Here is a 57671-nt window from a genome sequence, read left to right as displayed (position 1 = left end):
AGTTGCATTTATTAGTTTCTTTGTCTTCGGATTATTATGTAGTTGTATTACTAGTGTTACTCAGCATTTACCTGGATATGGTCAATCATTGGGCTATAGTGCTGCATTAGGAGCAATGCTTTTGTCATCGGGAATGGTAGGAAATATTATTTCCAAATTGATTATTGGAGTTTTAAGTGATCATTTAGGGGCAATTAAAGCAACTGTTACAATGATCATAGCTAATACTGTAGGAATTATTTTATTAATGTGGGGTTCAACAGCGTGGCTATTAATTATTGGAGCATTTTTGTTTGGTTCATGTTATTCAATTGGAGCAGTGGCATTGCCTTTATTAACCAAATACTTCTTTGGAATAGATAATTATGCAAGAGTTTTCCCAAAGATTTCTTTTGCTTCTAATTTAGGAGCAGCAATTTCTTTATCTATGGTAGGGTATATATATGATTTCTTTGGCTCTTATTTATATGCATTTATCATTGCTCTAGCAATGATTGCAGTTTGTGTAATTACTTTAACATTAACTGCCAAAACAAAAGAATAGAGGAGGAAAGATTATGAATAAGAAAGCAGAACAGTTATTTAGTGATTTAAATGATGGAAAGGATTTTTTAGTAAAGGATCCAGAACTTCGGGAAATTATGATTAATTATCTTTATGGGGATGTCTATCACCATGGTAACCTTGATTTTAAATTAAGAGAGCTTATTTTAATTGTCGTTAATACTACCAATCATACTTTAAAGGCTTTAAAGGAACATGTGACAAGTGGCTTGAGTGTCGGAGTAACACCTGTAGAAATTAAAGAAGCAGTATATCAATGCACTCCCTATATAGGATTAGGCAAAGTAGAAGAAGCATTAGAAATAGTTAATCTTGTTTTTGAAGAGAAAAATATTAGTTTACCACTATTACCACAAGCAACGGTACAAGGTGATAATAGATTTGAAAAGGGATTTGCAGTTCAAAGTGCTGCATTTGGACAAGAGCATATTCAAGCAGGTCACGACCATGCTCCAAAGGAATTAAAGCACATTCAAAATTATTTATCTGAATACTGTTTTGGAGATTTTTATACAAGAAATGGTTTGGATTTACCAACAAGAGAATTGATTACAATGGTGATGTTAGCTACTTTAGGAGGTTGTGAGAATCAATTGCGAGCTCATGTTGGGGCAAATCTAACAGTTGGAAATAATCGTGATACTTTAATTGAAACAATCACTCAATGTCAACCGTATATAGGATTTCCAAGAACATTAAATGCAATTGCAATTATTAATGAAATAACTAAGAAATAAAAATGGAGGAATGTAAAATGAATCGTGAAGAAAGTTTAGGACCATCTGCAGTATTTGAATTAGGAGAACCTAATGATGCGTATGCAAAATATTTTATTGGTCAAAGTTATTTGAAACATCTAACAACAGAAGGAGTTGGTGTTGTCAATGTCACATTTGAACCCGGTTGTCGTAATAATTGGCATATTCATCATAAAGGTGGTCAAATCTTAATCGTTACTGGTGGAAAAGGTTATTATCAAGAGTGGGGAAAACCAGTACAATGTTTAAAACCAGGTGATATTGTAAATATTCCACCTGAGATAAAACATTGGCATGGAGCAGTAAAGGATAGCTGGTTTAGTCATTTAGCTGTTGAAGTGCCGGCTAAGGATGCTTCTAATGAGTGGTGTGAACCAGTTACAGATGAAGAATATGAAAAATTATAAAAGGAGATAAGACAATGGAATATGTAAAATTAGGAAATACAGGTTTAGAAGTATCTAAAATATGTTTAGGTTGTATGAGTTTCGGGGATCCTCAACGTTGGATCCATAGTTGGGTACTGAATGAAACTGATTCTCGTAAGATTATAAAAAAAGCATTAGATTTAGGAATCAATTTTTTTGATACTGCTAATGTTTATGGATTAGGGGCCAGTGAAGAAATTTTAGGACGAGCGCTTCAGGAGTATGCTAAACGGGAAGAAATTGTAATCGCTACAAAAGTAAGCGGTCAAATGCATGAAGGACCAAATGGGAAAGGATTATCGCGAAAAGCAATTTTGCATGAAGTTGAACAATGTTTAAAAAGATTGGGAACCGATTATATTGATTTACTTTATATTCATCGCTGGGATTATAATACTCCAATTGAAGAAACGATGTGTGCTCTAAATGATTTGGTTAGAGCAGGAAAGGTTCATTATTTAGGTGCTTCATCGATGTATGCCTGGCAATTTCAAAAAGCACAGTATCTTGCAGAAAAAAATGGATGGACTAAATTTTCTGTAATGCAGGGTCATTATAATTTATTATATCGTGAAGAAGAGCGAGAAATGATTCCTTTATGCAAAGATATGAAAGTAGCTTTGGTGCCTTATAGTCCACTAGCGGCAGGACGATTAACTCGTGATTGGAATTCAGATTCAAAAAGAGCTCAAGAAGATTTGGTTGCAAAACGAAAATATGATAGTACTGTAGATACAGATCGAAAAATTGTTGAAAGAGTTGCTGAAATTGCAGATAAATATCAAGTCACTAAATCTCAAGTTGCTGTTGCATGGTTATGGGCTAAAGGCGTGACTGCACCAATTGTAGGGATTACAAAAGAAAAATATTTAGACGATTTTGCGGGTGCTTTAACAGTTAAACTAACACAAGAAGATATAGAATATTTAGAAGAATGCTATCAGCCTCATGTAATTATGGGACATAATTAGAAAGGATGAAAAAATGGTGAAAAAATTATATTTAATGCGTCATGGACAAACACTATTTAATCTTCAAAATAAAATTCAAGGCTGGTGTGATTCGCCATTAACAGAGTTGGGGCAGTATCAAGCTAAAGTAGCCGGACAATATTTTAAAGATCATCAAATTACTTTTGATCATGCCTATTGTTCTACTAGTGAGAGATGTAGTGATACCTTAGAATTAGTTACAGATATGCCGTATACGCGTTTAAAAGGGTTAAAAGAAAATTTTTATGGTCAATTAGAAGGTGAGAGTGAAAGGTTAAATTGTCACTTGACACCAAAGGATTGCGAAACTTTCTATTTACAATATGGTGGAGAGTCTTCAAATACAGTTAGAGATCGAATGATGCAGACATTGACAAATATTATGGAACGAGATGATCATTTTAATGTTTTAGCTGTTAGCCATAGTGGAGCTTGCTTTAACTTTTTAAGAGCAATTCAAGATCCAACTGAAGAATTAAATAAAGGGTTTGGAAATTGCTGTATTTTTGTTTATCAATTTAATGATGGAGTATTTAAGTTGGAAGAAGTAATTAGACACAAATATAATTAAAAATATCCACTTCATTATGAAGTGGATATTTTTTCATTTGCACAGCAAGTAGGTTAACTGTCATTCCTGTATTGCTAACCAACAATATTTTCATCTTAAGTATCTTTATTAATGATAGATAAAACGTTGGGATATTTATTGCAAGTATGCTCACTGTTTAGAATGGAAATTATGTTAGTAATAAATTTATTTTTAAGTTGGCTTTACAGCGATTGATAAGTGGTAATAAAAGAATCAAATCATCTTTGTTATTAATATTTTTATTTAGAGTGTTAATATCAACAGATTCTATTTTTAGTTTTCCTTGATTTAAATCAAGGAATTTTTGTATGTTGTAAGCAAAAAAGAAGAAGTAAATCCCTAGCTGCAATAAATTAAAACTTTTTTCAAGTATTATCAATACATCTAAAATCTTTCATTGTTTTCATAATATTCATTTGGAAATTTATCTTTTGCCCACTGATACATAACCAAATAGTTTACTTGTTTTAAAAAGTTATTCATATTATCTCACTCCTTTATCTATCATTGTGCTTATTATACAAAAAATGGGAACAGATTATAGACTCTTTAAACATTATGGAATATTTTTGCAGCTTTTTGATTAAAGTAGTTAGAAGAATAGAAAAAAATTTTTCAAAATTTGGTATAGTAACAAAAAAGATAGGATAACTGTTATAATTTAGTCATTAATAGAAGGGAGCTTGAAAATGTTTTGTGATTATCATGTACATACAGAGTATAGCGATGATTCTTGCTATCTAATGGAGGATGTTATTAGGGATGCGATCGTTTTAGGTATTAAAGAAATATGTTTTACAGATCATGTTGATTATGGAATCAAATTAGATTGGGATGATCCAAATTTAATAATTAAAGAGAATGAAAAGACTATTGCCAATGTCAATTATCCACAGTATTTTCAAAAAATTGATTCTTTAACAGAGAAATATTGTAACCAAATTACGATAAAAAAAGGAATGGAATTTGGAATACAAATGCATACTATTGATAAATTTCAAAAACTTTTTAATAAATATTCATTTGATTTTATTATTCTTTCAATTCATCAAGTTGAAAATAAAGAGTTTTGGACTAATGATTTTCAAGCTGGACTAAGTGAGGCTGAATATTATCAAAGATACTACCAAGAAATGTATGATGTTGTAAGAAACTATCATGATTACAGTGTTTTGGGACATATGGATTTAATTAAACGTTATGATGATAAAGATGGTTATGATGCCTTCAATGAACACAAGGAGATAATCACTAGGATACTTAAATATATTATTGAAGATGGAAAGGGAATTGAATTAAATACATCTTCAGTTAGATATGGTCTTGATGATTTAATGCCATCACGTGATATTTTTCAGCTATATTACGATCTTGGGGGAAGAATTATTACAATAGGTAGTGATAGTCACGAAAAAGTTCATCTAGGTGCTCATATTGAAACGATGAAAAAGGATTTAAAAAAGATTGGCTTTAAAGAATTTTGTACTTTTAAACAAATGAAACCAATTTTTCATAAATTGTAGAAAATGGATTTTTAATAGTCCATTTTTATATTAATTTTATTTTAAAATAATGGTGATAATCTAAATAATTTAAGCTATAGAAAGAAATAAAGATGGGTTACCGCATATAAAATAAAAGTTTTAGAGAGATTTTTAGTTATTGATGAAATTAACTAATGCTCAAAGAGAAAATCTCCAAATTAGCAGTTTATATTGGAAGAAGTTTAATTATGCTTTGAAAGCTGCTCTGTTACCATGATCTGATAATTGGATAAAATACTTGTTCACTTTACTAGGTATCTTTTTTATTAGCTATAACTAATTATATATAATATAATGAAATAAAGGGTGATAATTATGAGCTATTTATTTGATAGTTATGCAAAGATATATGATCATTTTATGCGCTTGTTTCATTTAGATGATACAAGTGTTATTGAACACAAATTATCGAAGGGGCAATATCATATTTTGGATGTTGGCGGAGGAAGTGGAACACTAGCCGCTGATTTACAAGCTGCTGGTCATCAAGTCACAATTGTGGATTCTAGTTTATCAATGCTTAAAGAAGCTAAAAAGAAAAACACTAATGTAAAATTAATTCATGCATCGATACAAAAAGGTCTTCCAATAAATAAAGTCGATGTTATCATTTGTCGAGATTGTTTACATCATTTAATGAATCAAGAAAAATGTCTTAAATTGATGCTAAATTATCTAAATAATAACGGTTTTATTTTGATTCATGATTTTAATCAAAGAGCATTTAGAATAAAATTACTTTTTCTTTTTGAACGTTGTTGTTTTGAAAAAATAAAACCAGTCAAACCTGAACAGTTGGTTGATTTTTCGCTTCAAAATAAGCTGGATATAGTATTTCTACATCAAGGAAAGTGGGACTATATATGCATGTTAAAAAAAGAAAAATAATTAGTTTATTCCATTTAGGAATAAAGGTAGGATATTTATTTATAACAAGAAAAATTGTGACTAGAAGTGATATTGGCAATTCTTATGATCTGGTTAGTAAAACTTATCAGCAAGAATATTTAAAAATAATGCATACATATAATGATATTCTTTTAAATCATCTAATCAAACATATTTCTAAAGGCCGTATTCTAGACTTGGCTGGAGGAACTGGTTATAATTCAAATTTTATCCAAGAATATAATGATTATTCAATTGATCTTGTGGATATTTCAAAGCAAATGTTAAAACAATGTCAGAATTCAAGCATTAATAAAGTGTGTAAAGGAATGCTTGAATTTTTAACGGTACAAGAAAGTTGTTGCTATGATGCAATCGTATGTACTTGGGCATTGATGTACGAACAACCACAAAAAGTATTAAATCAATGTCAGCGGTTATTAAAAAATGGGGGATATTTGTATATCTTAGTAAATGATCAGCAAACATTGCCACAAATTCGAAAAATTTATCCAAAATTATTAATTGAATATGTAGGCTCAATTAATAAATTAATGTTTGATTTACCAATGCCAAACAATGCGCAGCAATTGGAACGTTGGGCTAAAAAAGCAGGATTAAAGAATTGTCGAGTAACTTCAAAAAAACAAGAATTTTATTTCACAGATTGGAATCGGGCCGCAAAATTTGTTACCTCAACAGGTGCTTTGGCTGGTTATGATGCAATGTTGGATTTGAAAAATGAAAAAATTTTTAATACTCTTGTTGAGCAGCTGCAGAAGTTTTTTACTAAACCATGCATTACTCATCATTTCGTGATGGGAATATTTAAGAAGGGGTGACCTGAGTGAACAAACGGATGATTATTAAAATGTGTATCAATCCCCACATTATTAAAACATTTTTAAATTTGCATTGCCAATTTCGCAAGCATGAAGATTATAAGGTTAGAAATATGGTAAAATGTGGATTAAATATAATTATAAATGATCATTTAGTCCGGCATGATGGTTATTATTTAGTGAATTCATTTATTCCACCGATTAATACTGAAGCTTTTAGGACAGTAGTTAAGATGGTTCCTGGTAAAGGAAAAAATTTTTTTGTTAATCACACTGAAGGGATTCGGCTGGCTCCGATTTCTACATATATTGCTGTTACAGATAAATGTATGTACCATTGCTGGCATTGCAGTGCATCTAAGTTTATGAAAGATGCCACATCAAATAGTCAATTTTCGACTTTAGAATTAAAAAAAATCATTGCCCAATTACAAAGATTAGGTGTAGCAATTATTGGTTTTACAGGTGGTGAACCTTTATTGCGTGAAGATTTAGAGGAGCTTATTGCAAGTATTGATGAACGTAGTGTTAGTTATATTTTTACAACCGGATATAAATTAACTTATCAACGTGCTCTGGCTTTAAAAGAAGCGGGGTTATTTGGTATTGCAATAAGTCTCGATTCTTTAGATGCCCAAAGACATAATGGAATGCGCCATAATGATCATGCTTACGATTATGCTGTTGAAGCTATTAAAAATGCTAAAAAGGCAGGGCTTTATACAATGAGTCAAACGGTATGTACACGAGAATTACTGATTAATGGAGGAATTTTAAAGCTGGCACTGTATTTAAAAAAATTAGAAATAGATGAAATGCGAATCATGGAGCCCTTACCTTGTGGTGCTTTAAAAAACAAATTGGAAGAAGTTCTAACTGATAACGAAAAAAAACAATTAAAGCAATTGCATATTACATTAAATAGAGATTCTCGATATCCTAAAGCCAGTGTCTTTCCATATTTTGAAAGTGCAGAACAATTTGGCTGTGGAGCTGGAGTACAGCATTCATATATTGATGGACATGGTAATTTTGGTCCCTGTGACTTTATTGAGCCGACATTTGGAAATGTGTTGAATGAAAATATTCAATATATTTGGGTAAAAATGTCAAAAGCAATAAATGGCCCGCATTGTCAATGTATTGCTAAAAATTGTGATATTTGTAAACAATTACCTCGATTTTATAAACTAATGCGAGGTTATAAAAAATGAGAAAGCAAGTGACTTATTTAGGAAATATTCTTTGCTATGAAATTGAAAATTTAAATAAACCAGTCTGTATTTGTTTTCATGGAATGAATATGACTAGAGAAATGTATAAAACAGATCAACTGCAACATTTATTAAAAAATTATTCTTTGGTTTTAGTTGATTTATGCGGATATGGGGATTCTTCGATAGAAACAAAGAATTTTAATATGGTAGTATTTAATCAGCTGGTATTAAAATTAGTGAAGTGCGAAAATATCAAATCTTGTACTATTGTTGGATATTGTTTAGGGGGTGTATTTGCACTTGATTTTGCGATTCGTAATCCATATTTTATTGAGCGTTTAATTTTGATAGAAACAATGATTTATTTACCGAAATGGTTATGGTTGACACTGTTGCCAGGATACTGCAGCGGCTATCGAATATTTCAAAAGCAGATTAAGTTATTTAAAATATTAGAATGTTGTACGAAATTCAAAAACATTAGTTCATCAGAACGAATAAGAATATCGTCAAGGGAATGGAATCGTACTGTTAATTCATTTTATTTAAAGCTTATGAATGAGTATGAAAAACAAAATCATATTAAGCGATGTCAACAAATCAACTGCCCGGTTAATATAATTTATAGTCAAGCCAGTTTTAAAAATATTCGAAAAACTGCGCAAATCTTATCACAGTTTTCATTTGTAGAACTCCATTTGTGTCAAGGCAGAGGTCATTTTTTGTTTCTTGATGAGACTATGAATAGAATAGTGATATAAAGGCTGGAAGGGAAGAAATAATGCAGAAGAAAACAATTATTATGGGAATAGTCATATGTCTATTAGGGATTGGTTATTTTTTATTAAATAAGCCTTGATTATCTGATGAAGATGGAGAATTATTTAATTATCTACTTAATGGTTATAATCCTGATTTGTCAATCACAGAAATTATAGTTCAAGAGAGGGAAGAAAGATTATTTAATCTCTTTACATTAATTGACGAAAAATCTAATTATGGTGAACGGTTTAATGATTGTACTCTGGTAGAGCAAAATTTTTGGTTTCTCTATAATTTTCATATGGAAGTTGAATGTGGGGGGAGTTGAGCAGTTTATTTCAAATTATTATCATCATTCTGATTTTACGCTTGAAGCTTTTAGAGATTTGGAACTAACGATAAGTAAAGATTATTTACAAGCTGCAATTAATATCTACCCAAATAAACGAATCGAGATGTACTCAAATCAAGAAATCAGTAATCAATTAGATCAAATTGATGAACAGTATTATGCTGATCATGAAATAGAATATTTTGATTTTATTGATAAATACACAGAAGGAAATATTGTAAAGATGGATGAAATCATGTTTAAAATTGGAGCGTTTTCTAAATTAACATAGGCTACTGTTAGAATGTTAAGATATTATGATGAAATGGGACTTTTAAAACTGGCTGCAGTTGATTAAACAACTGGATATCGCGCCATGTATTCAAGTGAACAAATTCTTCGCTTAAATAAAATTATATATTTGTAAGGTAGTGGATTTAATTAACAGAGATAGCACTTGTTTTAAATAACCAAGGAAATCAGTTTATTATTGAATAACTGGAGCAAAAATATATTGGAGGAACAAGTAAAATTAAAAAATCGAATTAGCAAAAAAAGAATTATTAGGTAATAAAAATGGGATGAATTATAATGTTCTAATAAAATAAACTCCAAGTTATTTTGTACTTTCATTAAGAAAAATAATTTCTGATTATTATGCTGAAAGTAAGTTGTAGGAAGAATTATTAAACTTTACTGCTGAGCATAGAAGAGATGTTTCAGCAAATATTTTTCAATTTATTATGATGAAGATTACCGTGAATATGATGTTGATGTAGAATTGTGAGTATCAATTAGAAAAGCTGTCACTATCGAGAAGCTTTTTAAATTTCGATACACCTCAGCTGTTGAAATAATGGCTTGTATGATGATATATGGAGATTTTTCTAATATTGCTGATACTTATTTATCATTAGTAAATTGGTTACAAAAAATGCTCAGTATAAGATTTCAAGATCCAATTGCTTTAAGTGTTGTAGAAGTCATCGTAATCGATTATCAAACAGAGATAGTTAGTATCCCTTATATTGATATCAATCCATATACACCAAATCTTGAAGAATCGGCTTATTTTGCATGGGCGGATGAATTTGATTTTTAATCATTTTCAAAATAAGAAATGGTAGCAAGTTTGTAAATAAACTTGCTACCATTTTTGTTATTTATGAACCGTGACCACACTAGTTTTTGAAAGATAATCATGCAACATACGATGATTAGAATTAAGGAGGCTCATAAACATTGAAATAAACGATACTATTCCTAAAATTGATAATGCAAATGAAGCTATTGATGCTTCAAAGATAATGTTTATCAGTTCCCAAAAATAGATTGAGCAGCTATAAAATGTACCTTCAATTAAAATTAATCCAACTCCATTTCTAATTAATAAAGTTTTTAAATCAATATTAATTTCATTATTCTTAACAATTTTTAAACCAAAGATTTTTTTACCAATTGTTTGACCATTATATTTGTAAGGAAAATAAACTAAATATAGTAAAGAGAGCAGTAAGCCTATTAAAAATGCACTAATTGCGGGAATTAGAGGAAGATTGACAATTGAACTAGTAAAATTCTTTTGATGATAGATAATGCTATAAATCAAGTTTATAGGTAAAATTGTCATGACACTGATGATATACCAGTCAATAAAATATGCAATTAGTCGTTTAACAAATGGTGCTTGGTGATTATGTACTGATGAATGGTTAAATATTCTTTTCATGATTGACGCTCCTTAAGAATCTTCTTATAATTTTAGTATAGACAATTCTTTTAAAATATCCTTACAGAAAATTACTCTAAGCTTGGCGAAAAGACTGCAAGGACAAATAATTATTAATAGAGTATATTTATTATGGATAAGGAGAGATTATGATGCTAAATGAACGACAGAAACAAATATTTTTATGCTTAGATGAGAATAAAAATAGTTTTATTAAAGGGATTGAATTAGCTAATAAAGTAAATTGTAGTTTGAAAACATTACAAAATACAGTAAAAGAGATGAAAATAATTTTAGAAAAATATCAACTAGAAATTATTTCAATGACAAGCAAAGGATATAATCTGATTATCCATGATCAACAAGAATATAATGATTTTAAACAGTTATTATTAGAAAGTGATGATAAAAAAGATTTTAATAATCAGGGTTATCGAATTACATATATTTTAAGTACATTATTATCTGATAATCATTTTGTTAAAGCGGATGATTTGGCTAGTCAAATGTATGTTTCACGATCCAGTGTTTCAAGTGATTTAAAGATAGTCAAGAGAGTTCTCGAAAAATATCAATTAAAAATAGAACATAAGCCTAATTATGGCATGATTGTTGTTGGCTTAGAGAAGGATAAAAGAGATTGTATTATTAAAGAGCAATTAGAATTGCAATTAGGACATTCAACAATTAAAAAGGAATGGCTAGCTACTATAAGTGATATAGTTGTTGATAGTCTGATGAAAGCAAAATATCGGATTAGCGATGTGGTCTTACAAAACTTGGTTTTACACATATGTGTTTCAATTCAACGAATGCAGCATGGAATATACATTGATAATCCACAAATGGCAAGGCAATATGGGCATGAGCATGTAATTGCCAAAAAAATTTTGGATGAATTAGCTTCAATATATCATTTTATTGTTACTGAAAATGAAATATCTTTTTTAGCAATTCATCTACTTGGAAAGCGTAGTTATGAAGAAAATGATTTAATCAGCAAAGAAATCGATTATTTTGTTAATGGCATGTTGGAGGAAATTAAGATTAAAACTGATATTGATTTTTATGGTGATGTTGAATTGAAGATTTCATTGGCTTTACATCTGGTGCCCTTATTAGTTCGGCTAGAAAGCCAAATGCAATTACAAAATACAATGATTCAAGATATTCAGGCGAATTATCCTTTAGCGTATGATGTGGCAGTTATTGCGGCATCGTATATCAGTGAACAAAAACATTATCAACTAAGCAGTGATGAGGTAGGTTATTTAGCAGTGCATTTTTCTTTATCGCTTTCAAAAAAAGAAAATAAAATTAATCCTAAAAAAGTCTTAATAATTTGTAATGCTCGTAGAGGCGATTATTTAATGATTCAACATACTTTTTTAAAAGAGTTTAATGAAATGATCAGTGATTTAGAGATTATCAATGCGTTAGAGATACCACAATATAATTTAGATGATTATGACTGTATTTTTGCAACATTTTTGAATCATCCACTGATTCCTAAACGAGCTTTAAGAATAAATTTTTTTATTGATCAAAAAGATATTCAAAGAATAAAAAATTCTTTACAAGGTCAAAGTGAAGCAGGTGAATTATTAAAGTATTTTAAAGAGGAGTATTTTATGGGCATGATTGATGCCAAAAATCAAAAAGAAGTTATTCAATTGATGTGTGAAGTTGCAAATAAATATAATGAGTTTGAAGAAGACTTGTTTCAATCATGTATTCGTCGCGAGGAATTAGGCAGTACGGCATATGGACAGCTGATTGCTTTACCGCATCCTGATCATTTGATTTCTCAAAAAACGATTGTTATTACCGCTATTTTAGATAAACCGATTGTATGGTCGAAGCAAAAGGCACAATTGATTTTTTTGATTTGTGTTGAAAAAGGAAATCAAAAAGATTTAAGAGTATTATTTGAGTGTATTTCAAAATTTATGATGGATCAGCAAAGTGTTCAAGATGTTATTTGTAGAGGTGATTATCAAACTTTTACAAAGAATTTAGGAAAACTGATTGGATAAGGGGGAGAGAAAAGATGAATGAAACAAGTTTTGAATTAATTTTACATTCTGGAAATTCTAAATCATCTTCGATGGAAGCAATTGAATATGCTCGTCAGGGGGATATTCAAGAAGCAGATTTTAAAATGAACGAGGCTCAAGAAGAGTTATTATTAGCGCATAAAATTCAATCAAAATTGTTAGCTAAAAGTGCAAAAGTAGATCATTTTAATCCAAATATGCTTTTAGTTCATGCTCAAGATCATCTTTGTGGGGCACAAACACAATTAGAAATGGCAAAAGAAATTATTAGTCTTTATGAGCAAGTTCAAGAAATAAAAACATATTTAGGTATAGAAAATTTTCAAAAACAAAAAAATATGCGAGTATTGCTTGTATGCGGACAGGGGATGTCAACAAGTTTGTTAGTACAAACAATGTATTTATATGCTGATGAAGGGGATTATATTGAATCATCATCATTTGAAGAACTAGTAGGTGTGATAGGTGATTATGATGTTGTTTTGGTGAGTCCACAGATCCGTTATCGAATGCCTGTAATTGAACGAATGATGACGCTGCGTACACAAATAGTAGGACTAATCGATATGAAAGCATATGGGAAGTTGGATGGCCAAAAAATTTATAATCAAGCAAAAGAATTATTTATGAAAATCAAGCATTAGAGCCAGAGTTTGCATAGAATTGCTCTAAGTATAGCGAAATTATGTGTAAGGTAACTTTCATTTATAAATAATATAATGTAATTGTAAAGAAAGGGAGGAAACTATTATGGATAGATTTACACAAATGTTAGAGAAAACTCTAATGCCAATTGCTGAGAAGGTTGAACAAAACCGTTATTTAAGTGCAATTCGTGAGGGCTTCACGAGCATCATGCCTTTTTTAATCATTGGTTCAATATTCTTGTTGTTATCAAATTTACCTTCGGAAGCTTTAAATAATTTTTTAGGAAGTATTTTTGGTGCTGAAAATATTGCTAAGTTGGGTTATTTGTTAGAACCGACTTTTAATATTATGGCACTGCTTGTAATTATTGGAATTGCTAAATCATTGTTAGAATATCATCATATTAAAGATACAAGTGCATTGATTTTACCAATTATTACGTTTTTATTGTTAAATAATTTTACAATTACATTGACAACTGAAGCTGGTGAAACAGTCACTTCAGGGGGAGTTATTCCTATGGGATATCTTGGAGCTGCAGGTTTGTTTGTTGCAATGATTTGTACTATTTTGACAGTTGAGAGTTATCATTGGATCAAAGAAAGAGGATGGGTAATTAAAATGCCTGATTCTGTTCCGCCGGCTGTAAGTCGCTCATTTTCTTCATTAATTCCTGCGGCAATTATCTTAACAGTAGTATTTTTAATTAAAGTTATTTTTGAATATACACCATATGCAACTGTATTTGATTTAATTTATCAATGTTTACAACAGCCGTTATCTGCACTAGGAAATTCATTGCCATCACAGATGATCAGTGAGGGGCTAATTGGTTTATTTTGGTGCTTCGGAGTTCATGGTGATAACGTCGTTAGTGCTATTATGGGTCCAATTTGGCGCGGTTTATCAGCAGAAAATCTAGCTCTAGTCCAAGCTGGTAAAGAGCCAATTAATATTATTTGTCAACAATTTAGAGATGTATATTTAATTGCAGGAGGAACGGGAGCAACATTATCATTGCTTGTTTCTATTTGGTTTGGGGCAAAGAGTCCAGAATTAAAGACAGTTGCTAAGTTATCTGGACCAGCTGCTATATTTAATATTAATGAACCGGTTATTTTTGGGATACCTATTGTCTTAAACCCTATAATGATGATACCATTTGTAATAGTACCAATAGTTTTATGTGTTACGACATATCTGGCAATGAGTTTAGGTCTTGTACCATTATTACAGGGGATTGAGATTCCTTGGACAACACCAGTATTTATTTCTGGCTGGATAGCAGGGGGATGGAACGCATTGATTCTTCAAATTGTCAATTTTGCTGTTGCTACTGCTATTTATTTCCCATTTGTAAAAGTGTTAGATCGTGATTTATTAAAAAATGCTAAGAAAAAAGAATTGCTACAAGAATAGGAGGACTTTATGCAAGTTTATGTATTTAAAACCGAACAAGATGTTGATACATATGTTGGACAGCAAATTAGTACATTTATTCAAGATAATGATGCTCCAGTGATTGGTTTTGCCACGGGGTCTACACCATTAGGAGCATACGACTATTTAATTGATTCATACCAAAGTGGAAAAACAGATTTTTCAAAAGTTAGAGCCTTTAATCTTGATGAATATGTTGGGATTGAAAAAGATCATCCTCAAAGCTTTGCAAGAGCAATGAAAGATTATCTTTTCAGTAAAATTAATATTAAAGAAGAAAATATTTATTCTTTAAATGGAAATGCTAAGGATATGACAAAAGAATGTAAAGAATACGATCAATTGATCATTAATAATCCTATCGATATTCAAATATTGGGAATAGGAATGGATGGTCATATTGCTTATAATGAACCAGGTAGTTCATTTGATAGTGAAAGTCATGTTGTTGATTTACACCCCGAGTCAATTCAAAGTTCATTGGATTATGGTTTTACAAAAATTGAAGATGTTCCAACGCAAGGAGTTACGCAAGGAATCAAAACGATTATGAAGGCAAGACAACTAATTATGATTGCCAAAGGAAATAAAAAAGCTAAATTAGTGGAAAGAATGTTATATGGTCCAGTTAGTGAAGACTTTCCTAGCTCTATAATTCAAACACACAATAATGTAATTGTAGTATTAGATCAATGTGCAGCAGCCAATTTGAAGGAGGAAACTTATGAAAGGCGTTAAAATCGTTACAATTGGAGGAGGCAGCAGTTATACTCCAGAATTAGTAGAAGGATTTATTAAAAGATATGCAGAATTACCAGTTAAAGAATTATGGTTAGTAGATATTGAAGAGGGAAAAGAAAAATTAGAAATTGTTGGTAATCTGGCTAAACGAATGATAAAAAAAGCTGGACTTGATATGGAAGTGCATTTGACTTTAAATCGTCGTGAAGCACTAAAAGATGCTGATTTTGTAACAACTCAGTTTAGAGTCGGACAATTAGATGCTAGAGAAAAAGATGAGTTGATTCCCCTAAAATATGGAGTGATTGGTCAAGAGACAAATGGTCCAGGTGGAATGTTCAAAGCATTAAGAACTATTCCGGTTATTTTTGAAATTATTAAAGACTGTGAAGAATTGTGTCCAAATGCTTGGATCATTTCTTTTACAAATCCTTCTGGAATCAATGCTGAAGCAGTGTTTAGACATACTGGCTGGAAAAAATTTATTGGGTTATGTAATGGACCTGTAAATATGATCAAAGACATTGAAAAAATTTTAAAAGTTAAAGAAGAAGACCATTTAGATGTTAAAATTGGTGGAATTAATCATATGATCTATGCATTAGATATTCAATTAAACGGTAAAAATGCTAATCGTAATTTGATTGATACGATGATAAATGATGGAAATAAAGAATCTTTAAAAAATATTGTTGATTTACCATGGAGCAATGAATTTTTAAATAGCTATGGTTATTTAGGGATTGGATATTTACGCTATTATTTACAAAAACAGCAAATGCTGGAACATTGTCAAGAGGATGCAGCTAAACATCAATGTCGTGCTCAAGTTGTGAAGAAGGTTGAAAAAGAACTATTTGAGAAATATAAAGATGAAAATTTGGATGTGAAGCCTAAGGAATTAGAACAACGTGGTGGAGCTTATTATAGTGATGCAGCTTGCAATTTAATTTCTTCATTATACAATGATAAAGGAGATATTCAAGTAGTTGACACACTAAATAATGGTGCAATTACTAACTTACCTAATGATGTAGTCGTTGAAGTTAGTAGTATTATAACTAAAGATGGACCTGTTCCTATCCCAGTAGGAGAATTACCAGTTCAAGTAGTTGGATTAATTCAGCAATTAAAGACATTTGAAATCTTAACTACCAATGTGGCAGTTAGTGGCAATTATGATGATGCCCTAGTTGCTATGGCAATTAATCCATTAGTTCAAAGTGAAATAACAGCTCGACAAATACTCGATGAAATGTTAGAAGCACACAAGAAGTATTTACCACAATTTTTTAAATAAAGAAATTTAAGTAAGAATAAACTATTAGTTAGTTTATTCTTATTTTTGTTTTATAAATAATATTTTGTAAAGTGCATGAAGGTGTTTTATTATGCTTATTATTGTGATGACAGTTTAACGATGATATACTTAGTAAAAATAGGGAGGGAAGTTATGAAACTAATTATTGAACATCTACAAAAGAATTTTGAAGATAAAAAAGTTTTAGAAGATATCAGTTTTTGCTTTGAGAAAGGAAAAATCTATGGTTTATTAGGTCGTAATGGAGCTGGCAAAACAACTTTGTTTAATTGTTTGAACCAAGATTTAGAAATAGATAAAGGCGATTTTTATCTTGAAGATAATGGCCGTAAGCCATTAACGATGAGTGATATTGGTTATGTTTTATCAACTCCAACAGTACCGGAATTTCTAACGGCACGAGAATTTTTAAAGTTTTTTATTGAGATCAATATTAAGAATATAAAAAATTTAAAAACTATTGATCAATATTTTGATATGGTTAATTTATTGGAAGAAGATCGTGATCGTTTATTAAAAGATTTTTCACACGGAATGAAAAATAAGATGCAGATGTTGATTCAGTTCATTGCACACCCTGATGTTCTATTGTTAGATGAGCCGTTAACATCATTAGATGTTGTTGTTGCAGATGAGATGAAAAAGCTTTTAAAAAGTATAAAAAAAGAGCATATTATTATTTTTTCAACTCATATAATGGAGTTGGCAGTTGATTTATGTGACGAGATAGTTATCCTTAATAAAGGACAATTATCATTAATTAATAAAGAGGATCTGGATGATGATGCTTTTCAAGAAAAGATAATCAAGATTTTAAAGGATGAAGATCATGCTTGATACCTTTCTAATTTCATTTCGTTTGAAAAATACTTATCGTGTTAATAGCATTATTTATATGTTTAAACAAATTCCAATTATTAGAAGAGTGTTACCTATGTCACTTTATAAAAATCAAAGTCTAAAAATATTTGTTACTATCTTAAATACTATTTGGGAAATTATATCAGTTTTTTTAGGAAAAATAATATATTTTGCAATTATGCTCATAATACCTTTGAATTTTATGAATGTATTTAACTTTCGTGCAATGTTACAATTATTATTTTTTCTAAGTTTAGGCGGAGCATTTTTTAATACAGGAATGTTTGATCCCTCGAAAGATAAATATTATGCAGTTATTTTAATGAAAATGGATGGACGAGAGTTTGTACTATCACAATACTTATATACTCTGTTCCGACATTATGTTGGATATATGACAGCATTCATGATTTTATCTTTTACATTACAATACCCTTTTTGGTTAAGTTATATATTACCGTTATTTATTATTGGTTTAAAGCTAATGGCTGTTAGTGCTTATCTTAAAGATTTTAAAAGGAATCGAAAGGTACGAAGTGAAAATAATAATTCACCAGCAATAATTGGATTTAGTATCGGATGTTTATTAGTGGGTTATGCACTTATTTTTTCTAATCTGATTATTCCGATTAAGATGATGCTGATTGTTTTAATAATCCTTAGTATATTAGCGGTTATTTTGATGAGTTATGTATTAAAGTATGATGATTATCATCAGCTTAGTCATAAATTATTAAAAAATATCGATTCGTTATTAAATACAGATACTCAAGATATTATTAATGATTCATATCATAAAATGATTACTTTAGAAGCTGATACTAAAAGTAATAAAACTGGTTTTGAGTATTTTAATGAATTATTTATGCAAAGACATAAGAAAATTTTATGGAAAACAGCTAAACGACAAACTTATATGATTGCATTTATAATAGTTGTGATAATTGGTATCTTATTTTATGATGTTGAAACTCAAAAAGATGCAAATAATGCTATGACAAGTATTTTACCTTTTTTTGTTTTTATTATGTATTTATTAAATACTGCTAAAAATATTACACAAGCAATGTTTGTAAACTGCGATCATTCAATGTTGACTTATTCTTTTTATCGAATTCCTAAAAATATTTTAATATTATTTAAAATTCGTTTAAGAGAAATAGTTAAAATCAATTTATTGCCAGCAGTTGTTTTAGCATTAGGATATATGGCTATTTTATTTATTTGTGGAGGAATTGATCAAGCATTTCTGGCATTTATATCTTTTATCTCAATAATTTCAATGAGCATATTTTTTTCAACACACTATTTAATCTTATATTATTTATTGCAGCCATATAATGCGCATACTGAAGTAAAAAGTCCTATTTATTCAACAATTATTTCATTGACCTATATTATTTGTTATGCTTTTACTAAACTTGAGTTACCAATTCTTTCCTTTGGAATTGTTTGTATTCTATTTTGTATTGGCTATTGTGTCATTGCTTGTATTTTAGTACTTAAGTGGGCTGGGAATACTTTTAAGATTCGAAATTAAATTAACTAAATTGAAAGTTTAGTTTGATGATGATATTATTTATTTATAGATATAAGTAGATAGGAGGGCTAAAAATGGGATGTTGTAGAAGAAATTTTAATACTGATGAATTTAAAGCATGGCTATCCACTTTACACGAAGAACAGCCGGGAACTGAATTTTGTATCAAAGAGGATGATCAAAAAGAGACATATAATTATCTTAAAGATAATCTTTTTGGACAAATTGTCGTATGGAATAATTCGGTTGTAGAAGAAATCATCACTGATCGTACAAATAATGAACAAATTTTTTATCTTCATTATGAGATGGAAGATCGTAATCAGATTAAAGAATTAATTAAAAGTTTTAAGCGAAGAATGTTTTGTGTTTGCCAGAAAGAGTATGAAGTGAGTGAAGATGATGGTGAACGAAATATTTTACTGTGTTGTTCTAGTGGGTTAACAACAGCAATGTTTGCTCAAATGTTACAAGATTTTAGTAATAATAATCATTTACCATACCATTTTTCAGCCACTAGTATCTATGATGATGATACGCTATCGAAAGAATATGATTTAGTGTTGATGGCACCACAAGTTCAACACTATACTAAAAGTATGGCAGCGAAGTATCACAAACGTTTTTTAATAATGAATCCTGTTGATTTTGCACAATATAATTGTAATAATATTGTTTCTCGTGTGCAGGAAGTATTTTTATAAAGACTAAATTTTGAATATTTATGACTCACTGTATATTATAGTGAGTTTCTTTAATATTAAAGTCGTATTTGTTATTAATTATTAATCGTTTAGATTATCAATTGAGCAATGATGGCATGGTTAAGAAGATAGGCTATAAAGGCAAAAAAATTAGTTAGAAAAGATGTATTAATTTAATTTTTAACTTAATTATTATATAATATAGGTAATGGATTATTTAATGTTTGATAAAAGGAGGTAGGAATAATAATGGAATTAATGATTTCACGGATTTTAAAATATTTAAATGGGTGTTTAGATGATGATCATATGTATAGGATTGGTAATTTTATAATTAAAAATTATACATTGATAGAAAATCATACTATGGTATCATTTATTGATGCAGCAAAATGCAGTCAAGAAGAACTCTTGGACTTTTGTCAACATTTTGGAATACATAGTTTTGATGAATTTAAAGAACGTCTTTTAGCCGATCATCAGGGACGTCTTGAACAAATTCATGCGCGGATGTTAAACACTGATATAAATGATTTCCTTGAGCATGTAAATACTGATTATTCTAAGGAAGAATTTATACAGTGGATTGATGAACTTTGTGAATTGATTTTTAATAAGCAGAGAATTGTTATTCTTGGAGCGCTATATCCAAGTAGTGTAGCAGTTGATTTCCAGACAGATTTAATTTCATTGGGAAAAGAAGTTGTTGAGTATCATCATTTTGATTTGAATTTTGAGTTTAGTGATGACGATGTTGTCTTCTTTATTACAGCAACTGGTAGAATGATGGAAAGAAATGTAAAAAAATTAAAGCCACAAAATATTTGTGATGCTTATTTGGTTCTAATTACACAAAATCTGGCATATCGTGATTATGAGAATGTTTGTGCTGATTATTTTGCGCATGTTCTTGGTAAATTTGATGGTTTGCAATTTAATTATCAAATTATGATGATTTTTGATATTTTGCGGATTCGTTATTATCAAAAATATTATCAATAAAGATTATATCATTAAGATATGATCTTTTTTTATAAAATAAATTAAATTGGAATGACAATAGTATTTTTAATATATGTTAAAGAAAAAATATTATTTCTTTAACTTTATAACGACTCTAAGTGGTATAATTATAGAAATATATAGTATTAATGATTTAGGATTAATTTATTTGGATTCTTTTTTCTTTTAATTAACTTTAGTAATTATGTTGATATAAACTTTTTATTGAAAATATTTTTGTTAATCTTCAGTTTATTTAAGAGGAGTAGAATTTACTTATTATTGAAAAAGGAGAAAATCATATGCTTCAAATACAGAAGATAACTAAGGAATATATTACTGGAGATTTACATCAAATAGCATTAAATGGTATTTCGTTAAATCTTCGTGATAATGAATTTGTTGCAATTCTTGGACCTAGTGGTTCTGGAAAAACAACACTTTTAAATATAATTGGCGGTTTAGATCGTTATGACAGTGGAGATTTAATTATTAATGGTATTTCAACAAAGCGATATAAAGATCGTGATTGGGATTCATATCGTAATCATACAATTGGCTTTGTTTTTCAAAGTTATAACCTAATTCCCCATCAAACAGTTTTAGCTAATGTTGAATTAGCATTAACAATTTCAGGAATTTCCAAGAATGAGCGACGTAAACGAGCAATTGATGCTTTAAAGGAAGTTGGACTCGGAGAACATCTTCATAAACGACCTAATCAGATGTCTGGGGGACAAATGCAGCGAGTCGCGATTGCTCGAGCATTAGTAAATGATCCGGATATACTTTTAGCAGATGAACCAACAGGGGCGCTTGATAGTGAAACCAGTGTTCAAGTAATGGAATTACTCAAAGAAGTTGCCCGGGATCGTTTGGTAGTTATGGTTACTCATAATCCTGAACTAGCCGAAGCTTATGCAACTAGAATTGTAGAATTACGAGATGGAATCATTCGCAGTGATTCTAATCCTTATGAAGTTAGTTCAGATAAACTAGAAGTTCCAAGACATGAAAATATGGGGAAATCATCAATGTCTTTTTTAACATCACTGTTGTTAAGTTTTAACAATCTTCGTACAAAAAAGGCACGAACGATTTTAACTTCATTTGCAGGTTCAATTGGAATTATTGGAATTGCCTTAATTCTTTCACTTTCAAATGGGGTTAATCAATATATACAGTCAATTGAAGAAGAAACTCTTTCAGAGTATCCATTACAGATTCAAAGTACAGGTTTTGATATAACGTCAATGATGACTGATACACAGCCTAATCAGAATAATGAGGAAAAAGATGATACTAAAATACATGTATCACAAATGATTACAAATATGTTCTCGAAAATAGGTTCTAATGATTTGACTTCATTAAAGAAGTATCTTGATAGTGGAAAAAGTAATATCAAAGAGAATACTAATTCAATTGAATATACTTATAATGTTGCGCCACAAATTTACAGTACTAATACTGATTTAATTCGTCAAGTAAATCCTGATAAGTCATTTTCATCATTAGGACTAGGCTCATCAGCCAATTCAAATAGCCTAATGTCTTCGATGATGAGTACGGATGTATTTTATCAAATGCCAAGTAATACAAGCCTTTATGAAGATCAATATGATATTAAAGCTGGAAATTGGCCAAAGAATTATAATGAATGTGTTCTAGTGTTAACTAAAAATGGAAATATTAACGATTTTATGCTTTATACTTTAGGCTTACGTGATTATTCAGAACTTGATAAAATGATTGAACAGTTTTCAAAAGAAGAAACCGTTAATGTGCCTACAGATATTAAGTCATATTCTTATAAAGATATTTTAGGAACAGAGTTTAAACTTGTTAATGCCTCAGATTATTATCAATATGATAGTAAATATAATGTTTATAAAGATAAAACTGATGATGAAAATTATATGAAAAATCTGATTCAAAATGGCGAGAATATTAAAATCGTTGGAATTGTACAGCCTAAAGATTCTGCCAGCGCAACGATGTTACAATCTGGAATTGGATATCCTGCAGCGTTAACTAATCATGTAATTGAGCAGGCAGCTTCAAGTGAGATTGTTAATAAACAAATAAGTAATCCTAATATTGATGTTTTTACAGGAAAAGAATTCAGTGATAAAAATAGCAATCAATTAGATATGAACTCTTTATTTACTGTCGATGGAGAGATGATGAAGAAAGCTTTTTCATTTGATCAAAATAAACTTTCTTTTGATATGGGAGATTTAGATTTAAGTCAGATTAAACTGGATTCAGCTTCTTTACCGAGTATTAATATGGATAACATTTTTGCTAATATGAAAGTCGATATTCCTAAAGAGAATATTGAGAGTTTTACGCAGGCAGTTATGACACAGTTTCAACAATATTTAAAAGATAATGGATTAATCGATCCAACTAAAATGAATGAATACTTTATGGCATTTTTACAAACTGATCAGGCTCAAAAATTAATGCAGGATGAGATGATCAAACTTCTCCAGTCAAGTGGGGCAACTGAACAGTTTCAAGCTCAGTTGGAAAGGCAAATGCAAACAGTAATGACTCAATATACCGAAACGATCACTAAATCATTACAACAACAAATAAGTACACAAATAACTGAGCAAATGGGAAATCTTGCTAATAGTATGCAAGATGCGATAAAGATTGATACAAGTGTTTTTGCCCAAGCGATAAAAATGAATATGAATGAAGAAGAGCTCTCAGAATTAATGATGTCATTAATGACCACTGAGTCTTCATATGAGGGGAATCTTAAAAATCTAGGATATGCTGATTTTGATAAGCCTAGTGCAATAAATATTTATCCTAAGGATTTTGAAACGAAACAGGAAGTAATCAATATTTTAGATAGTTATAATGAAAATATTAAAAAGATTGATGAGGATAAAGTAATTTCATATACTGATTATGTTGGGACATTAATGTCTTCAGTTACTGATATTATAAATGTGATTAGTTATGTATTAATTGCTTTTGTCGCTATTTCATTAGTAGTATCTTCTATTATGATAGGAGTTATCACTTATATTAGTGTTCTAGAGCGAAAAAAAGAAATTGGAATTTTAAGAGCGATTGGTGCTTCTAAGAAAAATATTTCACAAGTCTTTAATGCAGAAACTTTTATTATTGGATTACTAGCTGGAGTATTAGGAATAGGGATAACTTTGATTCTACTTATTCCGGGGAATGCATTAATTCATGAAATAGCTGGTAATACTAGTGTTAGTGCAACATTACCAATCATGGGAGCAATTATTCTAATTGTATTAAGCGTCTTGTTGACTTTGCTAGGTGGTTTGATTCCGTCTAAGAAAGCAGCATTAGAAGATCCTGTAACAGCTTTAAGAAGTGAATAGGATTTAAAAGAGTTTCCTTAACAAGAAACTCTTTTATTTTTGTATTTATTGAAAAGTATAATAATCAAGTGATAAAAAATATAAAAAAACAAAAATATTTATTAAATCAATATTTTTTAATCTCTATAATGATAATTGTCGATAGAATGAAATACGTATTTCAAAAAAAATAAGGAGAATATATGGAAAAGTTAGAGAAATTATTGAATAGATTTATTGGACCAATCGCTAAGAAGATGAGTGAGAATGATACAATTCAGTCTGTAGCAGAGGGGTTTATGAGAACTGGGCCTGTCACTTTTGGAGTATGTATATTTGTTATTTTGGGGAATTTACCCTTTACTGGTTATTCGGATTGGTTAACAAACGTTGGTCTTAAAGTACATTTTGATGCTATTTCAAATGCTAGTTTAAATATTTTAGCTTTATATGTTTCATTTACAGTTGCTCATTCTTTTGCCAAAAGAAAAGGCGATAATGCTTTATCTTGTGGAATTTTATCATTATTAAGTTTCCTGATTATAATTCCTCAAACAGTAGCTGGAGTTGAAGGGGATATAACAGCTTTTGATATAACCTATTTAAGCGGTACAGGGATTTTAGTGGCTTTGATTTTTGCTATTATCGTAGGACATTTGTTTCATTATTTAGCTGGTAAAGGATTAAAATTTAAAATGCCAGAAGGGGTTCCACCAATGGTTAGTGAATCTTTTGAACCAATTTTTATATCAATGATCATAGTTACTTTTGCTTTCGTAGTTCGAGTTGGTTTTGGTTATACTCCATTTGGAAATTTCTTAAGTTTTTTCGATCAAACAATTGGAGCCTTCATTATTAAAATTGGATTATCATTACCGACAATCTTCTTATTATATTTTGTTGCTAATTTATTATGGTTCTTTGGAATTCATCCAAATACGGTATATAGTGCATTTGTACCATTACAAATGACACTAATTATGACAAATATTGCTGATGCTCAAGCAGGAAAACCATTAACTTATTTAACAATCACTTTAGTTTCACTGTTTGCATCTTTTGGCGGTAATGGTAATACACTTGGATTATGTTTATCGATGTTTACAGCGAGAAGTGAGAGATATAAGAAGATGCTAAAATTAGCTTTTATTCCTAATTTTTTTAATATCAATGAACCATTGATTTTTGGAATGCCAGTAATGTTGAATCCTGTTTTCTTTATTCCAATGGTTTTCTGTAATGTTGTAATGGGCTTTATTGGTTTGTTTGCAACCCAAATTTTTACATTTACATACAATCCGGCTATGTCATTATTACCATGGACAACTCCATTTTTTGTAAAAGCATTTTTAGCAGGAGGAATTTCATTATTGATCATGGTACTAATTTTATTGGTAGTAAATACTTTAATGTATTATCCATTTTTTAGAATTGCTGATAAGAAAGCCTACGAAGAAGAGCAATTAGCGAAAGTTGGTGGAAAAATTGAGTAAGTTAAGTAAAGATTTTTTATGGGGAGGTGCAATTGCTGCAAATCAGGCTGAAGGAGCATATGATGCCGATGGTAAGGGGTTATCTTTAATGGATATTGCGACTAGTGCCAGCAAAGATGTTTCACGACAGTTTACAGATGGGATTAAAAAAGGAATTTATTATCCTAATCATGAGGGGATAGATTTTTACCATAAATATAAAGAAGACTTAGCTTTATTTGAAGAAATGGGTTTCAAATGTTTTAGGACCTCAATCGCTTGGAGCCGTATTTTCCCTAATGGTGATGAAAAGCTTCCTAATGAATTAGGTTTAAAATATTATGATGATTTATTTGATGAGATGATTAAACGAGGAATGGAGCCGGTTGTAACTATTTCTCATTATGAAATGCCGTTATATTTAGCTAAGCAATATGGTGGCTGGGCTAATCGTAAGTTAATTGATTTTTATTTGAATTTTTGTGAAGTAATTTATAAACGATATAGTGGTAAAGTTAAATATTGGATGACTTTTAATGAAATTAATTCAGTTATTTTTATGCCGGAAGTCGCAGGAATTATTGGCCGTGAACAAGCAGATTTTAAACAACGAAGTTTTCAGGCTGCACATCACCAGTTTGTTGCTAGTGCGAAAGCTGTTAAATTGGGACATCAAATTGATTCAAAAAATATGATTGGATGCATGGTATTAACTTTGATCAAGTATCCTCTTACAGCAAAACCTGAAGATGTGCTATTAGCTGAAGAAAAAATGCGTTATGGAACATTTGCGTTTAGCGATATACAAGTTCGTGGACATTATCCTAATTATGTAAAAAAACTAATACAAAAAATAGATTTAAAAATTGAAGTAAAGCCGGATGATTTAAAAAGTTTGAAAGAAGGTTGTGTTGACTTTGTTGGATTTTCATATTATTCTTCATCGGCTGCATCAACGGATACTAATGTTGAAACAACAGCTGGAAATATAGTTTCCGGGGTTAAAAATCCATATTTACCGACTAGTGAATGGGGCTGGCAAATTGATGCCAAAGGATTACGATATATCTTAAATCGATTTTATGAGCGTTATGAAATCCCGTTATTTATTGTTGAAAATGGCCTCGGATATGATGACCAGGTGGATGAGAATGGCTATGTTGAAGATGATTATCGGATTACTTATTTAAAAGAACATATTAAAGAAATGAAAAGTGCTATTCTTGAAGATGGTGTTGACGTAATTGGCTATACACCCTGGGGATGTATTGATCTTGTCTCTGCAGGGACTGGAGAAATGAAAAAACGTTATGGTTTTATCTATGTTGATCGTGATGATCAGGGAAATGGAACATTAAAACGTAGTAAGAAAAAATCATTTGCCTGGTATAAGAAAGTTATTGCTACTGATGGAGAAGATTTATGAATATAGCAGTTTTTGATGTCGGTGGTACATTTATTAAACATTGCCTGATGATTGATGGTAAAATAACGCAAGCTGGCAAAATACCAACTCCTCAAGATAGTCAAGAAAGTTTCTTAAAAGCAATTAAAGCAGTTTTAGATAAAATGAGCAATATTGAAGGAATTGCCTTTTCGTTGCCAGGGGTCATCGATGTTTATCGGCAGTATATTTATGCGGGTGGGAGTCTAAGATATAACGATCACTGTGATTTGAAAGAATGGGAAAATTATTTTAATTTGCCTATTCAGGCTGAAAACGATGCTCGGTGTGCAGCCATTGCAGAACTTGAACAAGGAAATATGCAAGGCATTCAAAATGGTTTAGTACTTACTTTTGGAACTGGGGTAGGTGGTGGAATTATTATTAATGGTGATATTTTTAAAGGAAGTCATTTGATTAGCGGCGAAGTTAGTATGATTTTTGCACATAGAATCAGTGACGTAACTAATCATCATCTTTTTGGAGCATTGGGTAGTATTAAAAACCTAATTGATAAAATAGCAGCTGCTAAAGGTGTTAAAACGGATGATGGCAGATTGATCTTTGATTGGATCAAAACAGGTGATTTGATTAGCTGTGAGCTTTTTGATGACTATTGTGATGATGTGATTTGGCAGCTTCATAATATTCAATGTATCCTAGATCCACAACGCATTTGTATAGGGGGTGGAGTTAGTGAAAATCAAATTTTTATTGATGGAATTAAGACGGCAGTAAAACGATTTTATCAATCATTGCCTATTCCATTTCCTCAGCCAGAGATCGTTAAGTTCAAGTACTGTAATGATGCTAATATGGTAGGCGCTTATCTTCACTATTTAAGAAAAAACGATGAGAGATAAACTTTCATCGTTTAACTATTTTTATATTGAATAGGGCTTTTTCCAACAATTTGTTTAAAAACTTTATTAAAGTGACTTTGACTTGAGAATTGTAAAATATCAGCAATTTGAGCTAAAGAGTATTGAGAGTTTTTAATTAAAAATTGAGCTTCTTGGATTTTTTTATGATTAATGTATTGTTTAATTGATTGACCGGTTGTTTTTTTGAATTGGGTTGATAAGTAAGTAGTATTCATCTCTGTTACCTTGGCTAAATCTAATAAAGTAATATTCTTATGTAAATTATGAGAAATATAGTTTTTGCAAATTTTTACCCAATAGGGATTTTGAATATTTCGATAACGTTTAACTAATTGTGTAAAATCAATGATTGCGTCAGAAATAAGTTTGTGAAGTTGATTAATAGTATTAGACTGGTCGACTTTAACAATATACACATCACTTAACGAATAAGCTTTATCGACAGGAACACCGATACTGATTACTCCACGAGTAAATACCGCGATAGCTGCAACAACTTTATATTTAGCTGACTGAAGCTGATTTTTAGATAAATGACGTTCATCTTTGATTTGAAGCAGTTCAATCATTAAGATTCTAGCACTGGTACTATCCTCATTTTGAATATAATTTAGAATTTTTTGTTCATAAGTATAACTAAATTCATGCAAAGGTGTTTCGCGAATTTGAAAGATTTCTTTTTCAAGAGAATTTTCTTGTTTTAAAGGATTATCCTTAGAACCTTTAAAAGTAATTTTTAGTAATTTAGAATCAAGAATTTTACCAGTAATTATTTGATAAATAAAAATAAAATGATTTTTTGTTTCTACAGTAATGCTGGGGAGATTAAAGAAATCATCTAGCGTATACGATGAGATTACATGTTGAAATAACTCGTACTCAGCAGGTGAATCTTGGGTTGTTATTTTTCGATTAAAAATAGGTCCTACACAAATATAAGGAATTTCATCTAGCTTAGTACAAAAAAAGAAATATGTGGCATTTTGATGAAAGTGAATATATATTTCATGCTGTTTCATAATTGTAAAATTGAAAATTTGTTGAAAATAATTTATTTCTAATTTTAAAAATTTTTTTGGAGAAGCAATGATCTTTAAATCAGGAGAAATTAAAAATAGTGGAGTATTTAAATTTTGATAAATAGTGGGAAGTAGATTGATTAATTCTTGTTTCGTTTGAATCATAAAATCATCCTTTCAATATTATTGTATAATGATTTGTTTTTAGAAGATATAAAATTTTAAGAAAAGAGGATAAAAAATGTTTAAAAATAATTTTTTATGGGGTGGAGCTACTGCTGCTAACCAGTTTGAAGGTGGCTATAATTTAGGAGGACGTGGTCTTGCGACATCGGATACTAAAACAAATGGGTCAATGAATAAAAAACGAAAACATAGTTTTTTAGATTCTAATGGTAAGATTGTTTATTTACATGGTAGTGAAAAAATTCCCCAAGCTTATCAAAGTGTTATTGATGAGAAAATGTATTATCCAAGTCATAGAGCAGTGGATTTTTATCATCGTTATGAAGATGATATTGCTTTACTTGCTCAAATGGGTTTTAAGTGTTTTAGAATGTCAATATCATGGACACGTATTTATCCTAGGGGAAATGAAAGCTCACCTAATCAAGCAGGTCTAGATTTCTATGATCATATTTTTGACGAGTGTTTGAAATATGGAATAGAACCAATTGTTACTCTTAATCATTTTGATATGCCAATTTATTTGGCTGATCATCAAAATGGCTGGTTAAATCGGCAAACTGTTGAATATTTTATACAATATTGCAAAACTGTTTTTAAATATTATCGGGGCAAAGTAAAATATTGGATGACTTTTAATGAAATTAATTTGTTAAGGGGATATGATACATTGGGAGTACATGAAATGACCCCCGCTCGCTACTATCAAGCCTTACATCATATTTTCGTTGCTAGTGCAAAAGCAGTTATTTTAGGACATAAAATAGATTCAAATAATCAAATTGGGATGATGTTGGCAAATATTCTTACATATAGTAAAACTTGCAATCCTAGAGATGTTGCTTTAGAATTAGATGTTTCGCGTAAATTAAAATATTTTTACAGTGATGTTCAATGTCGAGGATATTATCCTTCTTATATTGTAAATTCTTTAAAACAGCAAGGGATAACGATTAACAGTTTAGAAGATGATGATAACCTTTTAAAAAATGGTTGTGTTGATTATATTGGTTTTAGCTATTATAATTCTGGAGTAGTAACAACTCGCAAGGATGCCGAAATGACATTAGGCAATGGTATTAAAATGGCAGCAAATCCTTACTTAAAAGAAAGTGAGTGGAAATGGCCAATTGACCCTATAGGATTAAGAATTTCCTTAAATTTATTATGGGATCGTTATCAAAAACCATTATTTATCGTTGAAAATGGTTTAGGTGCAAATGATCAAATTGCTGAAGATGGAAAAATCCATGATGAATATCGCATTGATTATTTAAGAGAACATATTATTGAAATGAAAAAAGCTGTAGATGAAGATGGAGTAGAATTAATTGGGTATACACCATGGGGATGTATTGATTTAGTTTCAGCGGGAACTGGAGAAATGAAAAAACGATATGGTTTTATTTATGTTGATATGGATGATAATGGTAAAGGAACATTAAAAAGAAGCTGCAAAGAGTCATTTTATTGGTATCAAAAAGTAATTAAAAGTAATGGCGAAAGCTTAAGCTAGCTTTAATTGTAAAAAATATGATATAATTTTTATACAAGTTTTTTGGGAGGATAATATATGTTGTTGAAACAAATGAAATATTTTATTAGTGTAGTCGAGTGTAATAGTTTTACAGAAGCAGCTGAACAATGTTATATATCTCAATCTGCAATTTCCCAACAAATTAAAGCATTAGAGCAGGAATTAGGTGTTGATTTGATCAAACGTAATAATCGACAATTTACCTTGACTCCTGCTGGTGAGTATTTTTATCGTCATGGAGTGGAGCTGGTAAGCGAAATAGATAATTTAAAGAGAGAAACTGTACGTCGCGGACAAGATCAGGAGTTATCTTTAAAGATAGGATATTTAAGATGTTATGGAGCTCAAGAATTACATCATGCAATCGCTAAATTTAGCAAAACATATTCCGAGGTATCACTATCAATTGTTAATGGAACTCATGAGGAGTTATATGATCTTTTACGCTCTGGACAAGTTGATTTGGTAATCAGTGATCAACGACGAGCATTTAATGATGATTATTACAATTATGAGTTATTGTATAGTGATTGTTATATTGAGATTTCAAGTCGGCATCCATTAAGTCAGCGGGATATTCTAACAATTACTGATTTAAAGAGAAATACCTGTATTTTAATTTCAACTAAAGAACAACAAGAGGTTGAAAAAGATTTTTATCAAAATACACTTGGTTTTGCTAATCAATTTTTATTTGCTGATACTTTAGAAGAGGGACGTTTAATGGTTGTAAGTAATCGAGGATTTATGCCAATTGAAGCAGTTGGAACATTACCACCACCTGCGACTGGAATTACACGAATTCCACTTTATCACCATCACAAGCCATTACAACGTAATTATTGTGCCTTTTGGCATAAGGAAAAGACTAATTATTATATTGAAGAATTTGCTGAATTACTACGTAATTTATTAAATAATGATTAAATATGGCTTATTATATTTTTAGAACTCTTTGGAGTTCTTTTTTCATATAAGTTTTACTTATGAGAATGATTAGCAATTAAAATTGTTATAGTTTTATTAATATTTTAAAATATAACTGTAAAAGAAAGGGTGAGTAAGATGAAAAAAAGTTTGATTGTATACTTTTCGCATCGGAAAGAAAATTATGTAGCAGGTGCTATTAAAGATTTAAAAATAGGGAATACGGAAGTGATTGCTAAAAAAGTTCAAGCCATAATAGGAGCAGAATTATTTGAAATTCATCCTCTTCATGAATATCCGTCTAAATATGATGAGTGTACAAAATTAGCTAAAGATGAATTAGAGACTAATGCAAGACCAAAAATAATAAATATTATTAGTCATTTTGAGGAATATGAAAATATTTATCTTGGCTATCCAAATTGGTGTTCAACGATGCCGATGTGTCTTTGGACTTTTTTAGAAAGTTACGATTTCACCAATAAACACATATATCCATTTTGTACTCATGAAGGAAGTGGGTTAGGTAAAAGTATTAGTGATTTAAATAAAATTTGTCCTAATGCAATAATTCATCAGGGATTGGATATTTTTGGTAGTCAAGTATTTGACAGTGACGAAAAAATATTTAAGTGGTTAAAGGAGAATTGAAATATGGCAATAACTAAAAATGCTCAAAACTATCATGAACGAATGTTTCCAGGCTATGAGTCAAAATTATTAAAAACAGATCCAGAATTTATTGAATTATTTGATAATTTCGCATTTGACGAAGTAGTTAATCAAAATGATTTAGATGATAAAACAAGTATGATTGCAATTTTAGCAATGCTTCTAGGCTGCCAAGGTATTGATGAATTTAAAGCGATGCTGACTGCTGCGTATAATTTTGGTGTAACACCAATTGAAATGAAAGAAATTATTTATCAAGCAACAGCTTATTTAGGGATTGGGAGAGTATTTCCTTTTTTACACGTAGTTAACGATTTTTGTACTAAAAATGGTATTACTTTACCTTTACAAGGACAATCTACGACTAATCAAAGCAATCGTTTAGAAAAAGGAATACAAGCACAGGTTGATATTTTTGGTCAGGATATGTGTGAATTTTATAAAAGTGGAACAGCAGATATAAAACACATCAATTATTGGTTAACAGATAATTGTTTTGGAGATTATTATACTAGAAAAGGCTTAGATTACAAACAGCGTGAAATGATTACATTTTGCTTTTTAGCAGCACAAGGAGGGTGTGAGCCACAGTTGGTATCACATATTGAAGCAAATATTAGATTAGGGAACGATAGAGCTTTTTTAATAAAGGTGATTTCTAGAGGAATTCCTTTTCTTGGATATCCAAGAAGTTTAAATGCTTTACGTTGTATTAATGAAGTAATAAAATAATTTAAAAAGTATATGGGATTCCATACAAATAATGAGGAGGTAGGAAAAGTGAATAAGGAAGTTATGATCGTAACCGGTGCTGGTCAGATTAGTATGGCTATTGCAAGAAGACTTGGATATGGTAAAAAAATTATTATTGGTGATAAAAATATTGATAATGCTAATAGGATTACAAAGATAATGAATGATGCTGGCTTTGATGTAATACCAGTTAAAATGGACTTATCATCTAGAAAGTCTATTTTAAAGATGATTAAGGTTGCTCAAAATTATGGGGAAATTAGTATGCTTGTTAATGGAGCAGGAGTTTCACCTAGTCAAGCATCGATTGAAACAATTTTAAAAGTTGATTTATATGGAACTGCAGTTTTATTAGAAGAAATAGGTAAAGTAATAAAAGACGGTGGAGTTGGGGTGACGATTTCAAGTCAGTCAGGTCATCGAATGCCAGCTTTAGGAGTTGAAATTGATGAAATGCTGGCTATTACAGAAACGAATAAATTATTGGACTTAGAAGTACTGCAGCCACATAATATTCAAGATACACTTCATGCGTATCAGCTTGCTAAACGCTGTAATGAAAAAAGAGTAATGGCTGAGGCAATTAAATGGGGACAAAAGGGTGCTCGGATAAATGCCATCTCACCTGGAATTATTGTAACTCCATTGGCTATTGATGAATTTAATGGTCCAAGAGGAGATTTTTATAAAAATATGTTTGCAAAGTGTCCAGCTGGGCGGCCTGGAACGGCTGATGAAGTTGCAAATGTAGCAGAACTATTGATGGGACCCCAAGGAGCATTTATTACAGGTGCAGATTTTTTAATTGACGGTGGGGCTACTGCTGCATATTTTTATGGACCACTAAAACCAAAAAATAAAAGTTAATTTAAGGAGAAAAGTATGGAATATGTAAATTTAGGAAAAACAGGATTAAAAGTTTCTAAAATATGTTTAGGATGTATGGGATTTGGTGAATTAGATCGTGGGGGAATCCCTGGAAAAACTGCAGAAAAAGAAGCTCGAGAAATTATTAAATATGCGCTAGAACATGGTATTAACTTTTTTGACACAGCTAATTATTATAGTCTTGGTGCGAGCGAAGAAATTCTTGGACAAGCATTAAAAGATTATGCTAATCGAGAAGATGTTGTAATTGCAACTAAATTGTATTACCCAATGTTTGATGGTGTTAATGCAAAAGGATTATCACGCAAAGCTGTTTTTACAGAAGTTGAAAATTCGCTAAAGAGATTACAGACGGATTATATCGATCTGTATATTATTCATCGCTGGGATTATACTACTCCGATCGAAGAAACAATGGAAGCGTTGAATGATTTAGTAAGAATGGGGAAAATTCGTTATATTGGAGCTAGTGCGATGTATGCTTGGCAGTTTGTGAAAGCTAATAGTATTGCAGAAAAGAATGGATGGGCAAAATTTATTAGTATGCAGAATATGTATAATTTAGTGTATCGTGAAGAAGAAAAAGAAATGATTCCAATGTGTCAATACGAAAATATTGCTCTTACACCATTTTCACCACTTGCTCACGGTGTCTTTAATAAGGCGGTTGATACTCCGCGGACAGATGGCTGTGGTAAACTGCAAAATGATTATCAATTAGCTCATGATTGCGAAATCATTAAAAGAGTTTATGAATTAGCTAAAAAATATCAAAAACCAACTAGTCAAATTGCTTTAGCATGGGTTTTAAGTAAGCCATATATTACATCGCCGTTAGTAGGTAGCTCTAAAATTAACTATTTAGAAGATGCTTTACAAGCACTAGATATCGTCCTGACTCCAGATGAGATAGCATATTTGGAAGAACCATATGTGCCACACAATCAATATGGTTTTAGATAATTAATAGAAATAAAAGATTATGAACTTATCCATAATCTTTTATTTTAGACTTAATAAACCCCTTGACTTAAAGTAAAGTTGAAGGGCTATGATAATAAAAAGAAAATTAATAAAAAATGAAAGAGGAAGCCTATATGAAAAAGATAGTCGTTATATCATCAAGTCCTAGAAAAAATGGTAATAGTGAAATTTTAGCTGATCAATTTATCAAAGGTGCGACGAGCGTGGGACACAAAGTAATAAAAATCAATTTAGCAAATTATAGAATTGCTCCATGCCTAGCTTGTGAATACTGTCGAGGACATCACAATAGGTGTGTTTTAAAAGATGATGCGAATAAGGTAATTGAGGAAATTGTTAATGCTGATGTATTTGTAATGGCAACACCAGTTTATTTTTATAGTCTGAGTGCACAGCTTAAAATTTTAATTGATCGTATGTTTGCACGTGAATATGAAATCAGAAATAGCCCTAAACGAAAAACAGCTTATTTAATTTTAACAAGTGGAAGTACTGATCGTGAACAAATGCACGGAACAATTGAAAGCTTTAGAGGGTTTATTAAGGTGCTCAAAAAGGTGGATGAAGGAGGAATTATTTATGGTTTAGGAGCATTTAATAAAGGTGATGCTTACACACACCCAAGTTATGATGAAGCTTATCAAATGGGTTCAACAATATAATTAATTAGATTTCTTATCAGGAGGAATAAAATGGAAAATTATTATAACTATTTTGTAAATAAAGGAAATCATCCAAATAAACTAGATATTTTAAAAGAAGAATATAAATATATTTTTGAATATTTTAATCTCCAGACTGCTGCTTTGATTATGGATAAAATAATTGATGAAGCTAAATATTATAATCGACCATTTGCTGCAAGAATAGTTTATAACAATAAAATAATCAGGCAATGTTTTGTTAATAGTTATAATGAAGAAAGTATTAAATGGTTAGGCCGTAAAGAGCGGGTATGTCTTGAAACAAAACATTCCTCGTATTTTATTTTTCTTGATAATATAGATACCCATAATTATAATCAAATGATTTTTGATGAAGAATATGGTCTTTGTGGGGGAAGTTTTCCTATATTTATAAAAGGAGTACCAGCAGGGGCAATTACTGTTACTGGATTAAGACCTCATGAAGATCACCAAGTCATTGTAAAAGCATTGGAAAAGTTATTTTAATTAGTCATTCATTAGTGTCAATTATGATATTTTTAAGAATTAAGAATAAGATGGATATAGTTTTTGATGCCAATTGATCTAAAAAATAGATAATGTTTATTTAAGGTGAAAACAATTATTATAGCTACAGTTTTAGGAATGATCATTAATGACTATTTTTTACCAAAACCAATTCTTAATTTTATATTGATTGGAATGATACTTTCAGCTGTTTTTGCAAATATGTTTAGTGAGTCTGAATTATCTTCACTAATGCATGAGTTTAATCTAATATTATGAATTGCACGATTAGGGGTAACTTTGATTATGTGTCCTGCTACAGTCATTAAATATCTTGGTTTTACACTATTACCACATTCTTGAGTATCTTTAGTATTTACTGGAATTGCTGTTTCAACTCCAGCTGCTTAGATTATTCAAAGAACGATTGCTACTGCCGCAGTGATTAATGAATTGATTGGTGTAATATTTGCAAAAAAAGGTTTTGAATGGGCCGGAGAATTAACATATAAAAAGGTTTAGGCATATTCTAAGAATACGCCTTTGAAATTTTTTGAATCAGTTAATGCTTTGCTATTAAGAGTTTAAAATAGTTAGATATTCTTTCATGTGTCTTTAAAAAATATAATTGGGAAATACGTTTCATTAAGAATAGAATAAAGGTTGTTCTTAATAATATCAAGAATAATTTTTAAATCATTATCAGCTAAATTTATGTTATGATTAGTATATATTTTTTAAAGACTGTAGGAGATAGATTTTGTGATCAATAATTTATAAGTTTCCAATTTGGCATAAGCATTCCTCTACTTTTTTTATAAAATGCTTATCTTAACTGTATATTTATACTATACTGTTAAGAAAATAAAACAACAATATTCAATATCTTTAGATTTATTTAATCATAGATAAATTTGTAATCATTGTATAAAATTGGGAGGAATAATTATGCCAATAAAATGTAGAAATATCCTAAGATCTAAAGCTTTGAACAAAGAGGTGCTTATTGAATTATTGAAGAAGAAACCTACACGTAAGATTATAGTCACTGATAATATTAAAAGTGCTAGTATTAGTCGTAGGACTTTTTATGCACATTATTAAGATACAATAGATTTGTCAGAAAGCTTTCAAAAAGAATTTTTGGCTCAACCAAGCAGCTTTACTGAAAAAATAAAGGACGAGGATTAAATGATAAAATAGATCTATTACTCAATGAGGTAATAAGTATCTTAAAAAAGATTATGAAACATATAAGATTTTAGTGAATCAAGATTTTTCATTTTCTTTTTATCAAGATATTAAGAAAGTTATTATTTTACAATTATTAAAAGAGTATTCATGTAGTCAAGAAGTTCGACAAACTTTAAATATTTTTATTTTAGGGCTTGTTGTGTTATTGAGAGAATGGTTAGAAAATCCTGATCTTGAATCGATGGAGGAATATGGGAAAAACTTTTCTTGTCCTCATAAAACTATTTTTAGTAGTAAATCTAGTATAATTTAGATATTTTCATAGTTAATTATGATAATTCAGACATAAATTTTTTTATTTAGAAAAAAAGTTAAATACATTTTAATTAATAGTATAATCGTATTAATTATAAAAATATTGGAGGGTATTATGACAAAGAAAATTATTTTTTTTGATGTTGATGGAACTTTAGTAGATGTTCGACCATCACAAGAATATATTCCTGCTTCGACCGTTAAGGCTGTCCAAGCGACAAGAGATAAAGGAAATTTATGTTTTTTGTGTACGGGAAGAAGTAAAGCTGAGATTTTTGATCATATCATGGATGTTGGTTTTGATGGAATTATTGGAGCTGGTGGTGGTTTCGTTGAAATTGGAGATCGAATGTTATATCACAAACAAGTTTCTCGCACAGCAATCAACCATGTTGTTGATTATTTTGAGGCTAATGAATTTGATTATTACATTGAAAGTAATGGTGGATTATATGCAAGTAAGAATTTAATTCCACGATTAGAAAGAATAATGTATGGGGATTTGGAAAATGATCCAGTTGCACGTAGAACTAAAGCTGAAACTCCTAATCATTTTATTGGATCATTAAAAGAAGGTTATGATCTTCATCGTGATGATGTTAATAAGATTTGTTTTTTGGAAAAAGATAATTTCCCTTTTGAAAAAATAAAAAAAGAATTTGAGCAAGAGTTTAATGTAATTCATTGCACTGTTCCTATTTTTGGTGATAACAGTGGAGAGTTATCGGTTCCTGGAGTTAACAAAGCTTCAGCTATTAATGCTTTGATTGATGAGTTAGGTATCCCTAAAGAAAATACATATGCTTTTGGTGACGGATTAAATGATGCAGATATGCTGGAATTTTGTCAATATGGGATTGCGGTAGGTAATGCTAAAGAGGCATTAAAAGAAATTGCTGATGAAGTGACAGACGATATTAAAGATGATGGTATTTATAATTCAATGAAAAAATATGGTTTAATTGACTAAAAAGTCCTACGTTATGTAGGATTTTTATTTTAAAGACTCTAAATGAATAACTTAAATATGTTATAATAAAGGAGTTATTAAAGGGAGAAAATGTATGGAAAGTAAAAATAATAATTTAAAAGATTTGATTGTATCTGGAAGTTATACAGCTTTTATTAAAGGCGATGACTGGGGATGCGGTGTCAATAAAATATTGCTAAGTCTCGATCATAAAATTGATCAGGTTAATAATCTGAGTTTTGTGGTTAAAGAGAAGAAGTTGACTACAGATTATTGTGATACGCTATATCCGATTATTGAAAGTATTATTTATAGAACTGTAACAAATGTTTATTTAGTAGACTATAGTGGTCAAATAACTAGTGAACCATCTAATTTTATTATGATAGAAATGAAAATCAGTCCAGCAGAAGGAAATCCATTATTGTTTTCAATGCAGACACAATATAATACATATAATGATTTATATGAATTGGACATCATGATAGCTGATGGACATGAAATGACCTCATTAGGTCAAAAAGTTAAACAAATAAATATTGCTAAAAAAATGAAAGATAAGATTACTAGTGCAGATCTGTTTGAAGAAGCGTTATATGAATCTTGTGATGGAGTGAGTTATAAATATGCTGCTTATAATCCTGTGCAAGCAAGTGATACTTTGGTTGTTTGGTTACATGGGCTAGGTGAGGGAGGAACAATTAATACTGATCCTTATATTACTGTATTAGCTAACAAGGTTAGTTCATTAGCGGGTCAAGAGTTCCAAAATACGATTGGTGGGGCTAATATTCTGGTACCTCAGTGTCCAACTTTTTGGATGGATAAAACTGGTGATAGTTTAGCAACTAAATTTACGGAAGCAGATGGGACTTCATATTATTGTGATTCTTTACATGAATTGATTAATTTTTATCGAAAAGAAACTAAAAGTGAGAAAGTTATTATCACAGGATGTTCAAATGGTGGCTATATGACAATGTTGATGGCACTTAAGTATGGTAAAGAATATAATGCCTATGTGCCAATTTGTGAAGCTTTTTTAAATGAAAAAATATCTGATGAAGAAATTAAACAATTAAAAAAATTGCCAATATTCTTTATTTATTCCAGAGATGATGATGTCGTAGCCCCTGAAACCCATGAATTGCCAACGATTAGGCGCTTGTTAGGGGCTGGGGCCAGCAACGTTCATACTTTTGTTTCAAAGCATGTTATTGATACTTCTGGGCGTTTTAATGATAAAGATGGAGAGCCATTACGATATAGTGGTCATTGGTCATGGATTTACTTCTTTAATAATGAGGCAGTATCTGATCGTTGTGGAATTAGAGTTTGGCAATGGATGGCACAACAGTTAAAATAATCTGTAAAGGTAAAAAAGATAGTATCTCTAAAAATGGATGCATTAATTCAAATAAAAGGGTTGTTGTCTATATTTAATTAGATACATTCATTTTTTTAGTAGATTAATTTTTTTGTTACTCTGATAAAGACATATTTATTGATTATTACTTTAAGTTTATTCGTTGAATCGTTTATTATAACTATCGCATTTTACGTTTTTTTATTATATGAAAAGATTTATTAGTAATGTTTACAAAAGAATATTTTGTTAAAAATTAGGGTAATACTTTATATTTTATTGTATATAACTAAAAAATTATTAAAGATAGATAAGGAGGATAAAGATGAAAAAGAAGTATAGATTATTGACATGTTTATTAGTTTTTATGTTGGGGTTAACTGGATGTACTACAGATGGTTATAATATTCCGCAACCACAAGCTGAGGTTGTTCCCGAACATTCTGATTTAAATTTTGAAGATATGAGCTATGAGCGACCAGATATTGATGCAATAAATCAAAAAATAAATGATTTATTAGCGAAGGTAGTGCTAGAAGGAAATCAAGAAGAAATTTTAAAAGGATATGATGAAATATTAAATGATTTAAAAGAGGTTGATCAAATGGAGTCATTAGCATCTATAAAAAATAATATTGATTTGTCAGACTCTTATTATGAAGAAGAATACCAATTTCTTACTAGTGCTTTTGTGAAACTAGATAATCGTATGAACGAATTAACCGAAGCTATTTTGACAACTTCATATAAAGATGCGTTTGTTAAAAAGATGGGAGAAGATTTTATCGAACGTTATGAGAAGAATAAGAAACTCAATTCTCCAGAAATTGAGGAACTAAGTGAACAAGAAACAGCACTGATTAATGAATACAGTAAAACTGCTGCTAAAGAATATACTACGATGATCAATGGGCAGAGTAAAACAATTGATGACTTAGATTTTAATAAACAAGAAGATATTGACGGGTATTATGATATTTATGAACAAAAAAATAAAGAGTTAGGAACGATTTATAAAAAATTAGTCAGTATTAGAGTTGAAATTGCGAAAAAATTAGGATATGAAAATTATACGGATTATGCTTATGATTTGTTAGGTCGAGATTTTAGTAAAGAAGATGCAGAAAAATTTGAGGAAGCAGTTTTAGAGTATGTGGCACCACTAGCAGCAAAGATGGATACAAAATATCAAGAAAAATTACAAAAATTGGATACTAGTGAAATTACAGTCGAATCTGGTTTTTCATATTTAAAAACAGCATTAAAACAGGAATTTCCTAAAGCAATGCAAGATGCTTATGATTATATGCAAAAACATCACCTTTACCAAATTGATGACGATTCAAATATGCTCCATGCTGGGTATACGACAATTATTGGGAATGAGCCATTTTTATTTATTAATACTTCAGACTACAAAGATCCTTCAACTTTATTTCATGAATTTGGGCATTATTACAATTTTTATTTGATGGGAGGAACATCTTGGAATGATGGTAATAATCTCGATATTGCCGAGATTCATTCACAAGCATTTGAGCTGTTGATGTTTGAATATTATGATGAAATATACGGTAGTGATGCAAAACTAATGGAGATAAAGGTTATTAATGATATGTTAAATAGCATCTTACAAGGATGCATAGAAGATGAATTTCAACGAAAAGTTTTTGAAAATCCAGATATTTCATTAGAAGAAATGAATACTTTACATGGTCAAATTTATCAAAAATATATGGGTTATCCTTTAGAGTATGAATGGGTCGATATTCATCATCATTTTGAAACGCCGTTTTATTATATTAGTTATGCTACGAGTGCAGTTTCATCATTAGAATTATGGTTAGTAGGTACAAAAAATCGTGAAGATGCATTAAATGCATATCGCAATATGACTCAAAACACTCTCAATGTTGATTACTTAGATGCATTAAAAGACTCAGGTTTCAGTAATCCTTTTACATCTAAAGTAATTAAAAATATTTCTTCTGAAATAAAAAGAGAATTTTTATAATAATAAAAAGCCATTTATTTAGATGGCTTTTTAATTGAAGAATTTTTTGGTTTGTTTTTTGTTGGTGGGCTTGGTTTTATTGGTTGAATAGGTTTTATTATTTTTTTCATTATAACTAGACTCCTCTGTTTAATTATAGCACAGATAAAAATGAAAAATAATCAGTTTGTTTAAAAATAAATAGTCAAGATAATTAGATGACTTTAAAATTTTTCCATTGCCCTTGTAAATAACGTACTAAGATAAGAGCAGATTTAATAGCCCAATCGCCAACCATTGCTAATGCAATTCCAATTACACCAAGGTTCATCCAAACCCCAAAAATAAATGATAAGATGACACGACACACAACAGTTGAAAAAATTGAAGTATACATCGTGTATTTTACGTCACCAGCTGCTCTAAGGCCATTTGATAATGATGAGGCTATAGGGCATAATAAGGCATTAAATAGGTTATGAATAAAACATAAAATAATAATTAGTTTAATCGTTTCGTTCGATAAACTATACAATTTAAGAATGATAGGGGTAAATAGGAAAAATACAATATTCCAAATGATCCCGCCAATATAAGTGATTCTTAATAATTTTTTCATATAATAGTCCGCCGCTTCTTTATCACCGGCTCCCATACATTGACCGATAACAGTGATAAAAGCTGGTCCCATTGCAATACAAAAAAGAGCGGCCATTGACCAAAAGCTTTGTGCAACCCCGTTTGCAGCAATCTGGCTAGTTCCAAACATTGCGACAATACTACTTAAAGCAACTTTAGATAATTGAAATAAGCCATTTTCAATGCCGTTGGGAATAGCAATATTTAGGATACGCTTAATCATTTGAGCATTCCATTTAAAAATATCCTTAATGCGAATATAAATAATATTTTTCTGATTAAAAGATATAATTAATAAAATTAAAGCCGCAACGACTCGAGAAATTAGTGAAGGGTATGCGACTCCTGCAACACCTGCATGAAGAATAAAAATTCCAATAGCATTACCAATAATATTAATAATATTCATGATGATTGATACATACATGATAACACTTGTTTTAGACATACTTCTAAACAATCCGGCACAACTGTTATAGATTGCTAAAGCAGGAAAAGAAAAAGCAGAAATAACTAAATATTTTAAGCAGGCATCCATTACATCTGGAGCGACTTTTCCAAACAATAATGTTAGTAATTGTTCTCGAAAAATAACCGATAATACTAATAAAATAACTGAAATTATTGTTGTTATCATAACTAATTGACTAGCTGCTAACACTCCATTTTCCTTGTTTTTATTACCGATATATTGGCTGGCAACAACGGCACCACCAGATGCTAATGCAGTAAAGACAAGAATGAAGACCGTATTCAACTGGTTGACTAGTGAGACACCAGATACGGCTGCTTCACCAGCATAACTAACCATTAGAGTATCAGCTATCCCAACTAATAAGATCAATAATTGTTCAATGATCAAGGGGATGATTAGAGCTCGTAGATGCTTATTTGTAAAGATTTGCCGTTTTTTATCTAATTGTATTTTTGGTTCAATAAATTTAAACATATATATTCCTCCGTTTTTCATATAATACAACCTCGACTTGACTCTAAGTCAATTGTTTTTTTATATAATGAAGAAAATAAAAAAGAGAAACTAATTGTTTCTCTAATAAGATTTATAAAAAATCCTGACATGAAACTAAAAGGTCTATTTTTGCCCATTGAGTTTTTTCATCAATACAGTTTCCCTCTTCAACAGAGGCGAAGCCACATTGAGGTGATAATGCAATATTTTTACCAATAATTCTTTTTGCTTCAAAATAACGTGTTTTTATTTCATCATATGTTTCTAGTTTAGGATTTTTAGTTGAAATTAAGCCAGCTACAAAAGTAACATTAGTATTTTTTAATCGTGCCCATGGTGTAAATGAACCTGAACGCTCATCATCATATTCTACAAAGAAGCCATCATATGGGATTTGACAAATGATAGGGGCAACAGTATCATATAAACCAGAAAAAAGAGGATAGCCTTTAAAATTTCCTTTACAAAAATGGTTAGCAATGGTCATGTCAATAGGTTTATTTTCTAATGCTTTTGTAGATACTTTTCTAAACCATTCTAAAATATCTTCTTTTTTGTATCCAAGTGAGCTTACTTTTAAAAGGAAATTATCATCAATCATATAGGTCCATGATGTATCATCAATTTGTAAATAACGACAACCATGATCATATAAATCTTTAATTGCAATTTGAAATGCTTTTCCAATATCATCGATAAGAGCATCAATATCACCATTATAATATGGTACCTCTTTTAAACCTAATTGAAGAAAATGATCAACTAAGATCATATTTGGTCCAGAGATACATTTTTTGGCCTCAATTCCAGGATATTTTGTTACTAGGTTGAATAAGTAGTCCCAAGCCTCGATTTCTGGATGATATTTATCTTTATCATAGGTTATTTTACCGTTGATCATTCCTAATTCAATGTGATTTGTTACACCATTTCTCGTTTTATCAAGATGTTGAGTTGTAAAGCCATTAAATTCTTTTAACCAGTCCAAATGCCACCATCTTCTTCTAAACTCGCCATCAGTGACAATTTTTAGTCCATGAGCAACTTGTTTATCGACAAGTTTAGCAATTTCATCATCTTCAATTTTTCTAAGTGTTTTTAGATCAATCTCTTGATTAAAATATTTTGCTCGTGCTTCTTTGATTTTTTCAGGTCTTAAAAAAGAACCAACAATATCATATTTTATCTTCAACATATTTTTGTTCTCCTTTTATTTTAATATAAATATTATAAAGAAAAATGGCATACTTTTATAATACTAAAAAAAGCTGTTTGGCTATAGGATGAAGCTATAGTCGAATATTTCTAATTGACTTATAGTTCACTATAAGTTTTATAATTGAAATAAAGTATTATTTGAACAATTATGGAGGAGTATTGAGATGAAAGTAATTACAATTATAGTACCATCTAATCAATGTCATTTATTAATTAAGGAATTAGAAGCAGATTATTTTATTTTTAAAAAATTTGATAATTATGAAATTATGCAGGATTTTTCAATTTTATTGCTAAATATTTATGATTATCAATATAATTTAATAGAAGCTGCACTAAAAAAATTTGAAATGATAAATAAGCAAAAATGCTGTCTTTGTATTAGTAAATAATTTATATTATCTTTAAAAAAATTCTTGCGCTAAAGTATGCTTTAAGGCTTATAATAGTTTTGAAAGGAAGGGCAAAATATGGATAATAAGAAATTGGGATTTGGTTTAATGCGTTTACCTTCATTGGATCCTAATGATCCAGCGAAGATTGATATTGAACAAACAAAGCAAATGGTTGATCTATTTTTGGAAAGGGGATTTACTTACTTTGATACAGCTTGGATGTACTGTGGTTTTGCAAGTGAGAATGCTGCTAAAGAAGCATTAGTGGACCGCTATCCTCGTGATAGTTTTACATTAACAACAAAATTACATGCAGGATTTTTAAAATCAAAAGAAGATCGTGATCGCATTTTCAATGAGCAGCTAAAAAAGACAGGGGTAGAATATTTTGATTATTACTTATTGCATGATATTAATACCCATAGTATTGATACTTATAATGAATTAGATTGTTTTAATTGGATTGTTGAAAAGAAAAAACAAGGGTTAGTAAAGAAAATAGGTTTTTCTTATCATGATGGGCCGGAGTTACTGGATAAAGTTTTAACTGAGCATCCTGAATTTGAACTAGTTCAATTACAGATCAATTACTTAGATTGGGATAGTGCAGGAGTACAATCTCGTAAATGTTATGAAGTTGCGACAAAACATCATAAGCCAGTTATTGTAATGGAGCCGGTTAAAGGTGGAACATTAGCAAATGTGCCTGAGGAAGTTACGAAAATGTTTAAGGACTATGCTCCACAAAGTTCAATTCCATCTTGGGCGATTCGTTTTGTTGCTAGTCTAGATAATGTAGTCATGGTATTAAGTGGTATGTCTAATATGGAACAATTGTTAGATAATACTGAATATATGGCTAATTTTAAACCTTTAAATGACAAGGAATACAAACTTATTAATAAAGCAGTTGCAGCTATTAATTCTACTATAAAAATTCCTTGTACGGGATGTTCGTACTGTACAGATGGTTGTCCAATGAATATTAATATTCCAAAATATTTTTCATTATATAATGCAGATTTACAAGAAGTAGCAGAAAAGGGCTGGACTCCACAAGGCGAATATTATGCAAATCTGACAAAAACGTTTGGTAAAGCAAGTGACTGTATTGCATGCGGTCAATGTGAGAATGTTTGTCCACAACATTTAAATATTATTGAAGGACTTCAAGAAGTGGCTGCTCATTTTGAAAAATAGGCTATAATAGAAGAATTAAAAGGTCTAAGTTGACTTTTTAGTTCTTTTATTTTTATTATATTCAATATTTGCTTATTATCATTACTTATAATAGAATAAAATTAGATGAGGTGGAAATATATGTTGATTGAACAAAAAATAGAACGTGCAAGATTATCTCAAAGCCAACAATTAATTGCTGATTATCTTCTGGAAAAAAGAAGTAATATAAAGGATATGACAATCAAGGAACTAGCTGTAGCAACATATACATCAACGGGAACGATTATCAGATTAGCCAAAAAATTGGGATATCATGGTTATGAAGATTTTAAGGCTGATTTTTTAAAAGAAGTTTATTATTTAGATACTCATTTTAAGAATATTGATCCCAATTTCCCATTTGTTAAAACTGATAATATTCAAAAAATTGCAAGTAAAGTAACATTACTTGCACAAGAGACATTATCAGATACATTAGCTTTGCTAGAGCATGATAATTTACAAAAAGCTCTTCGAATTATGCAGAAGGCCAATCAAATTCATTTAGCGGCAATTTCTTATTCTTTATTATTGGGACAAATTTTTAAATTAGACATGCTTAGAATTGGAAAAAATGTTAATATTTGTAACACTAATGGTGAAGAGTTATTTTTACCTGCGGTAATTAAAAATAATGATTGCATAATCATTATTTCGTATTCAGGAGAAATTCATAATTTATGTAGTTTGGCTAGGACTTTAAAAGGAAGAAGCGTGCCAATTATTGCAATAACAAGTTTAGGGGATAATGAGCTAAAAAAATATGCTGATGTTGTCCTTCATATTTCAACTCGCGAAAAATTATATTCAAAAATTGCTGGATATTCTAATGAAAATAGTATTAAACTAATTCTTGATATTTTGTATTCATGTTATTTTAATTTAATGTATGATGATAATTTAGCTCGACGAATTGCAATCTCGAAACAAGCAGAGGTGGGACGGGAGTCTACGTTAGAGATAATGAAAGAAGATAATACTCAAAGCGGAACGTAATTCCGCTTTTTTTATTTCAATTTATTAAAAAGCGTAATCTTGATACAACATTTCCTTTAATTCTTTAGTCTTTTAAAATAACTTGATAAAATTTATAATGTCGAGGAGGAAATAAGCATGGATAGTAATTTTTTATGGGGTGGTGCAAGTGCTGCTAATCAATATGAAGGTGGATATAATTTAGATGGTCGAGGTCTTAGTATTAATGATGTTGAGTTGGGAGCAGGACATGGAAAAATCAGGGAAATTCATGAATATGTGCATAAAGATACTTATTATCCAAGTCATATAGCTACAGATTTTTATCATCATTACCAAGAGGATATTGATTTAATGGCGGAGATGGGATTTAAATGTTTTAGAATGTCAATTGCCTGGTCGCGGATTTTTCCAAATGGAGATGACTTGGAATGTAATGAAGCTGGATTAGAATTTTATGATAAAATATTTGATGAATTAATCAAATATGGGATAGAACCAATTGTTACTTTGCATCATTTTGAATTACCGTTATCATTAGTAAAAAAATATGGGGGATGGAGAAATCGAAAATTAGTTGAATTATCGGTTAGATATGCAAAGACGGTCATGGAACGATATCGAAATAAAGTTAAATATTGGATGACTTTTAATGAAATCAATGCACTCTTTTTAACTGATCGACCATGGCATATGGCAGGAATTATCTATCAGCAAGATGAAGATTTAAATCAAGTTAAGTTTCAGGTTGCTCATTATCAGCTGCTGGCAAGTGCTTTAACTGTCATAGAAGGACATAAAATTAATCCTAATTTTATGATTGGAAACATGTTATTATACCCTTGTACCTATGGGGCAACTTGTAATCCCACAGATCAAGTGATTGCCCGTGAAAAGCTATTACCAACATATTATTTTGGTGATGTTCAGGTGCGAGGTTACTATACAAATACTTGTAAATCTTATTTAAAAAAATGTAATGGTCATTTAGTAATTGAAGCCGGTGATGAAGAAATTTTGCTTCAAGGAACAGTTGATTATATTAGTTTTAGTTATTATTTTTCTGCTGTTGAAGGCGTAGCTGATATTGAGATGGTAGAGGGAAATTTATCTTCTGGCGGGAAAAATCCATATTTAACAACGACTGAGTGGGGTTGGCAGATCGATCCTGTTGGTTTACGTTATTCTTTAAATCAATTGTATGATCGCTATCAACTTCCTTTATTTATTAGTGAAAACGGATTAGGAGCGATTGATCAAATAGAAAAGGATGGCACAATTATTGATGATTATCGAATTTCATATTTACAAGAACATCTTCGAGCAATGAAAGAAGCAATTGAGATTGATTTAGTAAATTGTTTTGGTTATGCAATGTGGGGACCAATCGATATTATTTCGGCGGGTACTGGTGAAATGAAAAAGCGATATGGTTTTGTTTATGTTGATTTAGATGATTTTGGCAATGGAACATTAACTCGAACTAAGAAAAAATCTTTTTACTGGTATCAACAAGTAATTGCTAGTAAGGGTAAAAATCTAATAAACACGGAGGATAATGATAATGTTGAAACGAGTTTATAATCAAAATAGATGTACAGGTTGTGGAATTTGTACGATTAATTGTCCACAAAAAATTTTAAAAATTTCTAATGGTCATTGTGTAATCACAGATTTTGATAAATGCACTAGGTGTCCTAGGTGTCAAATTTGTCAACAGGTTTGCCCATATCTTGCAATTGAGTTTAAAAATGAAGAAAAGAGTACTTTTCCCGTGTTATTAAAGGGAGTGACGATTCCTTTTCATACAGGTTGTTATCAAGGGATGATTGAGCGGCTATTGGCAGAGGTTTGTGAAGCGATGAAACTTGAGAATAAATTAGTTATATTTAAATCAAAAGATGCCCGTTTTGAAATAAACGTAGAAATTTACGGAAGTGATAATTATCTTAAAGATGCGTTAGAGTATAAACATAATCATCCAGAAAAGATAGTTGTTGTATATTATACTGATGAAGAGCCATGGCAGCATAAACAAGCAATCAGTGATTTTAAAGAACTTGATAATACACCAATTACTATTTTTCACATGCTTAATTATTTTTCTAATTTAAAATTAAAACCAACTTCTGATGAATATGCTATAGATCTTTGCGAAATACTATGTATTTCAAAAGACGCTGCATTAGTTGCTCGTGGAAGTTTTACAGATATTAAACGAATTACTGAAGTAAAGCGTTATATGAAAGAGGCAATTGGACACCAACTTGAAGCCAACGGCTATACTTTTTTAGAACTAACATTACCATGTCATTGGCGGTTATTAGATAAACCTCAAGGTACTATTACATCTTTACAAGTAATAGAAAATATTGAGTGGTTTAAAAATATTATCAATAAGATGTACCCGTTAAAGAAATATAAGTAAGATAAGATTGACTATAAAACAATGACTAGATACGCTATAATGTTATAGTAACGATGAATTATAGGGGGACTAGATCATGGATAGAGATGAGGTACTTAATAATTATTATATGCAAGAAGATGCCCTAGTAAAATATGGATTCAAACGTCTTGATAATCTTTTTATTGTTGAAAAAACTTTGAAAAACAATGAATTTTATGCTCGTTTTGAAATAAGTAATAGTTGCTTCAACATTGATGTGTTTGAAAATAACGGTGAAAAATTTTTACCTTTTTATATAAAAAATGTAGTTGGGGGCTATACTGCACTGATAAAGGAAGAAGTTGCAAGTTTAACGGATGAAATCTTAAAATCATGCTTTAAACCAATTAGTATTAGAAAAAAGATATTAGCTTATGTAAATGATAAATATCAAACTGAAGCAGATTATCCGTGGACACGTGATCCAATGTCAGCTACCTTAAAAATATTAGAAACTAAAAAATGGTATGGATTGATTATAAATATCCCATATCGATGTTTAAATATTGATAAAGAAGGAAAAGTAGATATTTTAAATGTTAAAAATACACCTGAAAAAATCAATGCCTTAATTGATCATATTCATTATTTTCCTGCTTATCATATGAATAAAAAGCATTGGATCAGTATTTTACTTGATCGTACTGTCCAGATAACACAAGTAGAAAAATTATTAGATGAAAGTTACCAACTAGTTACTAAAAAGTAAAATAATTTTATAATTTAGTGAATAATAAAAATACATCAGTATTTATGATAGATATTTTATTAAAGACATCTCAATCCGAGATGTTTTTTTGGATATATGAAAAAATAATGTTTTTTAATTTGATATAGTGTAAAATATAAGATATTTGAGATTAGAGTAATAGTAATAAGGAATGGAGAATTATAAATTATGGTTATTGTATTAATTGCAGCAAGATATAAAAAACTTTTAGAGTGGATAAACAATCGTAATTATGAAGGAATTAAAGCAATCTATAAAATTAAAAACGTTGGGCCAAAGGTTTTTCTTTATATTGATACTAGCCTTGATTTAAAAAATATTATTAAAACATTTAAAAAGAGTATCAGTGAACAAGGTGGGATGGCATATGTATATGAATTCTACGGTATTTATAATGAAAAAATCGATTATAATGCTTATATCAGCAATAAAACTAAAGATACAATGCGTTATTATCAAACAAAAATAAAAGATTTAACGGATAAGGAATTACATGATTTTTTATTAAAAAATAACATAGATAACGATAGTGATTAAAGACTATCGTTTTTATGTTATGTAAGTTATTAGTGTTTATTTCTTTTATAAATCAGTGAATAGATAATACTAAGAATATAATTAAATGCAAGTTGTGAATAAAAAGTAGCAATTTTTTCATCTTTTTCTTTATGAGGAATAATTATATGATAATTGCTATATTTGACTAATGGATTGTCACAGTTAGAAGTAATGACAATGATCTTGCAGCGTTTTTGAAAAAGAATTTTTAAACAGGCTTTATAGGATTCATTTTTATCATAAGTGATAAATAAACAACAATCATCCTTAGTGATTCCTTTACAAAAAGATTCCTGTTCATTATTTTCAGTTGTCAAAATGAAAAATTTACCAATTTTAACTAGCTTATTTATAAAATTCATCGCTGTAATTTTAGAATCACCAATTCCAAAAACAAAAGTTCGTGGACTAGTATCAAGAACTTCTACAATATCTTCTAATTCAGCAATATTTAATTCACTGTTAATTAGATTAATGCTATCTTTATAGACATTTGAAATACTGTTAATAATTTGCCAGGTTGGTTCATTTTCTTGGAAAGGTAGAGTGAAATCAGTTTCGTTATTTAGATATTTTAAAGATTCGATATTTCTTAGGTATTCTATTTTGAAATCTCTAAAGCCATTAAATCCTAGTTTTTTACAAATTCTTATAATTGTTGTATTTGACGAAAATGTTTGGTTAGCTAATTCTCCAATTGTCATATTTAAGACTAGATTGGGATTTTCTTTAATAAAATTGATGACTTCGATCTCACTTTTTGTAAAAAGTTTCTCATTACTTAAATTATCGATTAAACTCATTTTTACTTACTCCTTAGAATAAATTTATGAAACAGGAAATAAAGTCTATTATTTCTTGTTTGTTATGATTATAGCATTAAAGGAAGGGGTTTCATAGAATAAATTCAGCTGATTTGTATTCCTCCCGATTGAAATATGCTAATATTAAATTTTTTAAGTATTTATATTGGATACTTTATTTTTCATGATATGAGTGATTGTAAATATAGAATAACTTTGTTATATTAATTTTTGAAAAGAAGCATATGGAAGATGAGGCGTTTGCTATTTTGGGAAAGGATGAAATGATAATGATTAGAGTAGGAGTGATTGCTGATACACATGACATATTAAAAGAAGAAGTGTTAAATGAACTGAAACAATGTGATTATATTATTCATGCTGGTGATATAGTTGATATAAAAATATTGGAGCGTCTACAAACAATTACAAAGGTATTTGTTGTAAAGGGGAATAATGACAAGCTGAGTCTGAATGAAGAAGAATATTTTAATATTGGAGGTTATTCATTTTATTTGGTTCATCAATTAGACACTAAAAAGGATGTTGATTTTTATATTTATGGACATTCACATCAATTAGCATGTTATCAAAAAGGTAGAACATTATATTTAAATCCTGGAAGTTGTGGAAAAAAACGTTTCTCATTGCCCTTAACATATATTATTTTAGATCTATATGAGGATCATTATGAATTTCTTGTTAAAGAATGTTCTAAATAATTGTTTTTGATAAAAAGTCTTGATTGAATATGCATTCAGCAATTTCAACTAGGCTTTTTATTATGCAGAATATAAGATTTTTCACGTTAAAATATCATTGTTTTCATATAAATTATCAAGTTCTTGTTTTAATGAATTAAAAACTCCGTTTGATGAAATCAAAAATATTTTTTTGAGAACATCTTGCTGCGAAACTGTCTGGTCTTGATATTGATACATTTTTATTGATAAATTTAGGTGCTTTTTTGTATCAGCTGGGAATAAGCGGTATATGTTTTTGTTCATCATGTATATTTAATACTTCTAAGAACTCATTGATGTTTGGGTCAGGTATTCCGTTGTATTTTTGTAGTAATTATGTTGATAAAGTTGTCAGAAAATTTAGAATTTTTGAAATATATTACATTTAATACTTTATATGATACAAAAAGTATTTTAGAAGGTAGTGGATATAAAAGCGGATTAATGGCTATGCTGTTAATTGCAATTATTTTATATATAATCGGTATTATATGGTTTCAAAAAAAGACTTGCCATTATAAAATAATAATTAGAAATTTATGGTAGGGGGTTAATCATTTAAAACAAATAAAAAGACAGTCATATGAATTTCTTTTCTAATAGAATACAAAATGTATATTTAGAAGATAGTAAGATATATTGCTGTCTTTTTTATTTAATTTTTTGATTTCCAATATTCAAATATAGGAGCCTCTGGTTTGTCTTTTGACCAGAACATTTCATGTCTTTCAAAATAGCCAATAACTTTTTTTGATGCATCTTTAACAGGAACGAAAAACTCTCTTTCTCCAGTTTTACCATTAAGAACTTCAAACATTTCTTCTTCACCAGCATCGGCGCGTTCTAGAAATTCTTCAATTCTTTTCTTTGAATTTTCATTATGACAATTGAATAAACTATTGCCAACTTGAACTCTTGAGCCGTATCTTTGCTTTGCGGTTTTATTCATATAGCGTACAATATGATTTCGATCAACGAAGACTATTTCATAAGCATAAGCATCTAAGATATTATATAAGATTTCCATTGTTATTTCCATTTTATCACGTATACTCAATTTAGGTCACTAAGTTGAGTATTCTCCTTTCTGCCCTTATATACATTTATATCATCCAGGGCCAATGATGATATAATTTTATTAGCACTGTGGATTTGTCCCTATTTTTCTACAGCTTGACTGTTTAGAGGTTATACCTGCCACAGTTCTTTTTCAAATTGTTGATTAAGTTAATTAGCACTCGATGCTTTATGAACAACGTGAATACATGAAGAAAAAACTTGTGGTCTTACTGACAGTGCGAATTATTTTATGGAGGTTTTTTATAACTTATTTAGTTGGTATCGATATTGCTAAATACAAGCATGACTGCTTCATTCATGATCATAATGGTGAAGCCATTCGTCATTCTTTTACTTTCGTTAATAACTAGAATGGGTTCAATCAATTGCTTCTTATTCTTAAATTTTTTGGATAAGAATCAAAAAATAAAAATAGGTTTTGAAGCCACTGGTCATTATGGAAGCAGCCTTAAACAATTCCTCAAAGCCTACAATTTTGACTTTATGGAGATTAATTCTTTTTTAATCAAACAATTTTCCAAAGCCTCAACTCTTAGGAAAACTAAAACTGATAAGATTGATTCTGTTTTGATTCCTTGATATCTTACGACCGTTGACTACAAACCTACTTCGAACCAGTCATAGCACCTTGCTTGAAATCTACAAAAATATTAATGCTAAAATAAAAGATATTGAAGCTGGAATCATTCAGAAATGAGTCTGGACAAGATAATTTTAAAGGTCACATGGCAAAACATGGCTCTTCTCATCTTCGTCAAATTATCATGAATGTTGTAGATACTTTTGCATTAAACAATCCTGTTATATATGACTATCAATCAAAGAAGGAAAACACTGGCGAGTTGCACAGACTCACGTTTGCTAGAAAACTTATCCGTATCATTTTTTACCTAGAAAAAACGGCATGGATTTTGATTCCAAATTATTAAAATAATAATCAATAGTTGTCACTATTAATTTTTTTGGAGTTGAAAAACTCCTTTTTGGTGTTATTTGATATCTATATATAAATTTTTTTATAAATCGTTTGATTTACAATAGTTAATCACCTCTTACTATTTGATTTTAACAAATATTCATTATTTTTGATAGTCATTGTATAAATGAGAGACATATTAAATAAAATTATTGACTATTATTGTGGCTAAGTTACAATAGTAATTTGAATTTAAATAAAAGTAAATAGGATACTAACATCTTTGAAATTGGTCAATTAGTTTTAAATACTAAAATCATATATGTATTTTATATTAACTCTTGTGGAAATAATGGCATATGTGAATCATTTTTGATATATCACAAATTTATTTTTTATTTTTATATGTATTTCCCCAATCAGCCATTACGTCGATTACTGGTCGCATACTTTCACCAATTTCACTTAAACTATATTCAACACGTGGTGGGACTTCTGGATAGGATGTTCTAATCACGATTCCATCTTCAACCATTGACTTTAAGGTTGAGGTTAAGACTTTTTGAGATATTCCATCAATTTCTCTTTTCAATTCATTATAACGCATTGTTTTGTTAAGAAGATATTTCAGAATTAATAATTTCCATTTGCTTCCAATTAGTTCAACAGTTGTTGCAACTGGACATTCTGGCAAGTTTTCTTTTTTTATCATTGGTCCTGTTCTCCTTTAGATAAGTTAATTTTATTATAAATAGTTAGAGTCATTTAAGCAAGATAGAGCTAAGCCGGTAGTTGTGTTATAAATCTCATTTCTAACAAAAAAGTGCCTTCTTTTTTAATCAATAATTACTTGATATTATAATAGTAGCTTAAAAATTATAAAATTAATTCTATTGAAAGGGAGAAAATATTTATGAATATTACTAATTTTAAATGGAGTCTTGAAAAATGTATTCATTGTGGAAAATGTTTGAAGGTTTGTCCAGGCGATTTGTTTATTTTTGATGATAAGAATGAATTAAAAATAAAAGAAATTGATTGTTTTGGTTGGGATGGATGTTGGCAGTGTGATCATTGTTTGGCTGTATGTCCAACTGGGGCAATTTCTATTTTTAATAAAGATCCTCAAAATAGTGTAACTTTACCAGATTATCAAGATGCTGGGAAAATGATGTCGGCGTTGGTTCGTACTCGTCGTGCTTGTAGACGTTATCTTAATAAAGATGTTGATAAAAAAATTATAAAAGAATTAATGGGGAGTATTCAATATGCACCAACTGGTGGCAATAAGCGAAAGTTAGAGTTTACCATTATTGATGATTGTAAAGAAATGGACTATTTTCGCTTATTAGTTAGAGATGAAATGATTAAATTAGCTAATAATGGCATATATCCACAAGGGTTTGATAAAACTTCATATAATCAAATGATGGCATGGGAAAAATCAGTTCGGCCAGACTCTATTTTTTGTGGAGCACCGCATATTTTGATTCCTCATGCACCAAAAAATATTCCTTGTGCTGTTCAGGATGTTAATATGGCAGCTGCATATTTTGAATTGTTATGTAATGCAAATGGATTGGGCGCAATATGTATGAGTTATCCATTGGCAGTTCTAGGTAATATGCCTAATGTAATGAAATTATTGCAAATTCCTGAGGATCATTATATTAGTTTAATGGTTGGGTTTGGTTATCCTGAAATTCGTTATGCTAGAGGCGTTCAACGTGAGGAAAATGGTAAAATTAAAAGAATTGTTTTTACTCAAGATTAGGATAGTTTATTAAATTTAAATATTTTTAATGAAATAACTACAGTTAGAATTATAATTGTTTGGTTTTTAGAAAATTTATTGTAAAATATGAGTGGGTGATTAATATGAATTTAGTAGACCTGCTAAATGACAGTAAGCAATTTAATGAAACGCAAAATATAATTTGTCAGTATATTTTAAATCACAGTGAAGATGTTGTTAAGATGAGTGCAAGAGCATTAGCAAAAGAAACTTATACAAATGCTTCAACGATTATCCGGTTTGTGCAAAAGATTGGATATGAAAATTATAATGATTTTAAAATTCATCTTGTTCATGATTTAAAAGAATATCAAGCTGCTGATATTAAAATTACAGAAAAAGAAAAAAGTATTTCAATTGTTGATAAAATTAGTGAACTAGAAAAAAATGTCATTGAAAAAACAAAAAATCAATTATCATTACAACAAATAGAATATATAGCAGAACTCCTAAAGAAAACTACATATATTGATTTTATTAGTAGTGATGCAAATGCATGTATTGCAGATTATGCATGTCATTTATTTTTCTTAGAGAGAAAGATAGCTAATAATTATACAACATCAAATCAGCAGCTTTATTTAACTTTAACTGAATTAAAGGAGCATGTTGTTTTTGTGATTAGCCGTAGGGGAGAAGATGAAAAGATTCTTAAAGTTGTTCAAGAGTTACATAAAAATAAGGAAATAAAAATTATTGCAATAACTGGGAGAAAAGATAGTCCAATTGCAAGATATTGTGATGAAATTTTATCTGCGATTCATATTGGCTCTTTTGTTGAATTAAGAGATATGATTTTTCAGGTTTCTGCTCAATATATTATTAATTGTCTATTTTCTTTGTTATTTACAGACGATTATCAGTCGATTGTTCAATTTAATGACGAATATGAAAAAATATATTTAAAGTGATATGCAACAATGTTGCATATTTTTTACTTATTTTCTTTAAATTATGTCACATTGTTTCTTTCTTTGGAAAACCGATTGAAAATAATTAAGTTTTAAATTACTATAAAACCGTATATTTAAAAGGAGGAAATAAAATGTTACACAAAAAACTAAAACCATTCCCAAGTGATTTTTT

Annotated in this window: 58 protein-coding genes (1 of these 58 running past the window's edge); 50 read left to right on the top strand and 8 right to left on the bottom strand. The window is 29.8% G+C overall.

Annotated features, from left to right (window positions below; all coding sequences use genetic code 11):
* The 12 genes from KSU54_RS03995 to KSU54_RS03940 form a co-directional block, all read left to right on the top strand.
* Window positions 1–544, top strand: the end of a protein-coding gene (locus KSU54_RS03995; protein ID WP_003537490.1) for an MFS transporter. The gene continues 659 nt to the left of window position 1, outside the view; only the last 544 of its 1203 coding nucleotides appear in the window; its start codon lies off the left edge, out of view; the stop codon is at window positions 542–544.
* A 13-nt stretch (window positions 545–557) separates the two neighbouring features.
* Window positions 558–1301, top strand: a complete 744-nt coding sequence (locus KSU54_RS03990) for a carboxymuconolactone decarboxylase family protein (RefSeq protein ID WP_003537493.1) — start codon at window positions 558–560, stop codon at window positions 1299–1301.
* A gap of 17 nt (window positions 1302–1318) precedes the next feature.
* Window positions 1319–1729, top strand: a complete 411-nt coding sequence (locus KSU54_RS03985; RefSeq protein WP_008791533.1) for a cupin domain-containing protein — start codon at window positions 1319–1321, stop codon at window positions 1727–1729.
* Between the two features lie 14 nt (window positions 1730–1743).
* The gene (locus tag KSU54_RS03980; RefSeq protein WP_003537496.1) at window positions 1744–2721 is read left to right on the top strand and encodes an aldo/keto reductase; all 978 of its coding nucleotides are present in this window, start codon (window positions 1744–1746) and stop codon (window positions 2719–2721) included.
* Window positions 2722–2734: 13 nt separating this feature from the next.
* Entirely contained in the window at window positions 2735–3313 is a 579-nt protein-coding gene (locus KSU54_RS03975) for a histidine phosphatase family protein (RefSeq protein ID WP_003537497.1), read from the top strand.
* Between the two features lie 710 nt (window positions 3314–4023).
* Window positions 4024–4857, top strand: coding sequence for a histidinol-phosphatase HisJ family protein (locus tag KSU54_RS03970; protein ID WP_009300194.1), 834 nt, complete (start codon window positions 4024–4026; stop codon window positions 4855–4857).
* A gap of 336 nt (window positions 4858–5193) precedes the next feature.
* On the top strand, window positions 5194–5766 hold the full coding sequence (locus KSU54_RS03965; RefSeq protein WP_117791901.1) for a class I SAM-dependent methyltransferase: 573 nt from the start codon (window positions 5194–5196) through the stop codon (window positions 5764–5766).
* Window positions 5742–6608: a class I SAM-dependent methyltransferase gene (locus KSU54_RS03960; protein WP_003537501.1), complete on the top strand. Its 867-nt coding sequence runs from the start codon at window positions 5742–5744 to the stop codon at window positions 6606–6608. Before KSU54_RS03965 ends, KSU54_RS03960 begins: the two co-directional genes overlap by 25 nt.
* Window positions 6609–6613: 5 nt before the next feature.
* A complete protein-coding gene (locus tag KSU54_RS03955; RefSeq protein WP_117791900.1) occupies window positions 6614–7822 on the top strand; it encodes a radical SAM/SPASM domain-containing protein in 1209 nt (402 codons plus the stop codon).
* On the top strand, window positions 7819–8586 hold the full coding sequence (locus KSU54_RS03950) for an alpha/beta fold hydrolase (RefSeq protein ID WP_003537503.1): 768 nt from the start codon (window positions 7819–7821) through the stop codon (window positions 8584–8586). The genes KSU54_RS03955 and KSU54_RS03950 overlap by 4 nt, the downstream gene beginning before the upstream one ends.
* A gap of 276 nt (window positions 8587–8862) precedes the next feature.
* Window positions 8863–9210 carry a DMP19 family protein gene (locus KSU54_RS03945; protein WP_418361533.1) on the top strand — a complete coding sequence of 116 codons (348 nt, stop codon included), beginning with the start codon at window positions 8863–8865 and terminating at the stop codon, window positions 9208–9210.
* Between the two features lie 564 nt (window positions 9211–9774).
* Window positions 9775–10020 (top strand): hypothetical protein, encoded by a 246-nt coding sequence (locus tag KSU54_RS03940; RefSeq protein ID WP_117791899.1) that lies wholly within the window; start codon window positions 9775–9777, stop codon window positions 10018–10020.
* Between the two features lie 57 nt (window positions 10021–10077).
* Here the strand turns inward: KSU54_RS03940 and KSU54_RS03935 are convergent, their stop codons facing one another.
* The gene (locus tag KSU54_RS03935; RefSeq protein ID WP_003537507.1) at window positions 10078–10647 is read right to left on the bottom strand and encodes an RDD family protein; all 570 of its coding nucleotides are present in this window, start codon (window positions 10645–10647) and stop codon (window positions 10078–10080) included.
* Between the two features lie 152 nt (window positions 10648–10799).
* On the opposite strand from KSU54_RS03935, the gene KSU54_RS03930 reads away from it, so the two are divergent.
* The 13 genes from KSU54_RS03930 (at window position 10800) to KSU54_RS03870 (ending at window position 28096) form a co-directional block, all read left to right on the top strand.
* Window positions 10800–12683 carry a BglG family transcription antiterminator gene (locus tag KSU54_RS03930; protein WP_224209005.1) on the top strand — a complete coding sequence of 628 codons (1884 nt, stop codon included), beginning with the start codon at window positions 10800–10802 and terminating at the stop codon, window positions 12681–12683.
* A gap of 14 nt (window positions 12684–12697) precedes the next feature.
* Complete coding sequence (locus KSU54_RS03925; RefSeq protein WP_003537510.1) at window positions 12698–13348, top strand: PTS lactose/cellobiose transporter subunit IIA; 651 nt, start codon at window positions 12698–12700, stop codon at window positions 13346–13348.
* 106 nt (window positions 13349–13454) lie between these two features.
* Window positions 13455–14771 carry a PTS sugar transporter subunit IIC gene (locus KSU54_RS03920; RefSeq protein WP_003537512.1) on the top strand — a complete coding sequence of 439 codons (1317 nt, stop codon included), beginning with the start codon at window positions 13455–13457 and terminating at the stop codon, window positions 14769–14771.
* 9 nt (window positions 14772–14780) lie between these two features.
* Entirely contained in the window at window positions 14781–15530 is a 750-nt protein-coding gene (gene nagB, locus KSU54_RS03915) for a glucosamine-6-phosphate deaminase (RefSeq protein WP_003537514.1), read from the top strand.
* Entirely contained in the window at window positions 15517–16833 is a 1317-nt protein-coding gene (locus KSU54_RS03910) for a 6-phospho-beta-glucosidase (RefSeq protein WP_003537516.1), read from the top strand. The genes nagB and KSU54_RS03910 overlap by 14 nt, the downstream gene beginning before the upstream one ends.
* A gap of 153 nt (window positions 16834–16986) precedes the next feature.
* A complete protein-coding gene (locus KSU54_RS03905) occupies window positions 16987–17691 on the top strand; it encodes an ABC transporter ATP-binding protein (protein WP_008791541.1) in 705 nt (234 codons plus the stop codon).
* Window positions 17684–19255, top strand: coding sequence for a hypothetical protein (locus KSU54_RS03900; RefSeq protein WP_009300204.1), 1572 nt, complete (start codon window positions 17684–17686; stop codon window positions 19253–19255). The genes KSU54_RS03905 and KSU54_RS03900 overlap by 8 nt, the downstream gene beginning before the upstream one ends.
* A gap of 74 nt (window positions 19256–19329) precedes the next feature.
* Window positions 19330–19959: a PTS sugar transporter subunit IIB gene (locus KSU54_RS03895; RefSeq protein WP_009300206.1), complete on the top strand. Its 630-nt coding sequence runs from the start codon at window positions 19330–19332 to the stop codon at window positions 19957–19959.
* Window positions 19960–20208: 249 nt separating this feature from the next.
* Window positions 20209–20961 (top strand): MurR/RpiR family transcriptional regulator, encoded by a 753-nt coding sequence (locus KSU54_RS03890; protein ID WP_003537520.1) that lies wholly within the window; start codon window positions 20209–20211, stop codon window positions 20959–20961.
* Between the two features lie 302 nt (window positions 20962–21263).
* Window positions 21264–24338: an ABC transporter ATP-binding protein/permease gene (locus KSU54_RS03885; RefSeq protein WP_117791898.1), complete on the top strand. Its 3075-nt coding sequence runs from the start codon at window positions 21264–21266 to the stop codon at window positions 24336–24338.
* A gap of 182 nt (window positions 24339–24520) precedes the next feature.
* Window positions 24521–25810 (top strand): PTS sugar transporter subunit IIC, encoded by a 1290-nt coding sequence (locus KSU54_RS03880; RefSeq protein ID WP_117791897.1) that lies wholly within the window; start codon window positions 24521–24523, stop codon window positions 25808–25810.
* Entirely contained in the window at window positions 25803–27215 is a 1413-nt protein-coding gene (locus KSU54_RS03875; protein ID WP_008791544.1) for a 6-phospho-beta-glucosidase, read from the top strand. Before KSU54_RS03880 ends, KSU54_RS03875 begins: the two co-directional genes overlap by 8 nt.
* Entirely contained in the window at window positions 27212–28096 is an 885-nt protein-coding gene (locus tag KSU54_RS03870) for an ROK family protein (protein WP_117791896.1), read from the top strand. The genes KSU54_RS03875 and KSU54_RS03870 overlap by 4 nt, the downstream gene beginning before the upstream one ends.
* A gap of 11 nt (window positions 28097–28107) precedes the next feature.
* Here KSU54_RS03870 and KSU54_RS03865 read toward each other — a convergent pair whose 3' ends face one another.
* Window positions 28108–29301, bottom strand: a complete 1194-nt coding sequence (locus KSU54_RS03865) for an AraC family transcriptional regulator (protein ID WP_003537525.1) — start codon at window positions 29299–29301, stop codon at window positions 28108–28110.
* Window positions 29302–29377: 76 nt separating this feature from the next.
* Here KSU54_RS03865 and KSU54_RS03860 point away from each other — a divergent pair, with 76 nt between their 5' ends.
* The 13 genes from KSU54_RS03860 (at window position 29378) to KSU54_RS03800 (ending at window position 42114) form a co-directional block, all read left to right on the top strand.
* A complete protein-coding gene (locus KSU54_RS03860; protein ID WP_003537526.1) occupies window positions 29378–30838 on the top strand; it encodes a glycoside hydrolase family 1 protein in 1461 nt (486 codons plus the stop codon).
* 57 nt (window positions 30839–30895) lie between these two features.
* Entirely contained in the window at window positions 30896–31786 is an 891-nt protein-coding gene (locus KSU54_RS03855; protein ID WP_003537527.1) for a LysR family transcriptional regulator, read from the top strand.
* A gap of 138 nt (window positions 31787–31924) precedes the next feature.
* Window positions 31925–32437, top strand: coding sequence for a flavodoxin (locus KSU54_RS03850; RefSeq protein WP_117791895.1), 513 nt, complete (start codon window positions 31925–31927; stop codon window positions 32435–32437).
* A 3-nt stretch (window positions 32438–32440) separates the two neighbouring features.
* Window positions 32441–33190: a carboxymuconolactone decarboxylase family protein gene (locus tag KSU54_RS03845; protein ID WP_003537529.1), complete on the top strand. Its 750-nt coding sequence runs from the start codon at window positions 32441–32443 to the stop codon at window positions 33188–33190.
* A 48-nt stretch (window positions 33191–33238) separates the two neighbouring features.
* Complete coding sequence (locus KSU54_RS03840) at window positions 33239–34078, top strand: SDR family oxidoreductase (protein WP_117791894.1); 840 nt, start codon at window positions 33239–33241, stop codon at window positions 34076–34078.
* Window positions 34079–34093: 15 nt separating this feature from the next.
* Window positions 34094–35062 (top strand): aldo/keto reductase, encoded by a 969-nt coding sequence (locus tag KSU54_RS03835; RefSeq protein ID WP_003537531.1) that lies wholly within the window; start codon window positions 34094–34096, stop codon window positions 35060–35062.
* Window positions 35063–35196: 134 nt separating this feature from the next.
* The gene (locus tag KSU54_RS03830) at window positions 35197–35745 is read left to right on the top strand and encodes a flavodoxin family protein (protein ID WP_008791548.1); all 549 of its coding nucleotides are present in this window, start codon (window positions 35197–35199) and stop codon (window positions 35743–35745) included.
* 30 nt (window positions 35746–35775) lie between these two features.
* Complete coding sequence (locus tag KSU54_RS03825) at window positions 35776–36255, top strand: heme-binding protein (protein ID WP_117791893.1); 480 nt, start codon at window positions 35776–35778, stop codon at window positions 36253–36255.
* 948 nt (window positions 36256–37203) lie between these two features.
* A complete protein-coding gene (locus tag KSU54_RS03820; RefSeq protein WP_167309560.1) occupies window positions 37204–37359 on the top strand; it encodes a hypothetical protein in 156 nt (51 codons plus the stop codon).
* 160 nt (window positions 37360–37519) lie between these two features.
* A complete protein-coding gene (locus KSU54_RS03815) occupies window positions 37520–37762 on the top strand; it encodes a hypothetical protein (RefSeq protein ID WP_003537537.1) in 243 nt (80 codons plus the stop codon).
* A 117-nt stretch (window positions 37763–37879) separates the two neighbouring features.
* Window positions 37880–38734: a Cof-type HAD-IIB family hydrolase gene (locus tag KSU54_RS03810; protein WP_117791892.1), complete on the top strand. Its 855-nt coding sequence runs from the start codon at window positions 37880–37882 to the stop codon at window positions 38732–38734.
* Between the two features lie 94 nt (window positions 38735–38828).
* Window positions 38829–40100 (top strand): hypothetical protein, encoded by a 1272-nt coding sequence (locus KSU54_RS03805; protein WP_003537539.1) that lies wholly within the window; start codon window positions 38829–38831, stop codon window positions 40098–40100.
* A gap of 325 nt (window positions 40101–40425) precedes the next feature.
* Window positions 40426–42114, top strand: coding sequence for a M3 family oligoendopeptidase (locus KSU54_RS03800; protein WP_008791550.1), 1689 nt, complete (start codon window positions 40426–40428; stop codon window positions 42112–42114).
* 193 nt (window positions 42115–42307) lie between these two features.
* Here KSU54_RS03800 and KSU54_RS03795 read toward each other — a convergent pair whose 3' ends face one another.
* Together KSU54_RS03795 and KSU54_RS03790 are read right to left on the bottom strand one after the other, a co-directional pair.
* A complete protein-coding gene (locus KSU54_RS03795; RefSeq protein ID WP_008791551.1) occupies window positions 42308–43681 on the bottom strand; it encodes an MATE family efflux transporter in 1374 nt (457 codons plus the stop codon).
* A gap of 112 nt (window positions 43682–43793) precedes the next feature.
* Complete coding sequence (locus tag KSU54_RS03790) at window positions 43794–44897, bottom strand: methionine synthase (protein WP_008791552.1); 1104 nt, start codon at window positions 44895–44897, stop codon at window positions 43794–43796.
* 187 nt (window positions 44898–45084) lie between these two features.
* On the opposite strand from KSU54_RS03790, the gene KSU54_RS03785 reads away from it, so the two are divergent.
* The 7 genes from KSU54_RS03785 (at window position 45085) to KSU54_RS03755 (ending at window position 51227) form a co-directional block, all read left to right on the top strand.
* Complete coding sequence (locus tag KSU54_RS03785; RefSeq protein ID WP_009300224.1) at window positions 45085–45312, top strand: hypothetical protein; 228 nt, start codon at window positions 45085–45087, stop codon at window positions 45310–45312.
* 78 nt (window positions 45313–45390) lie between these two features.
* Window positions 45391–46515, top strand: coding sequence for an aldo/keto reductase (locus KSU54_RS03780; RefSeq protein WP_003537544.1), 1125 nt, complete (start codon window positions 45391–45393; stop codon window positions 46513–46515).
* Window positions 46516–46635: 120 nt separating this feature from the next.
* A complete protein-coding gene (locus tag KSU54_RS03775) occupies window positions 46636–47532 on the top strand; it encodes a MurR/RpiR family transcriptional regulator (protein WP_008791554.1) in 897 nt (298 codons plus the stop codon).
* A gap of 117 nt (window positions 47533–47649) precedes the next feature.
* Window positions 47650–49095, top strand: coding sequence for a family 1 glycosylhydrolase (locus KSU54_RS03770; protein ID WP_003537548.1), 1446 nt, complete (start codon window positions 47650–47652; stop codon window positions 49093–49095).
* On the top strand, window positions 49076–49939 hold the full coding sequence (locus KSU54_RS03765; RefSeq protein WP_040434291.1) for a 4Fe-4S binding protein: 864 nt from the start codon (window positions 49076–49078) through the stop codon (window positions 49937–49939). Before KSU54_RS03770 ends, KSU54_RS03765 begins: the two co-directional genes overlap by 20 nt.
* 76 nt (window positions 49940–50015) lie before the next feature.
* On the top strand, window positions 50016–50669 hold the full coding sequence (locus tag KSU54_RS03760; protein WP_003537552.1) for an MmcQ/YjbR family DNA-binding protein: 654 nt from the start codon (window positions 50016–50018) through the stop codon (window positions 50667–50669).
* A 189-nt stretch (window positions 50670–50858) separates the two neighbouring features.
* Window positions 50859–51227 (top strand): hypothetical protein, encoded by a 369-nt coding sequence (locus KSU54_RS03755; protein WP_003537554.1) that lies wholly within the window; start codon window positions 50859–50861, stop codon window positions 51225–51227.
* Between the two features lie 29 nt (window positions 51228–51256).
* Here the strand turns inward: KSU54_RS03755 and KSU54_RS03750 are convergent, their stop codons facing one another.
* On the bottom strand, window positions 51257–52051 hold the full coding sequence (locus KSU54_RS03750) for a MurR/RpiR family transcriptional regulator (protein ID WP_003537556.1): 795 nt from the start codon (window positions 52049–52051) through the stop codon (window positions 51257–51259).
* 290 nt (window positions 52052–52341) lie between these two features.
* Between KSU54_RS03750 and KSU54_RS03745 the strand changes: the two genes are divergently transcribed.
* Window positions 52342–52773, top strand: coding sequence for a metallophosphoesterase family protein (locus tag KSU54_RS03745; protein WP_009300227.1), 432 nt, complete (start codon window positions 52342–52344; stop codon window positions 52771–52773).
* A gap of 81 nt (window positions 52774–52854) precedes the next feature.
* Here KSU54_RS03745 and KSU54_RS03740 read toward each other — a convergent pair whose 3' ends face one another.
* Both KSU54_RS03740 and KSU54_RS03735 read right to left on the bottom strand, forming a co-directional pair.
* The gene (locus KSU54_RS03740; protein WP_147333909.1) at window positions 52855–53058 is read right to left on the bottom strand and encodes a hypothetical protein; all 204 of its coding nucleotides are present in this window, start codon (window positions 53056–53058) and stop codon (window positions 52855–52857) included.
* Window positions 53059–53449: 391 nt separating this feature from the next.
* Window positions 53450–53833 carry a PAS domain-containing protein gene (locus KSU54_RS03735; RefSeq protein ID WP_003537561.1) on the bottom strand — a complete coding sequence of 128 codons (384 nt, stop codon included), beginning with the start codon at window positions 53831–53833 and terminating at the stop codon, window positions 53450–53452.
* Between the two features lie 226 nt (window positions 53834–54059).
* On the opposite strand from KSU54_RS03735, the gene KSU54_RS03730 reads away from it, so the two are divergent.
* Window positions 54060–54224, top strand: coding sequence for a hypothetical protein (locus KSU54_RS03730; protein ID WP_158559023.1), 165 nt, complete (start codon window positions 54060–54062; stop codon window positions 54222–54224).
* Window positions 54157–54453: an IS110 family transposase gene (locus tag KSU54_RS19400; RefSeq protein ID WP_003537564.1), complete on the top strand. Its 297-nt coding sequence runs from the start codon at window positions 54157–54159 to the stop codon at window positions 54451–54453. Before KSU54_RS03730 ends, KSU54_RS19400 begins: the two co-directional genes overlap by 68 nt.
* 725 nt (window positions 54454–55178) lie before the next feature.
* Here the strand turns inward: KSU54_RS19400 and KSU54_RS03720 are convergent.
* Window positions 55179–55502, bottom strand: coding sequence for a winged helix-turn-helix transcriptional regulator (locus tag KSU54_RS03720; RefSeq protein ID WP_003537566.1), 324 nt, complete (start codon window positions 55500–55502; stop codon window positions 55179–55181).
* A gap of 201 nt (window positions 55503–55703) precedes the next feature.
* Here KSU54_RS03720 and KSU54_RS03715 point away from each other — a divergent pair, with 201 nt between their 5' ends.
* Window positions 55704–56564, top strand: a complete 861-nt coding sequence (locus KSU54_RS03715; RefSeq protein ID WP_117791891.1) for a nitroreductase family protein — start codon at window positions 55704–55706, stop codon at window positions 56562–56564.
* Window positions 56565–56668: 104 nt separating this feature from the next.
* A complete protein-coding gene (locus tag KSU54_RS03710) occupies window positions 56669–57496 on the top strand; it encodes a MurR/RpiR family transcriptional regulator (protein ID WP_008791559.1) in 828 nt (275 codons plus the stop codon).
* Window positions 57497–57671: the final 175 nt, after the last annotated feature.

This window comes from Erysipelatoclostridium sp. MSK.23.31 (assembly GCF_019125875.1).
In the GTDB taxonomy this organism is placed as follows: domain Bacteria; phylum Bacillota_I; class Bacilli_A; order Erysipelotrichales; family Coprobacillaceae; genus Thomasclavelia; species Thomasclavelia ramosa.
Note: the sequence above shows the minus strand (reverse complement) of the source record. Positions and strands in the feature narration are given on the sequence as shown.

Bases quoted from the DNA above. Each gene is read 5' to 3' on its own strand.
- KSU54_RS03990 (WP_003537493.1), top strand. From the start codon at position 558: ATGAATAAGAAAGCAGAACAGTTATTTAGTGATTTAAATGATGGAAAG.
- KSU54_RS03985 (WP_008791533.1), top strand. From the start codon at position 1,319: ATGAATCGTGAAGAAAGTTTAGGACCATCTGCAGTATTTGAATTAGGA.
- KSU54_RS03980 (WP_003537496.1), top strand. From the start codon at position 1,744: ATGGAATATGTAAAATTAGGAAATACAGGTTTAGAAGTATCTAAAATA.
- KSU54_RS03975 (WP_003537497.1), top strand. From the start codon at position 2,735: ATGGTGAAAAAATTATATTTAATGCGTCATGGACAAACACTATTTAAT.
- KSU54_RS03970 (WP_009300194.1), top strand. From the start codon at position 4,024: ATGTTTTGTGATTATCATGTACATACAGAGTATAGCGATGATTCTTGC.
- KSU54_RS03965 (WP_117791901.1), top strand. From the start codon at position 5,194: ATGAGCTATTTATTTGATAGTTATGCAAAGATATATGATCATTTTATG.
- KSU54_RS03960 (WP_003537501.1), top strand. From the start codon at position 5,742: ATGCATGTTAAAAAAAGAAAAATAATTAGTTTATTCCATTTAGGAATA.
- KSU54_RS03950 (WP_003537503.1), top strand. From the start codon at position 7,819: ATGAGAAAGCAAGTGACTTATTTAGGAAATATTCTTTGCTATGAAATT.
- KSU54_RS03940 (WP_117791899.1), top strand. From the start codon at position 9,775: ATGGCTTGTATGATGATATATGGAGATTTTTCTAATATTGCTGATACT.
- KSU54_RS03935 (WP_003537507.1), bottom strand. From the start codon at position 10,647: ATGAAAAGAATATTTAACCATTCATCAGTACATAATCACCAAGCACCA.
- KSU54_RS03930 (WP_224209005.1), top strand. From the start codon at position 10,800: ATGCTAAATGAACGACAGAAACAAATATTTTTATGCTTAGATGAGAAT.
- KSU54_RS03925 (WP_003537510.1), top strand. From the start codon at position 12,698: ATGAATGAAACAAGTTTTGAATTAATTTTACATTCTGGAAATTCTAAA.
- KSU54_RS03920 (WP_003537512.1), top strand. From the start codon at position 13,455: ATGGATAGATTTACACAAATGTTAGAGAAAACTCTAATGCCAATTGCT.
- nagB (WP_003537514.1), top strand. From the start codon at position 14,781: ATGCAAGTTTATGTATTTAAAACCGAACAAGATGTTGATACATATGTT.
- KSU54_RS03910 (WP_003537516.1), top strand. From the start codon at position 15,517: ATGAAAGGCGTTAAAATCGTTACAATTGGAGGAGGCAGCAGTTATACT.
- KSU54_RS03905 (WP_008791541.1), top strand. From the start codon at position 16,987: ATGAAACTAATTATTGAACATCTACAAAAGAATTTTGAAGATAAAAAA.
- KSU54_RS03900 (WP_009300204.1), top strand. From the start codon at position 17,684: ATGCTTGATACCTTTCTAATTTCATTTCGTTTGAAAAATACTTATCGT.
- KSU54_RS03895 (WP_009300206.1), top strand. From the start codon at position 19,330: ATGGGATGTTGTAGAAGAAATTTTAATACTGATGAATTTAAAGCATGG.
- KSU54_RS03890 (WP_003537520.1), top strand. From the start codon at position 20,209: ATGGAATTAATGATTTCACGGATTTTAAAATATTTAAATGGGTGTTTA.
- KSU54_RS03885 (WP_117791898.1), top strand. From the start codon at position 21,264: ATGCTTCAAATACAGAAGATAACTAAGGAATATATTACTGGAGATTTA.
- KSU54_RS03880 (WP_117791897.1), top strand. From the start codon at position 24,521: ATGGAAAAGTTAGAGAAATTATTGAATAGATTTATTGGACCAATCGCT.
- KSU54_RS03870 (WP_117791896.1), top strand. From the start codon at position 27,212: ATGAATATAGCAGTTTTTGATGTCGGTGGTACATTTATTAAACATTGC.
- KSU54_RS03865 (WP_003537525.1), bottom strand. From the start codon at position 29,301: ATGATTCAAACGAAACAAGAATTAATCAATCTACTTCCCACTATTTAT.
- KSU54_RS03860 (WP_003537526.1), top strand. From the start codon at position 29,378: ATGTTTAAAAATAATTTTTTATGGGGTGGAGCTACTGCTGCTAACCAG.
- KSU54_RS03855 (WP_003537527.1), top strand. From the start codon at position 30,896: ATGTTGTTGAAACAAATGAAATATTTTATTAGTGTAGTCGAGTGTAAT.
- KSU54_RS03850 (WP_117791895.1), top strand. From the start codon at position 31,925: ATGAAAAAAAGTTTGATTGTATACTTTTCGCATCGGAAAGAAAATTAT.
- KSU54_RS03845 (WP_003537529.1), top strand. From the start codon at position 32,441: ATGGCAATAACTAAAAATGCTCAAAACTATCATGAACGAATGTTTCCA.
- KSU54_RS03835 (WP_003537531.1), top strand. From the start codon at position 34,094: ATGGAATATGTAAATTTAGGAAAAACAGGATTAAAAGTTTCTAAAATA.
- KSU54_RS03830 (WP_008791548.1), top strand. From the start codon at position 35,197: ATGAAAAAGATAGTCGTTATATCATCAAGTCCTAGAAAAAATGGTAAT.
- KSU54_RS03825 (WP_117791893.1), top strand. From the start codon at position 35,776: ATGGAAAATTATTATAACTATTTTGTAAATAAAGGAAATCATCCAAAT.
- KSU54_RS03820 (WP_167309560.1), top strand. From the start codon at position 37,204: ATGCCAATAAAATGTAGAAATATCCTAAGATCTAAAGCTTTGAACAAA.
- KSU54_RS03810 (WP_117791892.1), top strand. From the start codon at position 37,880: ATGACAAAGAAAATTATTTTTTTTGATGTTGATGGAACTTTAGTAGAT.
- KSU54_RS03805 (WP_003537539.1), top strand. From the start codon at position 38,829: ATGGAAAGTAAAAATAATAATTTAAAAGATTTGATTGTATCTGGAAGT.
- KSU54_RS03800 (WP_008791550.1), top strand. From the start codon at position 40,426: ATGAAAAAGAAGTATAGATTATTGACATGTTTATTAGTTTTTATGTTG.
- KSU54_RS03795 (WP_008791551.1), bottom strand. From the start codon at position 43,681: ATGTTTAAATTTATTGAACCAAAAATACAATTAGATAAAAAACGGCAA.
- KSU54_RS03790 (WP_008791552.1), bottom strand. From the start codon at position 44,897: ATGTTGAAGATAAAATATGATATTGTTGGTTCTTTTTTAAGACCTGAA.
- KSU54_RS03785 (WP_009300224.1), top strand. From the start codon at position 45,085: ATGAAAGTAATTACAATTATAGTACCATCTAATCAATGTCATTTATTA.
- KSU54_RS03780 (WP_003537544.1), top strand. From the start codon at position 45,391: ATGGATAATAAGAAATTGGGATTTGGTTTAATGCGTTTACCTTCATTG.
- KSU54_RS03775 (WP_008791554.1), top strand. From the start codon at position 46,636: ATGTTGATTGAACAAAAAATAGAACGTGCAAGATTATCTCAAAGCCAA.
- KSU54_RS03770 (WP_003537548.1), top strand. From the start codon at position 47,650: ATGGATAGTAATTTTTTATGGGGTGGTGCAAGTGCTGCTAATCAATAT.
- KSU54_RS03765 (WP_040434291.1), top strand. From the start codon at position 49,076: ATGTTGAAACGAGTTTATAATCAAAATAGATGTACAGGTTGTGGAATT.
- KSU54_RS03760 (WP_003537552.1), top strand. From the start codon at position 50,016: ATGGATAGAGATGAGGTACTTAATAATTATTATATGCAAGAAGATGCC.
- KSU54_RS03755 (WP_003537554.1), top strand. From the start codon at position 50,859: ATGGTTATTGTATTAATTGCAGCAAGATATAAAAAACTTTTAGAGTGG.
- KSU54_RS03750 (WP_003537556.1), bottom strand. From the start codon at position 52,051: ATGAGTTTAATCGATAATTTAAGTAATGAGAAACTTTTTACAAAAAGT.
- KSU54_RS03745 (WP_009300227.1), top strand. From the start codon at position 52,342: ATGATTAGAGTAGGAGTGATTGCTGATACACATGACATATTAAAAGAA.
- KSU54_RS03740 (WP_147333909.1), bottom strand. From the start codon at position 53,058: ATGAACAAAAACATATACCGCTTATTCCCAGCTGATACAAAAAAGCAC.
- KSU54_RS03735 (WP_003537561.1), bottom strand. From the start codon at position 53,833: ATGGAAATAACAATGGAAATCTTATATAATATCTTAGATGCTTATGCT.
- KSU54_RS03730 (WP_158559023.1), top strand. From the start codon at position 54,060: ATGAAGAAAAAACTTGTGGTCTTACTGACAGTGCGAATTATTTTATGG.
- KSU54_RS19400 (WP_003537564.1), top strand. From the start codon at position 54,157: ATGACTGCTTCATTCATGATCATAATGGTGAAGCCATTCGTCATTCTT.
- KSU54_RS03720 (WP_003537566.1), bottom strand. From the start codon at position 55,502: ATGATAAAAAAAGAAAACTTGCCAGAATGTCCAGTTGCAACAACTGTT.
- KSU54_RS03715 (WP_117791891.1), top strand. From the start codon at position 55,704: ATGAATATTACTAATTTTAAATGGAGTCTTGAAAAATGTATTCATTGT.
- KSU54_RS03710 (WP_008791559.1), top strand. From the start codon at position 56,669: ATGAATTTAGTAGACCTGCTAAATGACAGTAAGCAATTTAATGAAACG.